A 57,413-nucleotide genomic window follows, 5' to 3' on the forward strand; every position below is an offset into this window, starting at 1 on the left:
CCGATGTAGGCTTGTAAGTTGCATATTCAGATGAAGGTATATCGCGCACTTTGTATTCCTTATCTGTTTTTTGAACAACATTTACTGAAGCAGTATAGGCAACTTCAGTAAAACCGGATGCAAAAGAGATAAGGTCAGAAAAAGTTTCCTGATCTTTTATCTCAAATATGCCAGGACGTTTTACTTCACCTTGTAATGTAACCCTGTTCGTGTAAACCGGTATCCTTATTACGTCATTATCTTTAAGTCCCACATTATCCGATCCGTCTCCGTTTACCAAAAAACGATAAAGGTCAACAGTCCTTATAACTTTATTGCCTCTTATCAGCTGTATGTTCCTGTAAGTTCCGTTATCAGCAGGACCTCCTGCTAAATGCAAAGCGTTATACACGGTTGCAAGCGAAGATATAGAGTAATTGCCCGGAAGCTTACTGCCAATAATTGTAATTTTTATTGTCCTGATACTGCCCAGGCTTACCGAAAGTTTTGACTGCCCTGAGCCCAATGTACTGTATACTTTCGACATGGCATTTTTGATCCTTTGTGTTGCTGCTTCAATGGTTATTCCCGAAACGGCAATCTGTCCCACATAAGGCATGCTTACTTTTCCTTCAACATTAACCGGCAACGTAGCATTATATTCCTGCACACCATAAAGGCTTATCTGCAGTTCGTCGGTCGGGCCCAATACATAGTTTACGGGAGTAGCAAGCTTAAGATTGGGTTCAAAACTTAAGTTTGGATTATTAAATAATTCAGACCCAAAAACAAGCGGGTTCCCTGATAAGGAAGCCATCTGCTCTGTCGTCGATTTTTTAGTAACTTTTGCTACACTTTCCTGTACCGGAGGAGTTGAAATTACGCCCGGCTGAGCAGCAGACAGACGTGACCTGAGTTTGGAAAATTCCGCCACAGACATTCCTTTTTTTACTGCAATAGCTTCTGCCTGATCTACCGAAACATTGTTTGTTTTTAGCTGCGATTGAATCTGAGCTATCTGCTGATCAGACAACTGATCTACATTTACAGACCGTAAATCACCGCTTCCCAATATATCCTGCGCAAATAAAGACCCAGTAAAAAGGATCAAAAGAAAGCACAGAAAGAAAGTAAGTTTATTCATTTTTTTATGTATATCTCTTATAAAACAAGTCACTACGCAACATCATTGCAAGCATACTATCTATTAAACACAACAATCCTACTAGCGTAAAATGGCTATTTTTTTGAAGCCAGCCTTAGTAAATACTGACCGTACTCATTTTTTTTCAAAGGCGTTGCAAGTTCAATTAACTTTTCCTTACTTATGTAGCCCATTTCATAAGCTATTTCTTCAAGACACGCTACTTTTAAGCCCTGTCTTTTTTCTATGGTCTGTATATAGTTAGAAGCTTCAAGGAGCGATTCATGAGTACCCGTATCAAGCCATGCATAACCACGTCCCATTAACTCTACTTTCAGATCTTTTGAGTGAAGATATTCCTGGTTAACAGTTGTAATCTCCAATTCGCCTCTGTCACTTGGCTTTATCTTTTTAGCAACCTCAACTACTGAATTAGGGTAAAAATATAATCCTACAACAGCATAATTACTTTTAGGATCTTCGGGCTTTTCTTCAATTGATATAACATTACCCGCAGCATCAAATTCAGCTACGCCATAACGCTCCGGATCCTGAACATAATAGCCAAAAACAGTTGCTTTTTTCTGTTCAGTTACATTTTTAACTGCAGTTTTTAAAAGGTCAGTGAGTCCGTGGCCATAAAAAATATTATCTCCAAGGATCAGGCAGGCATCATCGCCACCTATAAATTCTTCTCCTATTATAAATGCCTGGGCTAACCCGTCGGGGCTAGGTTGCTCAGCATATTCAAGCTTTATTCCAAAATCTGTTCCATCGCCTAACAGATTCCTGAAATTGGGTAAGTCATGCGGAGTAGATATAATTAGTATTTCATTGATCCCTGCCAGCATTAAAACCGAAAGCGGATAATAAATCATTGGCTTATCATAGATAGCCATCATTTGTTTTGAGATCGATTTCGTTAAAGGATAAAGCCTTGTTCCTGAACCACCTGCCAGTATAATTCCTTTCATACTTATAGTTTTTTGATACAATTTGCAACACTATCAGTCCAATGATTAATAGTAATCCCTAAATTTTGTTTTACTTTATCCTTGCTCATTACCGAATAGTTAGGGCGTTTCGCAGGAGTAGGAAACTGATCGGAGCTGATAGGCTTAAGATTAATCTCAATATTGCTCAACTTAAATATTTCATACGCAAAATCATACCATGATGCAACTCCTTCGTTACTGTAATGATACAATCCGTAAGCAGAAGAATCTGAATTGATGATATGCATTATAAGACCTGCAAGGTCTACCGCATAAGTAGGAGTACCTACCTGATCATAAACAACTGATAGTTCATCCCTTTCATTACCCAAACGAATCATAGTCTTCAGGAAATTATTCTGAAACTCAGAATATAACCAACTGGTACGTATTATAAAATAGTCGCTCATGTTTTCAGCAATAAGCTTTTCACCTGCCAGTTTTGTAGCTCCGTAAACACCAGTAGGGTTAGCCTCCATTGTTTCTGTTAATGGAAGCGGGCTTGCCCCTTCGAAAACAAAATCGGTAGAAATATGTATAAGAATAACACCATGAGCCTTACAGGCTTTAGCCAGGTGTTCTGCCGCAGTTGCATTAATAGCATAAGCCAGGTCATTTTCAGACTCTGCTTTATCAACCGCGGTATAAGCCGCGCAGTTTACAACATATGCAGGCTTATATTTCTCTATAATCGCATTTACCTGGCTTTCGCTGGTAACATCCAAATCCTCAAGCGTAAGATAAACGTATTTATTACTTCCCCCAAACTGAGCCTCTATCGATTCTATCGAACTACCTAACTGCCCATTTCCACCTGTTACTAAAATATGCTTCATATTACTTCGTGTAAACTTCGCTAAATGTTGGTAAAATCAAGTCTTTTTCTGAAAGGCCTGCATCTTTTGCATCTATTAGCCAGTCAATATTTAGTTCGGGAGAGTTGTACATTACTCCTTTTTCTGATGCTGCATTATAATAGTTATCACATTTATATGCAAAAACAGCAGTTTCAGAAAGTACTACAAACCCGTGAAGGAATCCTCTTGGAACAAACAACTGAAAATTATTCTCAGCACTTAGCTTTACTGCTACGTGCTTGCCAAATGTTGGCGAATCCGGACGTGCATCAACAGCAACATCAAGAACTTCTCCCTGCAATACCCTTACAAGCTTAGCCTGTGCATGTTCACCGCTTTGCGCATGAAGCCCTCTAAGCACTCCATAAGATGAATATGACTGGTTATCCTGAACAAATTTGGTTTGTGTACCTGTTAATTCATTAAACTTATCTTCATTAAAGCTTTCAAAGAAGTACCCTCTGGCATCACCAAAAATCCTTGGTTTAAGGATTACACATCCCTCTATTGCTGTTTTTTCAATTTCCATTATTTCGATTCACTGTATTGGTTGTTGTAATATTTTTGGTATTCGCCCGATGTTACATTATCAAGCCATTCCTGATTGCCTAAGAACCAGTCAATAGTTCTCTCCAGGCCTTCTTCAAATGTTACCGAAGGTTTCCAGCCCAGTTCCTTATTGATTTTTGTTGCATCAATAGCATAACGAAGGTCATGCCCCGGACGGTCTTTTACATAAGTAATAAGTCCTTCAGAAGTTCCTTCTGCCCTGCCCAGTTTCGTATCCATAATTTTGCAGAGAAGCTTTACCAAGTCAATATTCTGCCATTCATTAAAACCTCCTATATTATAAGTATCATGATTCTTTCCTTTGTGGAAAACCAGATCTATAGCTACAGCATGATCTTCAACAAAAAGCCAGTCACGCGTATATTTTCCGTCTCCATAGACCGGAAGAGGTTTATTATGGATAATATTATTGATAAATAACGGTATAAGTTTTTCCGGAAAATGGAAAGGACCGTAATTATTTGAGCAATTGGTCAATACATAAGGAAGTCCGTACGTTTCGCCATAAGCCCTTACAAAATGGTCTGAGGCAGCTTTTGAGGCCGAATAGGGTGAATTTGGATCATAAGAAGTTGTTTCTGTAAACAATCCTTCTGCTCCCAGTGAACCATATACCTCATCAGTACTGATATGATAGAATCTTTTGTCTTGATAATTATCTGCCCATATTTTTTTGGCAGCATTCAAAAGATTCATGGTTCCTATTACATTCGTTTTCACAAAAGCAAGAGGATCTTTTATCGATCTGTCTACATGCGATTCTGCAGCAAGGTGAAGAACACCGTCAAACTGATGCTTTTCAAAAATACTGTCTAAAAAATCGGCATCTGTAATATCTCCTTTAATAAAAGTATAATTAGGCTTATTCTCTATATCCCTGATGTTTTCAAGGTTACCGGCATAGGTCAATGCATCCAGATTGAAAATTTGCGTATTCGGATAGTTATTCACAAACCTTCTCACCACATGTGAACCAATGAAGCCGGCGCCGCCGGTAATAAGAATTTTTTTCATACTCAAACTATTATGCTGTATAATCTTTTTAATTAAGTAATTCCGGTATATTTTTTTCTAAATGGCTATATATATTTTTAACCTCTTGCGACTGCTCCTTCTGTAAAATAAGGTTTGCATCATTTGTTTCGATAAATATTGTATTACGAATACCTATAAACGTTGTATACTTCGAGCTTCCAATAACCATATTACCTGATTCATCAACCGGATATCCCTGACTTACCAAGTAATCATATACTGCTTCAAACGAGCCTAAATCGGACCATTCAAAAACAGAAGATATAACTTTTATCTTTTTGCTACGTTCCAAAACAGCATAATCAATACTTATCGAAGGTATCGTAAGCGATAATTCTTCATCAAGCCTGCCTTCTTTATTATTTTGCCATACTTCAAGAGCTGACTTAAATACTTTTGGCTCGAACAATTCCAGCTCACTCAGAAAAACATCTACTTTAAAACAAAACATGCCGCTATTCCATAGAAAGTTACCTCTGTCTAAAAAATCCTGTGCAGTCACGTGATTCGGCTTTTCACGAAATGATATTACTTCATCACCCAAAAACTCAATATAGCCGTAACCTGTTTCAGGCTTTAATGGCTTTACACCGAAGGTAACTATATTATTTTCAGAAGCTTTAACAACAGCTTCTTCTATAGCTTTTTTATAATGATCATCCCCCTGAATAATATGATCAGACGGAGTTACCACTAAAATATCGTCAGGATCAGACGCAAATGCGGCAAAAGCAATAGCGGCGGCAGTATTCCTCGGAACAGCTTCGATTATATCGAGATAAACAATTCCTGAGCGGTCAAGCACTTTTTTGCTTAGATGGCAATTATCCCTGTTGCCAACCACAATAATCTTATCTGCAATATCAAGATTTCTTTCAATTGTCATTTCAAAAAGTGACTTTTCATTGAAAATCTCAAGATATTGCTTGGGCTTGCTTTTTCGAGACAGAGGCCATAATCTACTGCCAACTCCCCCTGTAAGTATTACATTAACAACTTTGCTCATATTTATAATAGCCGTTATTTCCCTATTTCCTGAAATACAAAACCTATTTCCCTCAGTTTTTCACCCTGGAGGATTTTCCTTCCGTCAAAAACAAAAGCCGGCTTTTTCATATTATCATATATGTTTTGCCAGTCATATGTTTTGAACTCATCCCATTCTGTCAGAATCGCAATAGCATGCGCATCTTTGCAGGCCTCATACGGATCTTCGAAAACAGTAACATTTTCTTTATTCTCTTCAGCACTTCTGGCACCTAAATAATCAAGATCCCTATAAATAGTTTCCTGCCTTACCTTAGGATCATATACCGCAATTTCTGCTTGTTCACTCAACAAATCATCCGCTACATAAATCGCTGCCGATTCCCTTGTATCGTTAGTATCTTTTTTAAATGCCCAACCCAGGAAAGCTATCTTTTTTCCCGAAACAGTATTGTAAAGCGTTTTTACAATATTAGATGCAAAACGCTTTTTTTGATGGTCGTTCATTATAATAACCTGTTCCCAATAATCAGCAACCTCATTCAATCCATACGATTTAGCAATATAAACCAGGTTTAAAATATCTTTCTGGAAACATGAGCCGCCAAAGCCTACCGAAGCTTTAAGAAATTTTGACCCAATCCTGCTGTCCATTCCTATTGCACGTGCAACCTCTTCTACATCTGCACCTGTTTTTTCACAAAGTTCAGACATCGCATTTATTGACGATACCCTTTGTGCTAAAAATGCATTTGCAGTAAGTTTAGAAAGTTCAGAAGACCAAACATTGGTCGTAAGTATCCTCTCTTTAGGAATCCAGTTGGCATATACCTCAACAAGAGCATTAATTGCTTCCTGTCCTTCTGCATCAGTGCCTCCCCCAATAAGAACCCTGTCCGGATCCAAAAGGTCAGTCACAGCTGTACCTTCGGCTAAAAACTCAGGATTTGAAAGTATTTGGAATTTCACTCCATTGCCTGTATTGTCAAGTATATTCTTTAGTGCTTCTGCGGTTCTTACCGGCAATGTCGATTTTTCTACGACTATTTTATCATTAGTTGCAACCGATGCAATTTGTCTTGCACATAGCTCTATAAATTTAAGATCGGCTGCCATGCCTTTTCCTACTCCGTAGGTTTTTGTCGGCGTATTTACAGAGATGAATATCATTTCTGCCTCATCAATAGCTTTTTCTATTTCTGTTGAGAAGAAAAGATTTTTCCCTCTTGCTGAAGCTACTATCTCGGCAAGTCCGGGTTCATAAATAGGAATATTTTTTACATCTGCATCATTCCATGCAGCTATTCTTTCAGCATTCAGATCTACTATAGTAACATTTATATCGGGACACTTATGTGCAATGACAGCCATAGTTGGCCCACCTACATACCCGGCTCCGATACAACATATATTCTTAATCTTACCCATTGATTACCAATTTCATACATTTAACCCTACTTAACTTTTACGTTAGCCGGATCTTTATCTTTTAACCTAATTATTACAGTCCCCAAACTTACAATCTTTTTCACAGTGTATGTAAGAGAATGTCTTATTTTATATTAATGTAAAGTTAAAAATTACTTTACAAGCCGCCATCAGCCATATTGCCCAAAACCCCTTTTACATCATACAGAACACTATTTTCTTCGAGAATAGCTGAATAATCAAGATTTTTAAATTCGTTATGCGCAACACCCAATACTACACCATCAAATTTTTGAGAAGGCAGCATATTTATAGTTGTCATATCATATTCATGCAACACCTCATCGGGCGCAGCCCATGGATCAAATGTTGTTACATCAATACCATATTCTCTTAACGCGTGTATAACATCGACAATTTTGGTATTTCGCACATCAGGACAATTTTCCTTAAAGGTAATTCCAAGCATAAGCACTTTTGCACCATTTACCTCTATTCCTTTTTTTATCATAAGCTTCACTACCTGCGATGCCACATACTCACCCATACTATCATTAAGCCTTCTTCCGGCAAGAATAATCTCCGGGTGATACCCCACTTCTTGTGCTTTTTGAGCCAGGTAATAAGGATCTACCCCTATACAGTGCCCTCCCACAAGCCCGGGTTTGAATGGAAGAAAATTCCATTTTGTAGATGCCGCTTCAAGAACAGAATAGGTATCTATATCCAGGCAGTTGAATATCTTAGACAACTCATTTACAAAAGCTATGTTTATATCACGCTGTGCGTTTTCTATGACCTTTGCTGCTTCAGCCACCTTTATAGACGGCGCCAGATGCGTTCCTGCCGTGATTACCGACTTATATAATTCATTTACTTTTTGGGCAGCTTCCGGTGTAGAACCCGAAGTAACTTTAAGTATCTTTTCTACCGTATGCTCTTTATCTCCCGGGTTTATCCTTTCAGGAGAATAGCCTGCAAAGAAATCTTCATTGAATTTAAGTCCACTGAAGCGCTCCAGTACCGGAACACATTCTTCTTCGGTAGCACCCGGATATACCGTAGACTCATAAATTACGATATCGCCCTTCTTTAACACCTTACCTACCGTTTCACTCGCTTTGTAAAGCGCTGTCAAATCGGGCTTATTGTCCTTATCTACCGGAGTAGGAACTGTTACAATATAATATGCCGAATCTTTGATATCTTCAATGTCCGAAGTACAATACAATCCGTTATCCAAAGTGTTTTCTGCCTTAATAACCGCCTCAAGGGCATCATTGCTTATCTCAAGGGTTATATCGGTGTATTCATTAAGAGCGGCTATCCTGCCCAGATTAATATCAAAACCTGTAACAGCATGTTTTTTTGCCATCGCTACTGCTAACGGCAACCCTACATAGCCTAATCCTATAATAGTTATCTTCATTTTAATTATCTGCCGGTTTTAAATTGTCCCAATACCAACTTACAGCCTCTTTCAGTCCCTGTTTTATTGAGAATTTCGGATCATAATTCAAAAGCTTTTTTGCTTTATCTATGCTGGCCAGCGAATGCGGGATATCTCCTGCCCTTTGCGGCCCGTGTATCACCTCAACGCTATTAATCTTATTATCGTACTCTGACAAAAATTCTTTTAGATACCCCACAAGTTCTTTTAGTGTAGTCCTGTCCCCAAAGGCAGTATTGTAAACCGTATTTATTGCATCCTTATTTTGAGACAGCATTGCCAGCTCATTCATTTGGATTACATTATCTATATAAGTAAAATCACGGGAATAGTTACCATCTCCGTTTATTACCGGACTTTCATGGCTCATGAACTGCATTACGAATTTTGGTATTACCGCAGCATAAGCTCCGGCAGGATCCTGTCTCCTTCCAAAAACATTAAAATAGCGGAGGCCAATAGTTTCCATACCATAAGTCCTGCTGAAAACATCAGCATACAATTCGTTTACATATTTGGTAACTGCATAAGGAGATAATGGTTTCCCAATCTTATCTTCCACTTTCGGTAGCGTTTCAGAATCGCCATAAGTAGAAGAGCTTGCTGCATATACAAAGCGCTTAACACCTGCATCGCGGCTTGCAGCAATCATGTTCAGGAAACCGCCTACATTTACATCATTAGATGTAACAGGATCTTTTATGGAGCGTGGCACTGATCCTAAGGCTGCCTGATGCAATACATAAGCAGCCCCTTCAACTGCCTTGCGGCAATCGTCCATATTTCTTATATCACCTTCGATAAGTGTAAAATCGGGATTAGAGAAGTGGTGCTCGATATTTTTCCTGAAGCCGGTAGCAAAATTATCAAGGCACACCACTTTATAGCCTTTAGCCATAAAATGGTCACATAAGTTTGACCCAATAAATCCTGCCCCCCCGGTAATAAGGATTTTTTCCTGTAAGTTGTTCTGCATTAAGTTGGTTGGTGTTTACAGCTTCCTAAGAAGCTGCAAATATAACTACTATATTTGTTTATTGCTATACTTATAAGTGGGTATATTAACAGAATAGGACAACAATACCCTAACTGCTTTTTAAAGAATTTTCAAATGGCACACGATGGAGTATGCTTCGCCCAAGGGTAACCTCATCGGCAAACTCAAGTTCGTCGCCCACAGCAATACCGCGTGCAATAGCCGAAGTCACTATTCCGTATTCTTTTATTTGTTTGTAGATATAAAAATTGGTCGTATCCCCTTCCATGGTAGAACTCAGTGCAAATATCAGCTCCTTTACATTCCCGGCCCTTACTTTTTCAACCAGTGTAACTATATTTAACTGGCTTGGGCCTATGCCGTCCATAGGAGATATTTTTCCTCCCAGTACATGATAAATACCCTTAAACAGATTCGTGTTTTCAATAGCCATAACATCGCGGATATCTTCTACCACACAAATAACCGTTTTGTCACGGGAACCGTTAGCACATATTTCACACACCTCAACATCGCTAACATTGTGGCACTGTCGGCAAAACTGTATCTCATCGCGCATTTTTTGCAGGGCACCTGTAAGCAATTGCGTTTGTTCTGCCGGCTGCTTTAAAAGATGCAGTGCCAGCCTCAAAGCAGTTCTTTTGCCTATACCCGGCAATTGTGCAATTTCAGCAACAGCCCTTTCAAGTAATTTAGAAGACATTTCCATAGTACCGCAAAGGTACTAAACAGGCTCCGATTTGCATTTATACCAACACAAATTTAGTTAGCACTAGTTATTTCAATATTTTTTAGTTGTTTTGTAGTACAAACCATTTACTATGCAGCCGCTAACCATACTCTCTATAATTATAGTTTATTTCGGAATCCTGATCCTTATTTCAAGACTTGTAAGCAAAAAGGACAGTAGTAACGATACTTTCTTTAAAGCTAATAAAAATTCTAAATGGTACCTGGTAGCCTTCGGGATGATAGGCACAGCACTATCGGGCGTAACGTTTATTTCGGTTCCCGGAGAGGTAGGTGCACCAAGTGGAGAGCAATTCAAGTATTTTCAGTTCATACTGGGTAATGCGATCGGATTTCTGATAATCGCCAAAGTTCTTTTGCCTTTATACTACAGGCTAAACCTGACCTCTATTTATGGATATATAGAAGAAAGGCTTGGTTATTACAGTTACAAAACATCGGCAATGATATTTCTTATCAGCCGTACTATTGGTTCTGCCTTCAGGCTATACCTTGTCGTGATTGTATTGCAGCGTTATGTATTCGATGCTTTTGGCATCCCTTTCTGGGTTACGGTACTTATCTCTTTATTACTCATATTTGCTTATACTTATAAAGGCGGACTAAAAACCATTATCATTACCGATACACTACAGACGTTCTTTCTTGTATCATCGGTATTCTTCACGATTTATTTCATTTGTGACAGTCTTAACCTTAGCCTGCCCGAAGCTTTTGAAACCGTAAAACAAAGCAACTATTCTAAAATATTTTTCTTTGAAGATTTCATTACCAGCAAATTTCATTTTGTAAAACAGATACTGGGCGGGATATTTGTAACCATTGCCATGGTAGGTCTTGACCAGGACCTGATGCAGAAAAACCTTAGTTGCAAGAACATTGGCGAAGCACAAAAAAACATGTTTACCTTCACGGGCATATTTGTCATCATCAACTTGTTCTTCCTGGGTGTAGGTGCACTATTGTATATCTATGCCAACAACAATGGTATCAATGTGCCAATTGTAGACGGTAAACCAAGAACCGACCTGCTTTTCCCTGAAGTAGCATTCAATCATTTAGCACTAATACCATCGGTAATATTCCTTTTAGGTTTAACTGCCGCAACATTTGCCACAACAGATTCGGCACTTACAGCACTTACAACTTCTTTTTGTGTAGATTTTCTTGGGATGGACAAGCAGCAGAATGCAGGAAAAACAAACATGGTAAGAACCAGGCACCTGGTTCACATCTCTTTTTCCATGCTGATGTTTTTGGTTATTATCGTTTTCAATACTATAAACGACGCATCGGTCGTAAGCATGATATTCAGGATAGCATCATATACCTATGGCCCATTATTAGGATTATACAGCTTTGGGCTATTCATGAAGAACCGTAATGTTCAGGACAGGATCGTACCGTTTATCTGTGTGGCTTCACCCCTGCTTACACTATTCATAAGCATGAACTCATCGCTGCTGTTTGGCGATTATGTTTTCGACAATGAGCTAATTATAGTAAATGGCCTTATTACCTTTCTGCTACTGCTTTGTATCAGCAGGAAACAGCCCAAAACTAATATTGGTTTATAGAAAGCATAACCAGCGTACAGGCTACTTCGATCTCAATTCCGTTTTCGCGCAGGAGGGCATAAAGTTCAGGATTCTCAGTTCCGGGATTAAATATTACGCGCTCCGGTTTAAGCCCAATAATGTAATCGTAGTATTGTTTCTGGTTCATTGGATTAAGATATAGCGTAACAGTATCAACATCATCAAAAGGCACATGTTCCTTTTCGATTTTAGTACCATCAAGATTATCTTCTTTTTTTCCGATAGCCACAACAGGATGACCATAACGCTGCAGCATCTTTATGGCTTTATACGCATATCTTCCGGGGTCGGTCGACGCTCCCATGACCAGTGTTTTCTTTTGGGGTTCCATAGCTTTTTTTATCAAAATTACCCAAAAACCTTTATTTATTCCTGCTTTTTATCTTTACCCTAACATTTAAGGCGTTGGCCTGTAATCTGCCGGAAGCATATCTCCCGCTTTGATCACCGCCATGTAGCCTCCAAAATATATTTCGTCAATAGGTATAAAAAGTCCGTTCTGATCAATATAAAAAACACCTCTATCAAATGTTATAAACGATTGCAGTTTGCCTTTGTAGAGTACCGTTAACTTTTTATTTCGAAGACTTTTAGATTTTGGCAATGGTTTACCCGATACAAGCATGATATCCGGCTGCTTATGTACCGGAAAAGAAACCTGAACCTTTTTCAGGTTAAGGGTATCGGTCACTTTAAAATAGTCGGCTGAATTAACCGGTATTTTATCATCATAGAGTACAAATCCCTCTTTCTCCCAACTATCTGAGGCGACAGTACGTAAAAAATGTGTTGGCGAACCCAGATAGGCTTTTTTACGTTTCTCGCCTACATTTTCTTTTCCTGATTTATCTATGAATGCCGTAGTCCCCGAAAAAAAGCTGCTGTTTACATCTATATTTTTAACACTACGCATTTTGTAATAGGTCTTAAAATCCACAAGATCAAAAACAACCCTGTATCCCAGTTTTTTATTGGTAATTATTAAGGGCTTTTCTGCCTGGGCTAAAAGTACATTTCCATGAGTATCATAACTCAGCCTGATATCGTCTTCATTCTCTATTTCACAAGAAGAACCATTTGAAGTCTGTCCTAAAAAATTATCTTTAAACGCCTTTAGCATCTGCTTACGGGTAAAAATTGTTTTTTTATTTATAACAACTTCATTTAGGGTTATATGTTTTTCTTTCAGATAAACAGTCAACGGTAATTTCAAATCAAAAGGATTTTCAAGCATATACCTTTCAAAACCCATATAATTAACCACAAGTAATGCATTTATGGGCCTTGGTGCTTTTAGTTCAAAAAAACCTTTAGCATCAGTGCTGGCACTTATAGTTGTACCGTCCAGATAGACAAATGCTCCTTCAAGCGGTTTCTTTTCTGCCTCATCCATCACATAGCCTGTTATGCTTTGGGCATGAATCATTATGGAACTCAATAAAAACAATAAGAGTAAAATATACTTTTTCATGAATGCATGTTTTTTGCTAATGTAAGAAAATCCTCTTTCGCATACCGTTAAATTTGTACTTACCCCAAAAAAAGTAAGGTTTACCTCAAAAAATTGTACTCATAAATAATTACCTATAAATTTGAGTTCATAATTCCCCCCGATTATGATAAAACAAAATCCAGCTCAGATATTCAAGGCCCATACACGAAGCCGATCTGAAAATGAAGCGCACAGAATCCACTCAACTTTAAACTTTAAAGAATACAGTGAAACTTCAGGCTATCCATTCAGTCCGCTTACATTACTGAATGACGAAACCCTGGATGCAAACAACAGCATAGAGAGACAGCTTCACAGCGGTACCGTAGTTATGGTTATTCCCCTTGTTGGAGCAGCCGAATGCCGTTTTTCAGGCGACAAATCTCAAATCGTTGTTCCGGGAGAGGCATTAACTTACTATAAAAGCGAAGCAACTGCTATCAGTATTAAAAACCCATATCAGGACAGCCTCATTAACTTTTTATACATTACCTTTTCCGTAAACATCAAAACAGATATCCTTCTTCCTGATAATTATCTGATAACGCAGGCTGACCTGATGGTAAAGAATAGTTTTCACAAGTTGTTTGAATCATTTGAAGATTGCCTGTCATCCCACTTAGGGGTTTTTGATGCCCGCAACGAGATGACCTATAAGCCTGTAGCTACCACCAACGGCATTTTTGCATTTGTCATAAGCGGAACATTTGAAATTCAGGGACAACTCATAGAGGAGCGTGACGGACTTGCCCTTTGGGACACTCCTGAGATTGACATTGAGGCATTTTCAGGAAATGCCATTCTCCTGCTTATCGAAGCACCTTTTAAAGAATTCCAATAATTTAAAATCATAAAAAGCACCATCAGGTGCTTTTTGAATATTAGAAATTTTTAGCCTGCCATATTCGGCTACAGTACTAATTCATTTAAAATCTTAACACTAATTTCGCCATAAACATTTTTATTATTAACTTATCTCATAATTTAGTACTAATTATCAAGTGGCATATCAAATCAATTCCTGTATTTTTCACTAGAGGAATAGTAAGTTAATGTTATTTTAAAATTAGAGATTTAATGATTTAGAAAAACCGCCAGACTATATAAAACAATACCTTTGCCCTGAAAAACCAAACCGACATATGGAACTATTCATTTACATTTTTGCAGCGCTTTTTTCCGTAATCAACCCACTTGGAGCTATCCCTATTTTTGTAGGGCTAACAATGGACGACAGCATGGCCGAGCGTTCACGAATCTCATTCTGGACTGCGGTAAATGTATTTATCATACTTATCATTTCATTCTTTATAGGACAGTATGTACTAGCTTTCTTTGGCATCAGTATAGACGCACTGAGAATTGCAGGCGGATTCATCATCGTGAATTCGGGATTCTCACTTTTGACAGGTAAATTTAAAAAGACAAGGGGTGTAAATAAAAAAGTAGAGAATGACGCCCATAAACGTAATGACATTGCACTTACACCACTAGCGATACCAATGTTGGCAGGACCGGGCTCAATATCCCTGCTTATAGCAATGTACCAGGATTACACAGCCATAGACCAGCAAATCATTGCGTGTTGTGCCATGGCGGCACTGGCAGCTGTAATCTTCTTAATGCTACGCAGTGCCCACTATCTTTCAAGAATACTTGGAGCATCAGGTATCGTAGCTATCTCGAGGATAATAGGTTTTATAGTTATCGCTATCGGAGTGCAATATATAAGCAGTTCAGTAGTAAACATACTAAAGACTATTCCGTTCAACTAAATCAAAAGCGAATTATCTTTTTACAGCATTGCAAGATCCTGCAACGATTTTTGCTGTAAAATATTTAGTGTACTATCGCGAACATCTGCCATGAATTTATTCAGCGAACACTTTTCTTCATGCGGGCAGTCGTCGCACTTCTCATAGTAGTTAAGGCTTACACATGGCAACATGGCAATAGGCCCGTCGAGCACTCGTATAAGCGTAGCTGCAGATACGGTTGCAGGGTCTTTCATCAGGTAATAACCTCCACCTTTGCCTTTCTTTGAGCCCAATATTCCAAATTTCTTCAGATCAAGTAATATAGCCTCAAGAAATTTTTTAGGTATCTGCTCTTTCTCCGATATGTCAGATATGAGCACAGGCGCTGTTCCACCCTGCTTTGCAATGTAGATAAGCGCCTTTAACCCATATTTTGTTTTCTTTGAAAGCATATTATTGTTTAAGCAAAAATACTTCAGCCATCATGCAGCGTGCACTTCCGCCGCCACAAGCCTCAATTGTATCAAGGTTTGCACTAAGTATTTGTGTATGTTTCCCAATTTTTGTGATCTGATCCTTAGTAAGCACCTGTTTTGCAGAGTCGCTCATTACAAGATAGTTCTTATCATCAGCACCTCGCACCTGAAGCATATTCCCTGCAAAGTTATTAAGCTGCTCTTCTGTAAGCAATATTATCTCTTTACCATCTTGTTTAAGGTTATCAAGCACCATTTTACGCTCTTTTTTGTCATCTATGCAATCAGCACAGATAACTGCAAAGGTTTCACCAATACACATCATTACATTGGTATGGTATATCAGCTTACGCTCGCCATTAACAGTCTGGAAAGCTTCAAAAATAATCGGTGTATACTCAAAGTCCTCACAGTACTCGATAAGAAGTTCCTCATCAGCACGTGGCGACAATGCGCAATATGCTTTATGGTTAGCCCTGTCAAGCACTATGCTTCCTGTACCTTCAAGGAAAATATTATCCTCTTCTGCCGAAGTATAATCTACTATGTTCTCAACAACAAATCCTTCGTCTTCCAGCATATCAAATATGTCTTCGCGACGTTCGCTTCGACGGTTCTCAGCAAACATAGGATAAAGTGCCACATCCCCATTTTCATGGAAAGAAACCCAGTTATTAGGAAAAATTGAATCCGGAGTATCAGTATCAGTAGTATCATCAACCACTACAACATTTACACCTACAGCCTTTAATTTTTCTACAAAAGCATCAAATTCCTGTTGTGCTTTAGCATTTACCGTTTCCGGCAAAAGGCTGTCCATTACTTTTTGGTAATAGTTATTTACGGCAGTTTGCTCATTCATCCTGAAGGCAACCGGGCGTATCATCAATATAGTATCAGTAATCTGTTTCATTGTCAATTTAAAATTAATCCCTTATCAAAGGTAATGTTGAACATCTTAGCAAACCTTCCTGTTTAGCAATCTCAGCATAAGGAACTTCTTCAACGGTAAAGCCTTTTTCCAAAAGCCAGTTTTTCAGTCTTGTAAAGTTTTTTTCTATTACAACGACATTAGTATCTATAGAGAAAAAGTTAGAAGTCATGTTATACATCTCTTCCCTGTCGATATGGAAAAGATTATCCATACCAAATAAGTCTACAAGATACAAATAATCTGCTTCTTCTCTAAACCCGCTCTTATAAATCACCCCTTTATCTTTCCCAACAGGCTGAAAGCAGCAGTCAAGATGCAATGCGTTGTCACGCGCTTCAAGCCTTGATTTTACAAGATCAAACTCTTTAACGATCTTATCAGGAAAAAGTTCTTTAATATAGTTCACGCCCTGCATATTGGTACGTGCAGTAATAAAATCCTTATAATCGCTGCCTTTGTAGGTACCAATGAAAATATGGTCATTCCACGGCATTACATCACCGCCTTCAATATGAACCTCATCCGGCGGACGAACTACCTTTTTGGGGTCAATCTGGTCAATTATATATTGTATTGCTTCGAGTTCGCGCTCGCGGTCAGGAAGAATATTAGCTTTGATAAACACATCTTCGATCACAAAACCAATATCCCTGCTGAATATCTGGTTATAGTTTTCTATGATCTCAGGTCGGTAAACTTTTACATCATATTTATCGAAAATTTTTGCAAGGGCATTCATTTCGTTTACCATATCCGGTTCAACCGGATAAGTGCCCGCTTTAATATGTTCTAATGATTTTGGGTCGTATGCTTCGCTTTCCAGCGGAGTAGGCCCGTTACTTGTGGCTGTACCTAATATGACGGCGCGAAGCCGCGAGGTTTCATTTTTTACGTTGAGTGTCAACATGAGATTGGGTTTTGCGCAAATATAGAAAATGAACTGCTTATTATAAACTTTTATAATGATATTGATAATTATTTCATATCATAATTACAAAATCAACAGCTATAACAAAAAAAAGCCGCTCAGTGAGCGGCTTTTAGTATGATTTAAGATTATTATCTTTTTTCCTGAGGAACAAAAGGCCTTAATGGAGCACCTGTATATACCTGACGCGGACGTCCGATAGGCTCTTTGTTAACGCGCATTTCTTTCCACTGAGCAATCCATCCCGGAAGACGGCCAATTGCAAAAAGGACAGTAAACATTTCAGTAGGAATACCCATCGCCCTGTAAATGATTCCTGAATAGAAATCTACGTTAGGGTAAAGGTTTCTCGATTTGAAGTATTCATCCTGAAGAGCAGCCTCCTCAAGCCTCTTAGCGATCTGAAGTACAGGATCGTCAACACCAAGGCTTGCAAGAACTTCGTCAGCCGCTTTTTTAATGATCTTAGCTCTTGGATCAAAGTTTTTATACACTCTGTGCCCAAAGCCCATTAAACGGAACGGATCGTCTTTATCTTTTGCTTTAGCAAGGTATTTATCAGCATCACCTCCGTTAGCCTGTATTTCTTCAAGCATTTCAAGCACCGCCTGATTAGCACCTCCGTGCAGAGGACCCCAAAGTGCAGAAACACCTGCAGAGATAGAAGCAAACAGGCCTGCATGAGACGAACCTACCATTCTCACCGTAGATGTAGAACAGTTCTGCTCGTGGTCAGCATGAAGGATGAATAATTTATCAAGTGCATTAACAACTGTTGTATCTATCTCATAAGGACCTGTAGGAAGCGAGAACATCAGCTTCATGAAATTTTCTACATACCCTATCGTGTTATCATAATAGTTTAAAGGATATCCCATTGCTTTTCTGTAAGTCCATGTAGCGATTACCAGGAATTTACCTATCGCCTTACAGATAGCCTCATACATTTCCTTTTCATTGTTCACATCAACCGATTTCGGGTTGAATGCAGTAAGCGCACTTGTAAGTGACGCCAGTACACCCATTGGGTGTGCATTTTTTGGAAACCCGTCAATGATGTTTTTCATCTCCTCATTAACAAGGGTATATTTCCTTATGTTAGTTTCAAATTTTGCAAGCTCAGCGGCTGTAGGAAGCTCACCAAAGATAAGAAGGTAAGAAACTTCAAGGAAGTTAGACTTCTCGGCAAGGTCTTCAATAGAATATCCTCTGTAACGAAGAATTCCCTGCTCTCCGTCTAAGAAAGTAATTTCACTTTTGCATGACCCTGAATTCTTATAACCCGGATCTATTGTAATAGCGCCCGTTAAGCCGCGCAGTTTATCGATATCAATAGCAGTTTCGTTTTCAGTTCCTACGATTACAGGAAACTCATACCTCTTGCCATCAATTTCTAATATTGCAGTATTTGACATGATTGTAGTGTGAATTATTGTTTTTAAAAATATATTCCTGCGAATTTAATAAATTACAATTTATTTATAAAGAAAATTACTCATTAAAATCGTTAAATATGCTTGTAAAAAACAAAAGTCAATACTTTGAAGTATTGACTTTTGATAAATATGTAAAATTTAGACTTTTGAAGTTACTCTTTTATAAGCTTCTCTACTTTAATGCCTTTATCGGTCGCTATCTTAAGGAAGTAAATTCCGGGAGCACGACCTGACATGTCAAAGGTTACATTTGTTCCATTTAAATAAGCTGCCTCAAGTTGTCTGCCGTGTATATCAAATAAATACAATGTATTAACTACAGCCATCGCATCAATTCTCAATTTATCTTTTACGGGATTAGGATATACTTTAACCAAAGTATTAATAGTAAATTTATCTGTTCCTAAAGTTGTCTCAAAAGTTGTCTCAGCCACATCGGTAAGCAGTGCATAGTTATAGTCAAACACTATATTTGCCAAATTCATAACCTTATCTCCTTCCTGCAGGCTATTCTTAGTTTTTACCCTAAACATAATATACCCCTGCCCTGATGCTTCCAGGTTAATATTTTCAAATCTGTAAATAATACGGTTACCTATCCTTATAACATCAACCTCATGTGAGCTGTCCATTATCTCAAAAGACCCTATATTAAATTTGGTTATATCTATCTCCTGAGTAACTACAACAAAAGTAGCTGCTGCATTTCCTGTATTTTCAAAGTTAATTACATAGTTTAGGTATTCACCAATTTTTTCAACAGGTTCCTTTTCCCCTTCCATACAAATTATGTTATTGGGATCAAACGAACCAACTACTGTACTTTCTGTTTCAAAAGTGTTGTCATCGGGATTTATATCGCTACCCTGCATAGTAATTTCAGCATTATAAGTCAATATATCATCAATATTAACAGGAGGTGTTTCTATTGGCGAATTTACATTCAGCTTAACAGTATAGCTACGCCTTTCAAAAGGCAACAGGTTGCTATATCCCCATGTAAGAGCACCAGGTAACACTGTAGGCGCTTCAGGTGATGTAGTAACATAATCCAACAGGCTGTCATCATAATTAAAGGTTACTGTTCCGTTAGCTATAGTATTTCCATTATTTCTGATATAAACGTGACAATAAGTATCAAAACCCGGCATTGAAAATCCTGTGCTCAGGATAACCATTACATCATCAACCTCACCAACGGGTGTTACACAAAAATCCTGAATGAAAGCTTCGTTGTTCATTCCTGTAAAAGTTGTAGTCCCAATAGCCGGAAGACTTGTAAATAATGTTCCCGCATATGGTGCTGAAACTGTATAAGTACCGGCACCTACCAATACAAAATATTCACCATCCTGATTAGTAAACTTTATTTTTTCGGTTGTACCATCAAAAATTTTTACCTGATAATAATCCGGTGCACTGTCAGCATCTGTACATCCATTTCCATCCAGATCCAATCTGACTTTACCTGATATACTATTATAAATCTGACCCGGAACATATTCACAGACAGTACTCATGTATGGAGGAATAATTTGATTTCCTTCAAAATACCCAAGCATCAATTCTTCCTCTCCTTCATCCAGGCACAACATCAAAAGGCTTGGATTATTTTCCAGATAGCATTCGAACGGATGTTCAACCAGACCACCATTATGGATATTTATTGATGTCAGCAACGGATTATCTCCTGCTACAAACCACCTCAAATCAGGGGAATGACTCAGGTCCAACTCAGTGATCAACGTGTTACTGCAATATATTTCCCTTAACCCCGTAAGATCGTCAGTATTAAGAACCGGAATCGGATTATCACCACATCTAAGAACACTTAAAGAATTATAACCCGTCAAATTAAGATTGGTGCAGCCGGTATTACTTACCCCAAGATAGGTCAATGCAGTTAATCCGGAAAAATTGAACCCTCCCAAAGGATTATTTGAACAATCTAAACTTGTGAGTGATAACCCTGTAATATCTAACCCTGAAAGTTGGTTATTCTGACAATACAGCTGTTTTAAATTTGGTGCCAGTGACGCGTTTAAAGAAGCCAGGTTATTATCATTAACTTCAAGCGTACTTAATGATGGAAACAATGACAGATCTAATGATGCTAAATCACACATCCTACCGTGTATACTACTCAGTGAAGTTAACCCTGTAGAAGCAAAAGCAGTTAGGGGATTGAATTCAAACCTAATAAAAGTAAGATTATTCAGTCCCGAGACATTGAGTGTCGTCAGATTATTTACCCTACAGTTTAGACTTTCAAGATTAGTCAGCGCAGTCAGATTTAAAGATGTCAGATGGTTAGTCGCGCATCCCAAAGCTTTAAGATTTGTAAAATACTCGATTCCTACAAGTGAACCAATGGATGATTGGCCAACATTCAATTCAAATACCTGTAATGCCTCTGTCTGATTTATCTCACCATCTCCATTAGCATCTACGGCTATATACTGCCCGTTTGCATCTTTAGCATAAGATTCACTGGCCGTAGGGCTGACATCCAGCAAGATAAGTTTAGCTTTAAAATTTACATCAGGAATATTGATTACCTGCGCGCTTACCATTCCGCCGAGAAGCAAAAAGGCAAAGAGTAAAATTTTCTTCATAGGTTAAAATTTAATTAGTTTATAGTTTAGTTTAAGTCTTTTACAGTTACCATTTTACAGCATAGCAACAAAAAAGGCCAACAGTTAACTGTTGACCTTTATATAACAAGTAATTTCTGCTATTCCCTAATTAGTTTTTCAACTTTTATTCCTTTTTCAGTAATAACCCTCATAAAATACACCCCTGAAGCTCTGCCTGATACATCAAACATTACATTTGTTTCATGGCTGTAATTTATCTGTAGCTGCCTGCCCTGGATATCATACAGGGATATCGACTTAATTTCGGTATCAGCATCAATTCTTACCAATCCGTTTGAAGGATTAGGATATACTTTAACTGAATTGTCCTTTTCAAAATTGCCTATACTTAGTATTCCAAATGTTGTATTGGCATCGTTAGTCTGAACAGGCGCATTATAATCCATAAATATTCTTGCAGTACTCGTCACTACATCTCCTGACATAAGATTACCTTTATTTTTAATCTTATACAACAAGTTACCATGCCCGGCTACACTCAAATTTGCATCTTCAAACCTAAAGGTTATCCTGTCGCCAACTACACGTGTAGTCGTAACCTGAGAACTATTAATCAGCCTTAGTGTACTTATATCATAATGATCCGGATTAATATCCATTTCAACAACAACAAAATTGGCAGGTGCCGTTCCCGTATTCTCAAAATTAACAACATAATGCAGATAATCACCTATCACATCCGTTGAAACGAAATCCCCTTCCGCACAAACTATGGTATTAGAAGTCAACGATCCCACTACAGGTTGCCTGAACTCAAAATAATTATCCTCAGGAACATCATCTGTTGCCGGATTTATAGACATCCCGAATTCTAATACATCTCCCACATTTACCGGTGGTGTACCTGTAGCGCTATTAACCGTAAGCTCCATAATTATTTCGTTGCATTTAAAAGGCTCCAGGGTAGTGTAATTCCATGTATAGGTATCCACCCCCATACTGCTGATCGGTGGATATACATCTGAAAAGGTCAGCCTGTCACTGTCCCAATAACAGGTAACACTACCTGTTGCTATGGTTTGATTTCCTTTATTTTTATAAACCATCTTGTATTTAGCATCCATCCCCGGCTGCGCACTGGTAAGCGGAACTATAATAACCTCTACATCAGGATGTGCGACCCCTGTAGGTTTGACACAAATGTTTCTGGTTATTACAACCCCGTTTGGTTCAGGAGAAACCACAGTAGCTGTTTCCGAAGTAAAATAAGCATTCTCAAATACCGGTTCAATTGTATATGTTCCTCCTCCTACATAAAAAACATAAGAACCATCTGTTTTGGTAAACACGTCATCTTCATAGTTCAGGCCATCTACATTGTATATTTTCAACCTTAAAGACGGAATAACATAATCTCCTGCGTCGCCGCAATTATTATTATTGTTCGCATCAAATTTCACAACTCCTGTAATACGGTTATAGATACCTCCGGGTTCATAAGAGCAATATGAATTCACTTGCGTATCTGCAGGCAAATTTTCGTTTTCCTGAATGGAACTAACCTGCAATTCATCGGCACATATATATTCCAGCGTAGGGTTTTCTATCCAGTTTGCCGGGTCAAAAGTTTCATTTTGCCCATTCTTCACAAACAGCGTAACCAGATCATTTGCATAACACGCTAAAAATGTTAAGGCTGTATTGGTAGTAAGATCAAGTGTTGTAAGATTGTTGTCGTTACATTTTAACGATGCAAGATACGTTAGTCCGGTCACATCCAGGGTATCCAGCTGGTTAGTACCACAATCAAGCGTTTCAAGATGATCAAGAGAAGTCAGCGATAGAGAAGTCAACTGGTTGAAGCTGCAATCAGCCCAACGAATATCATTATCCGCCGCAAAAGTTATAGAAACCAACGCGTTATGTGCACAATTAAGCCCCCTAAGGTTCTCTAAACCCGAAAGACCCAGATTTCCTTCAATCAGGTTATTGGCACAGTTTAGCACCCTAAGATCTATAAAATATTCGATTCCAGCCAAAGAAACAATACCTGCACCCGACACGTTAAGCTCCCTAACCTCTTCTGCCTCTGCTTCGGTAATTACGCCATTTCCGTTAGCATCTATTGCAATCGGGGTACCGCTACTATCCTTAGCCACATCATTCGATGCGCTCGAAGAAAGCAGCTTTGCCATAAAGTTAGCATCAGGCACAACAATGGCCTGGGCACTTAAGGCACCGGAATAAAGAAGCAATAAATAGAGAACTATTTTTTTCATAACATCGTGTTTAGCTTTTGTTTTAACCCCCAAATATAATTTTTTCAACAAATCTCAGTCATGCCATTTAGAATTCGCCACAACTGACTTAGAATTCGCATTAAAGCGATTTCAGCAATTCCTGTAAACGTTCTTTCTTACGCTGCGATATGGGCAGATGACTATTATCGGCCATGACAGCATAGCCACCATCTTTTTTAATATAAGATTTCAAATATGCCAGATTGATAAGATGTGACTGATGAATACGCTCAAATCCCTGTTCAGAGAGCATATCCTCATATTCCTTGAGAGTCTTGGCTATCAGCACAGGCTTATTGTCTTTGATGTAAAACTTGGTATAATTATCCTGTGATTCAAGCCGGATGATATCACTAACCTCAAACAGATGAATTCCATCTGATGTTGAAAGCGCTATCCTTTTAAATTTATCAACCTTCTTCCTGATGTTTTCCAGCAAAAGGTCAATATGTGCATAGCTATCATTCGTTGTAAGCACCTTTTTTATTTTTTCGATAACCTTATTAAGTTCTTCGGGATCTACGGGCTTAAGCAGGTAATCAAGTGCACTAAAGCGAAATGCTTTAAGCGCATATTCTTCATGGGCCGTAATAAATACAACATGCGAGCTCAGCCTGCCTTTTTTTTGCTGTATCTGCTCCAGTATATCAAACCCGGTACCATCTCCAAGCTGTATGTCAAGAAACACAACATCAGGCTGATAATTCTCAATTGCAGCAATGCCTGACTTCACGCTTTCAGCCTCACCAAGTATTTTTATATCAGGCGCATACATAGAAAGCAGTCCTTTCATGCCATTCCTCAAATTGCCGTCATCATCTATTAGTAGTGCTGTAATCATAATGTGTCAGATGAATATTGTATAGGTAAATGTAAGATAATTTTAGTTCCGTTTGGCACTCCGTCAGCACCGGTAAGCTCCTTTATTTCAACATTAGAATTTTTCGAAGTTACCGCCTGGATCACCTCAAGTCGTTTACGTGTTATTTCAAGCGCCATAGATTTATGAACTGTAACTGAATTTTCCTTCAGTTTTTTCGACTTGTTTATACCGATACCATTATCGGTAACAGTACAAATCAACTTGTCACCACTAAGACGAAAATCAACCTTAATCGTTCCTCCTTTTTTTGGTACAAGTCCATGTATTATGGCATTTTCAACAAAAGGCTGTAACAATAATGGCGGCAAGGCCATATCATCTTCGATAGCCGGATCTTTAGTAATGGTAAAATCAAATATCTGGTTAAACCTTAACTGCTCCAGTTCCAGATAATTTTGCAACCCTTCAATCTCCTTATCAATAGGTATAAGCGATTCTTTAGAATATTCAAGTGTCAGACGCATCAGCTTCGAAAATTTCGACAGATACTTTATAGCCGATTCTTTACCATTCTGAACTATAAAGCTTGAGATAGACCCAAGACAATTAAACACAAAATGAGGATTCATCTGCAGATGGAGTGCCTTTTGCTCATATTCGGCAAGATCACGCTGCAGTGTAAGGGTCTTTTTTAGCTGCGTGCGGTTATATATCAAAAAAGCAATACCAAACAAAAGCAATATAAACAGTGCACTGAACAACAATTGAAGCCTGTGCCTTTTTGCCTGTTCCTCAAACATCAGCTGACGCTTTTCATTTTCCAGCTTTTGCAGAGCCTCTTTACGTTCAAACTCATAGTTCATTTCTTCGCGAACCATGCTTTTGATATTCTCTGCATCATTTATTTTTTCTTTTGCCTCACTGTATTTCTTATAATGCCTTAAAGCTTCGGTAGCATTGCCCTTTTTTTCATAGAGGATACTTAACGCTTTTTCTGATTGCTCGACCTGCTCAAAAACTCCAATTTCTTCAGCCATTGCAGCAGATTTCGTCTGGGCAGCAATAGCTTCATCATATTGGTGCTCCAGTGCATATACATCTCCAAGATAACCAAGAGATGCCGAAGCAATGTATTTCTCATCTATTCCCTTATAAACAGCCAAAGCATTAAGATAACTTTCAATAGCTTTTTTATTATCTCCTATCTTTACATAATAATTCCCAAAATTATTGAAAAGCTCGGCCTTAGCCCTTTTGTTATCAGAACCCAAAAGCATTTTATTTGCCTCTTTAAACGACTCATTAGCCTTATCCGGCTCATTTCTCAGTAAATAAATCGACCCAATATTGGTGATGATAGTTACAGCAGAATCGTCATCTCCAAGTTTCTTTTGAATCCATAGAGCTTTTGTATAATATTCGAGGGCTTTTGTATATTCTTTTTGCTCTTTGTACACTATCCCTAAATTATTATAGGTATAGGCCATATATTCCTCTTGTTTGGTCTCCTCATGAAGCTTTAGTGCCTTAAAACAATATTCTAGTGCCTTACCATAATTATTCTGTTCAGAACAAACAACCCCAATACTGCCGTAAGTAATAGCCAGTTTATCTTTAATCCTGTTCCTGTCAGAAGGAGAAACAATCTTTACCTCCTGCTCAAATATACTTTGTGCATTGGTATAACACTTAAGTGCATCGGCATACCTGTTAAGCATGACGTTAGCATTACCCATATTAAACCACGACGTACCCTCTGCCTCATTCAGTTTCTTTTGTTGCGCCATTGCCAGGGCTTTCTTCGCATACTCAAGCATTTTCACAGGATCACTGTCAGCATAAGTACTACTAATCTCGTTTAGCAGGTATACTTTATCCTTCCCTTCCGGTTCATTTTTGAGAACAGTAAACAGACTGTCCAGTACCTTCGATTGGGAAAGTGCCTGAAAGCCGAATAAAAATGTAAAACAGGTCAGCAGTAAAATTTTAAAAATTTTCATATACTACATATATACAACAAATTTATGATTTCGTCCTGATTAAAAATCGCCCGTTTAGAATTTGAAGCCTGTCATTTAGAATTTGAAACTGTAAATAATGATAATTTAATATCATTTGAGCAAAAAAAAGAGGCTATCCGTTAAGGACAGCCTCTGAATTTATTATATCAGTAACTTATTGTTTTACTTTGAATGCTTTTTCACCAGGGAAATAAGCTACATCAGCAAGCTCTTCCTCGATTCTTAGCAATTGGTTGTATTTAGACATACGGTCACTTCTTGAAGCAGATCCTGTTTTGATCTGACCACAGTTAAGGGCAACAGCAAGGTCAGCAATCGTGTTATCTTCAGTTTCACCTGAACGGTGAGACATTACCGAAGTATAACCTGCATTGTGAGCCATGTTTACAGCCGAAATCGTTTCAGTTAGCGTACCGATCTGGTTTACCTTCACAAGGATTGAATTAGCAGTTGATGTTTCGATACCTTTAGCCAGGCGCTCTACATTCGTAACAAATAGATCATCACCAACAAGCTGAACTTTATCACCGATTTTTTCAGTAAGGTATTTCCATCCTTCCCAGTCATCCTCCTGCATACCGTCTTCGATAGAGATAATCGGGTAGTTAGCAGCAAGCTCAGCAAGGTAATCAGCCTGTTCCTGAGAAGTTCTTACTTTACCGGTTTCACCTTCAAATTTAGTATAGTCATACTTCCCATTAACATAGAATTCAGAAGCAGCACAGTCTAACGCAAGCTTAATATCTACACCAAAAGTGTAACCGGCATTCTCAACTGCTTTTTTGATTGTATCAAGAGCATCTTCAGTACCACCGGCAAGGTTAGGGGCAAAACCACCCTCATCACCTACAGCTGTACTAAGGCCTCTGTCATGAAGCACTTTTTTAAGGTTATGGAAAACCTCAGTACCAATTTGCATAGCATGTGTAAAGTTTTTTGCTTTTACCGGCATGATCATAAACTCCTGGAATGCGATAGGCGCATCAGAGTGAGAACCACCATTGATGATATTCATCATTGGGACAGGAAGTGTATTTGCAGAAACACCACCTATATAACGGTATAGTGGCAGGCCAAGCTCATTAGCAGCAGCTTTGGCTACAGCCAAAGAAACACCCAAAATTGCATTAGCACCAAGATTAGATTTATTATCAGTCCCGTCAAGGGCAATCATCGCTTTATCAACAGCATTCTGTTCAAAAACCGACATCCCAACGATTTCCCCTGCGATAGTCGTATTTACGTTTTCAACAGCTTTCAACACACCTTTACCCATGTAGGCTTTACCACCGTCACGCAGCTCAACAGCTTCGTGCTCTCCTGTAGATGCTCCTGATGGCACTGCTGCCCTTCCAAGGATTCCGTTTTCTGTAATTACATCAACTTCTACTGTAGGATTTCCGCGCGAATCAAGGATCTGTCTAGCGTGTACTTTAATAATAATGCTCATTATATAGTTTTTTGTTTGTTATATACTTATTTATGAAACCTAACAAATTTAAACATTTTGAAAAACGAAATACCTCTATTTTTAAAAACTTATAAACGCAATCGTTTTAGCTTCATCACTTTATAATAAATGATATTCCGGCATTTCCAAAAAACAAATTTGGGCTAATTATGCATTAGCCCAAATCGTATATATTAGTTTTTACTTTTCTCGATATTCGTAATGAACTGATCAAAAAGGTAGCTTGCATCATGCGGCCCCGGGCTTGCCTCCGGGTGGTATTGTACAGAGAAACAGTTTTTGTTTTTCATACGCATACCCGCTACAGTACCATCATTGATGTGTTCGTGCGTAATCTCAAAATCAGGGTGTTTTTCAAGCTCTTCCCTTACTACCGCAAAACCGTGGTTTTGTGAAGTGATCTCACCTTCACCCGTTATAAGATTTTTAACCGGGTGGTTAATACCTCTGTGTCCGTTAAACATTTTATAAGTAGAGATACCATTAGCCAGAGCCAGTACCTGATGTCCAAGACAAATACCAAATACAGGTTCGTCATTCGCCAGTATGTTCCTAGCCGTTTCCTGAGCAGAGAAAAGCGGATCCGGATCACCGGGACCGTTAGACAGGAAGTAACCGTCAGGGCTAAAAGTTTTCATATCCTCGTATGTTGCATTATAAGGGAATACTTTTATATAACAGTCTCTCTTAGCAAGGTTTCTCAGGATGTTCTTTTTGATACCAAGGTCAAGTGCCGATATCTTATATTTAGCATCAGGATTACCAACAAAGTAAGGTTCTTTAGTCGAAACTTTAGAAGAAAGCTCAAGTCCTTTCATGTCAGGAACATCAGCCAGTTGTCTTTTCAGGTCTTCAACAGAAGTACCATCGGTAGATATAACCGCATTCATAGCGCCATTATCACGAATGTAGCTTACAAGAGCTCTTGTATCAACATCAGATATAGCCACAAGGTTTTGTTCAGTAAAATAATCCAAAAGGCTCTTATCAGAGTTTACTCTTGAAGGACTAAAACTGAAATTTTTACATACAAGGCCTGAAATCATGATTTTTTCAGCCTCAATTTCCTCAGCATTTGTACCATAATTACCAATATGCGCATTAGATGCAACCATTATCTGCCCAAAATAAGAAGGGTCAGTAAAAATTTCCTGGTAACCGGTCATTCCGGTATTAAAGCATACTTCTCCAAAAGTTTTACCTTCGATACCAATGGATTTACCATAAAATATAGTACCGTCAGCTAAAAGGAGAATTGCCTGATTTCGATTTGAATATTTCATTTACTCTTTTGTTGTTTTCTTCTCGGGTGCAAATTTACTTCAAAAAATTGGCTTACTAAAACGTTCAGTATATTTGGTTTACATAAAATCGTTAAAGTAGGCCAAAAAAAAAGGACAAACTCGAAAGTTTATCCTTTTTATAATTATTGAAAAATCAATCTCATGATTATTCAGTAGCTTCTTTGTTCTCATCTGTTTCAACAGCTGGTGCAGCAGGAGCCTCAGCAACCGGAGCAGCAACATCTGCTTTTTTAGCAGTACGGCTTCTACGAGTTGTTTTCTTAGCTTCTTTCTTAGTAGCGTTGTACAGTTCATTGAAGTCAACAAGCTCGATCATCGCCATATCAGCGTTGTCACCAAGACGGTTACCAAGCTTAATGATACGAGTGTATCCACCCGGACGATCTCCAACTTTAGCAGCTACTTCCCTGAAAAGTTCAGTAACAGCGTATTTGTTACGTAGGTAAGCAAATACGATACGTCTGTTGTGAGTTGTATCTTCTTTTGATTTAGTTACTAGAGGCTCAATATATTGTTTAAGCGCTTTAGCTTTGGCAACAGTCGTATTAATACGCTTGTGCTCTATTAGCGAGCAGGCCATGTTAGATAGCATAGCCCTTCTGTGACCTTGCTGCCTGCTTAAATGATTAAATTTCTTTCCGTGTCTCATTGCTGTTGTAATTTAAACCCAGTGGGTTCAGATTATTCTTTATCTAATTTATATTTCGTTAAGTCCATTCCGAAGTGTAAATTTTTAGAAGCAACAAGTTCGTCAAGCTCAGTTAACGATTTCTTACCAAAATTACGGAATTTCATTAAGTCATTTTTGTTGAACGATACCAAGTCGCCTAATGTATCAACTTCAGCCGCTTTTAAACAATTTAATGCTCTTACAGAAAGATCCATATCAACAAGCTTAGTTTTAAGCAATTGTCTCATATGTAATGACTCTTCGTCATATGATTCTGTTTGTGCAATTTCATCGGCCTCAAGTGTTATTCTTTCATCAGAGAACAGCATAAAGTGGTGAATCAGTGTTTTTGCTGCCTCAGTAAGTGCTTCTTTAGGATGAATAGAACCATCAGTGATGATTTCAAAAACCAGCTTTTCGTAGTCAGTTTTCTGCTCAACACGGAAGTTCTCTATTGCATACTTAACATTCTTTACCGGAGTAAAGATTGAGTCAGTAAAAATAGTTCCTATAGCTGCGTTTTGCTTCTTGTTCTCTTCTGCAGGCACATAACCTCTACCTTTCTCGATAGTAAGTTCAAGGTTTATGTTAATTTTGCTATCCATATTAAAGATAACAAAATCAGGGTTCAATACCTGGAATCCTGAAATGTACTTTTGGAAATCGCCTGCTGTAAGCTGGTCTTTTCCTGTAAAAGATACAGAAACCGATTCGTTGTCAATGTCTTCAATCTGACGTTTGAAACGAACTTGTTTTAAGTTCAGGATTATTTCAGTTACATCTTCAACTACCCCTGCGATTGTAGAGAACTCATGGTCAACTCCTTCAATTCGAACTGAAGTAATTGCATAACCTTCTAGTGAAGAAAGTAAAACTCTTCTAAGTGCGTTACCAACTGTCAGTCCATATCCCGGTTCCAAAGGTCTAAATTCAAATTTACCTTGGAAATCGGTAGAATCGATCATGATAACTTTATCGGGCTTTTGAAAATTAAATATTGCCATATTTTCGACTAATGTCAATTATTATTTGTTATACAACTCTACGATTAGTTGTTCTTTGATGTTTTCCGGGATTTGTAGCCTGGCAGGTACTGAAACAAAAGTACCTTCTTTTGTATCGTTGTTCCAAGTAATCCACTCATAAACGTGAGCAGAATTAGATAAAGAGCGCTCGATTGCATCAAGAGATTTTGATTTCTCGCGCACAGCAACTTTATCTCCCGGTTTCAGGTGGTAAGATGGAATGTTTACCACTTCACCGTTTACTGTAATATGTCTGTGAGAAACGATTTGTCTTGCAGCCCTTCTTGAAGGAGCAATACCCATCCTGAATACTACGTTGTCAAGTCTAGCTTCACAAAGTTGTAGAAGAATCTCACCAGTTACACCTTTAGATGCAGCAGCTTTTTCATATAGGTTCCTGAATTGTTTTTCAAGGATACCATAAGAATATTTAGCTTTCTGCTTTTCCATTAGCTGAACTGCATATTCAGATTTTTTACCTCTCTTTTTAGCCAAACCATGTTGCCCTGGAGGGTAATTTCTTTTTTCGAAGGCTTTGTCATCTCCGAAGATCGCTTCACCGAATTTACGGGCGATTTTTGTTTTTGGACCAGTATATCTTGCCATTTCTAAAAATTAATAAACAGGGGATTATGAATTCAGGTCGTATCCTTCGATAATCCGTAGCCCTGTTTGTGATTATACTATAAAATTAAACTCTTCTTCTCTTTGGAGGGCGGCAACCGTTGTGCGGTAGTGGAGTAACGTCGATGATCTCAGTAACTTCAATTCCTCCATTATGAAGAGACCTGATAGCAGATTCTCTACCATTTCCAGGACCCTTAACGTAAACTTTAACTTTCTTAAGACCAGCTTCAATAGCTACTTTACTGCAATCTTCTGCTGCCATCTGAGCTGCATACGGAGTGTTCTTTTTAGAACCTCTGAAGCCCATCTTACCTGCAGATGACCAAGAAATAACTTCACCTTTTTTGTTAGTCAAAGAAATGATGATGTTATTGAAAGTAGCACTGATATGAGCTTCACCTGTAGATTCTACAATAACTTTACGTTTTTTTGTATTCGCTTTAGCCATACTACTTATTATTTAGTTGCTTTTTTCTTGTTAGCAACAGTTTTTCTCTTACCTTTTCTAGTTCTTGAGTTGTTCTTAGTGCGTTGTCCACGTAGTGGAAGACCAGCTCTGTGACGGATTCCTCTGTAGCATCCAATATCCATTAAACGTTTGATGTTTAATGAAATCTCAGAACGTAGCTCACCTTCGATTTTGAAATAAGATACAGCCTCACGGATAGCACTGATTTCATCATCATTCCAATCCTGAACTTTTTTATCTTCGCTAACGTTAGCTTTTGCTAGTATCTCTTCAGCCCTGCTTCTACCAATTCCGAAGATATAAGTTAAAGCAATAACTCCTCTTTTGTTTTTAGGTATGTCTACCCCTGCAATTCTTGCCATAATTATCCTTGTCTTTGTTTAAATCTAGGATTCTTTTTGTTAATAACATATAATCTGCCTTTTCTTCGTACAATGATGCACTCGGCACTTCTTTTCTTAACTGACGCTCTTACTTTCATTTTAATAGCTTTAGTATCTATAAGTAATTCTTGCTTTGGACAAATCGTAAGGGCTCATTTCCAGTTTCACTTTGTCACCAGGTAACAATTTGATATAATGCATACGCATCTTTCCTGAAATGTGAGCAATTACTATATGCCCGTTTTCTAATTCAACACGGAACATGGCATTTGATAATGCTTCTATTATAGATCCGTCTTGTTCTATTGCTGATTGTTTTGCCATAAAAATTTTTAAGCTACTGCTTTTCTATTCTTACCACTTTTCATCAAACCATCATAATGCTTATTCAATAGATAAGAATTTATCTGCTGAATAGTATCGATCGCAACCCCGACCATAATTAACAGTGATGTACCACCATAGAATAATGCCCACTGCTGCTGAACTCCAAAGTTAAACACTACCGCCGGGAACACAGCTAGTAACGCTAGGAACAATGAACCAGGGAAAGTGATCAACGACATGATCTTATCAAGGTAGTCTCCGGTTTCAACACCCGGCCTAACACCCGGTATAAAACCACCACTTCTTTTAAGGTCGTCAGCCATCTTATTAGTAGGCACCGTAATCGCGGTGTAAAAGTACGTAAAAATTATAATTAATAAAGCAAAAACTACATTGTACGCTAAACCGAACACATTCTGGAATTGAGAAGTGATCGTTTGAGCTGCATCTGACTTCGAAAGCCCTGCTAATGCAGCAGGTATAAACATGATAGCCTGAGCAAAGATTATAGGCATAACTCCCGAAGCGTTTAGCTTTAGTGGTATCCATTGCCTGTTTCCGCCTAACATATCCTGTTCAAAATCGCCAGATGCTGTACGTCTTGCATATTGTACCGGTATTTTTCTCACCGCCATAACCATAAGGATACAAGCAATAATGATTGATAACCATACAACGATTTCAAGAAGTAATTTCAAAGGGCCACCATTATTTTCAGTAACTACCGAAGTAAATTCCTGAATGAAAGCCTGTGGCATCCTTGCGATGATACCTACTAATATCAGTAGCGATATACCATTACCAATTCCTTTATCTGTAATCTTCTCACCAAGCCACATCGCGAAGATGGTACCTGTAGCAAGAATAACAACAGAAGAGAAAATAAATGCAGCAGATGTAGAAGGAAGCATGAAAGCTTCTGCAGGAAGCGTCCTGTAAAGGTTATAAATATAACCAGGACCCTGAACAAGAGTGATAAGGATAGTTAACCAACGAGTGATCTGGTTGATCTTTTTCCTTCCGCTCTCTCCCTCTTTTTGCAATTTTTGAAGGTAAGGTATAGCAATACCCATTAGCTGTACAACAATCGAAGCAGAAATGTAAGGCATGATACCCAATGCAAATACAGATGCCTGCGAAAACGCACCACCTGTAAATACATCGATAAGCCAGCCAATACCTCCCTGGGTTTGATCTGTTAATTTGTTTAATTGTGTAGCATCAATACCGGGTAGCGTTACATGTGCACCAAAACGGTACACTAGTAACAATCCCAAAGTAACTAAAATTCTATTTTTTAGTTCTTCTATTTTCCAGACATTGGCAAACGCTTCGAAAAATTTCTTCATTTGAATTATAAAGATTATAAAGTTACAGCTTCTCCACCAGCAGCTTCGATAGCAGCCTTAGCAGTCGCAGTAAATTTGTGAGCAGTTACTTTTAGTTTTGCTTTAAGCTCTCCTCTTCCTAATATCTTTACCATTTCATTTTTAGTAGCTAAGCGGTTTTCTACAAATACTGTAAAATCTACAGTATCAGTAACAATTCCGTTATCTACCAGAGCCTGAAGCGTGTCAAGGTTAACACCTTCGTATTCTTTACGGTTAATGTTCTTGAAACCAAACTTAGGAACACGCCTTTGTAATGGCATCTGACCACCTTCAAAACCAATTTTCTTAGAATAACCAGAACGAGATTTAGCTCCTTTGTGTCCACGTGCAGCGGTACCACCTTTACCAGAACCTTCTCCTCTACCTAACCTTTTGTTTTTATTGTGAACCGAACCTTCTGCAGGTTGTAAGTTACTTAAATCCATGAGTGTATTTTGTTAGTTAGTTTCTTCAACAGAAACTAAGTGTTTAACTTTATTTACCATTCCAAGGATAGCAGGAGTTGCATCGTGCTCAACAACCTGGCCCATTTTGCGAAGGCCTAGCGACTCAAGAGTCCTTTTTTGTGTTTCAGGACAGTTGATTTTGCTTCTTACTTGTTTTACTTTTATTTTTCCCATGATTTCCTTGTGAATTATCCTTTGAATACTTTTTCTAATGATACACCTCTCTGTTTTGCAACAGTAACAGCACTTCTCATTTGAAGTAAAGCATCAAAAGTGGCTTTAACAACATTGTGAGGGTTAGATGATCCCTGAGATTTTGATAATACATCGTGAATACCAACTGACTCAAGTACTGAACGAACAGCACCACCGGCAATAACTCCGGTACCGTGAGAAGCAGGCATTAAAAGTACACGTGCACCACCAAATTTACCTTTTTGCTCGTGAGGAACAGACTGACCTGAAAGAGGAATCTTTACAAGGTTTTTCTTTGCATCTTCAACAGCTTTAGCAATAGCCTCAGAAACGTCTTTAGATTTACCAAGACCGTGACCTACTACTCCGTTCTCGTCACCTACAACTACAATAGCAGAAAAACCGAAAGCTCTACCACCTTTTGTAACTTTAGTAACACGATTTACAGCAACCAGACGATCTTTAAGTTCAAGACCGCTTGGTTTTACAAGTTCTACGTTTTTATAATTATGATACATAATTTCTTAGAATTTTAGTCCGGCTTCTCTTGCGCCTTCAGCTAATGATTTAACACGTCCGTGGTAAAGGTAACCACCTCTGTCAAAAGAGATAGTATCTACACCAGCTTTTAAAGCTTTCTCTGCAATTGCTTTTCCAACAGCTGCAGCAGTTTCAATGTTAGTACCTTTAGTGATACCTGCATCTCTTGAAGATGCAGCCGCAAGGGTTACTCCGTTAACATCATCTATGATTTGAGCATAGATCTCTTTATTGCTCCTGAATACAGAAAGTCTTGGTTGAGCAGCAGTTCCGCTTACAATCTTTCTGATCCTGAACTTAATTCTTTGTCTTCTTTCAGATTTGTTTAATGACATAGTCTTAGATTTTAAGATTTATTAAGCTGACTTACCTGCTTTTCTTCTTAGTACTTCACCTACAAATTTAACACCTTTTCCTTTGTATGGTTCAGGCTTACGGAAAGAACGAATCTTTGCAGCAACCTGCCCTAAAAGTTGTTTATCGTGAGATGCTAATTTGATGATAGGGTTTTTACCCTTTTCTGATACAGTTTCAACAGTAACTTCAGACACAACTTCAAGAACGATGTTGTGAGAGAAACCTAGAGCGATATCTAATTTCTGTCCTTGGTTAGAAGCTCTGTAACCTACTCCTACCAATTCTAATTCTTTAGTAAAGCCTTCAGCCACACCAATAATCATGTTATTGATAAGTGACCTGTATAAACCGTGCTTAGATCTGTCATCTTTATGATCTGAAGATCTTTCAACTAAAACCTGACCCTCTTCAATTTTCACAGTAACATCTGTGAAATCTTGTGTAAGCTGGCCTTTTTTACCTTTAACTGATACAACGTTGCCGTTTACTTCTACAGTAACACCGGCTGGTATTGTAATTGGATTTTTACCTATTCTTGACATCGTATAAGTCTTTTAAATTAGTATACGTAACAAATTACCTCACCACCTACATTTTGCTGTTTCGCCTGTTTTCCGGTCATAAGACCTTTAGAAGTAGAAACGATAGCAATACCAAGACCGTTAAGGATCCTAGGAAGGTTATCAGCACCTGCGTATTTACGTAAACCTGGTTTACTAATTCTTTGGATATCTTTAATTACAGACTCTTTAGTGTCTTTGTCGTACTTAAGAGCGATTTTGATGGTGCCTTGTACAGCATTGTCATCAAATTTGTAGCTAAGGATATAACCCTGATCAAATAAAATCTTTGTGATTTCTTTTTTAAGGTTAGAAGCAGGGATTTCAACCACTTTGTGGTTAGCTCTAACTGCATTCCTGATTCTTGTTAAGAAATCAGCGATTGGATCTGTATACATATTTAGTAATTTGTGGTAACGGTTTTCGGCCTGTTAAGGCCGAACCTGAAACCCATTTATAATTCTGTTTTTTTACCAGCTTGCTTTTCTAACACCTGGTATCAATCCGTTATTAGCCATTTCACGGAAAGTTACACGTGAAATTCCGAACTGACGCATATACCCTCTTGGTCTTCCTGTAAGTTTACAACGATTGTGTAAACGTACCGGAGAAGCATTTTTAGGTAGTTTTTGAAGGCCTTCATAATCTCCAGCTTCTAATAAAGCTTTCCTTTTATCAGCATACTTAGCTACTAAATTTTGTCTTTTAACCTCGCGGGCTTTCATTGATTCTTTAGCCATAACTTAATTCTTTTTAAAAGGTAAACCTAATTCTGCTAATAATGACTTCGCTTCTTTATCGGTTTGTGCAGAAGTTACAAATGTAATATCTAAACCTGATATTTTGTTAACTTTATCAATATCAATTTCAGGGAAAATGATTTGCTCAGTTACACCCAGGTTATAGTTACCTCTACCGTCAAAACCTGTAGCTTTGATTCCGCTAAAATCTCTTACACGTGGAAGTGAAGATGTGATAAGCCTGTCTAGGAACTCATACATTCTTTCACCACGTAAAGTTACTTTAGCACCAATCGGCATACCTTTTCTAAGTTTGAAAGACGCAACGTCTTTCTTAGAAATTGTAGATACAGCTTTCTGGCCAGTAATCTTTGTTAACTCGTCAACTGCATAATCGATAAGTTTCTTATCAGATACAGCTGCACCAACTCCACGGCTCAAAACGATTTTTTCAAGTTTAGGAACCTGCATTACGTTTTTGTAACCGAACTCTTCTTTAAGAGCAGCGACAACGCGACTCTTATATTCTTCTTTTAATCTTGGTATGTAAGCCATCACTATAATACTTGATTAGATTTTTTTGAAAATCTCACGTTCTTATCTCCTTCTTTTCTCACACCTGTTTTTGTAGTTTCCTTAGTTTTAAGGTCTACAAGAGCGATGTTAGAGATGTGGATAGGAGCTTCTTTCTTCACGATACCACCCTGAGGGTTTTTAGCGCTTGGTTTAGTGTGTTTAGACACCATGTTAACGCCTTCTACGATCGCTTTGTTTTTCTCACGAAGAACACGTAGTACTTTACCTTCAGAACCTTTATGGTCTCCGGCAATTACTCTTACAGTGTCTCCAGATTTTATCTTTAGCTTTATCATCTTAAGAATAATTAAAGCACTTCAGGTGCTAATGATACAATTTTCATGAATTGTTTTTCACGAAGTTCTCTTGCAACCGGACCAAAAACACGAGTTCCCCTCATCTCACCAGCAGCGTTTAACAATACGCAAGCGTTATCGTCAAATCTGATGTATGAACCATCGGCTCTTCTCACTTCTTTTTTGGTACGTACAACAACTGCAGTTGAAACAGCACCTTTCTTAACGTTACCGTTAGGTGTTGCATCTTTAATAGAAACTACAATTTTATCTCCAACAGAGGCATAACGTCTTTTCGTTCCTCCAAGAACACGGATAGTTAAAACTTCCTTAGCTCCTGTGTTGTCTGCTACTTTAAGTCTTGATTCCTGTTGTACCATAATTACTTAGCTCTTTCAATGATTTCAACTAACCTCCAACATTTAGATTTACTTAAAGGACGTGTTTCCATGATCCTTACTGTATCACCAATGTTACAGTCGTTTGTTTCGTCGTGTGCAACAAATTTCTTTGTTTTCAACACGAACTTACCGTATAATGGGTGTTTTACTCTTGTAGTTTGGGAAACCACGATTGATTTCTCCATTTTATTACTGGTAACAACACCAATTCTCTCTTTTCTTAAATTTCTTTTTTCTTCCATCTTTCAGCAGACTACAATTATTGTAATTCTCTTTTACTTAGCTCAGTGGCTACTCTTGCGATAGACCTTCTTACAGATCTGATCTGTAATGGGTTTTCGATCGGAGAAATTGCGTGAGCAGTTCTTAGGTCGGCATATGTTTTTCTCAATTCACCAAGTTTACCTTGTAACTCAGCTGCAGATAGATCTTTTATTTCAGATTGTTTCATAATAAAATTTTGATTATGCTTCGAAATCTCTGGCAACAATAAACTTAGTTTTTACAGGAAGCTTTTGAGCAGCAAGGCGAAGTGCCTCTTTAGCTACTGACAAAGGAACTCCTCCTACTTCAAACATGATTCTTCCCGGTTTAACAACAGCAGCCCAGTATTCAACTGCACCTTTACCTTTACCCATCCTTACCTCTAGAGGTTTTTTAGTGATAGGCTTGTCCGGGAAAATTTTTATCCATAGTTGACCTTCCCTCTTCATGAAACGTGTTGCCGCGATACGGGCCGCTTCAATCTGGCGAGAAGTAATAAAAGTCGAATCTAAAGATTTGATACCAAACATTCCATTAGAAAGTTCGTGACCTCTTTGAGACACGCCCTTCATCTTACCTTTCTGTACCTTACGGTATTTTGTTCTTTTAGGCTGTAACATTTTACTTCTTTAGTTTAAATTACTTTCTTTTGCGTTGGTTAGATTTATCCCCACCCGGACGACCGTTTGGTCTTCCTTGTGGTCTGTCTTGAGATCCTGCAGATTTAGACTGTTTTTTGTCCATACCTGCTAACGGAGAAAGATCTCTTTTACCGTAAACCTCACCTTTCATTATCCATACTTTGATACCCATTCTACCATAAGTAGTGTGAGCTTCAGCTAGTGAATAATCAATGTCAGCTCTGAAAGTTGATAGAGGAATTCTTCCTTCTTTGAACATTTCTGAACGTGCCATCTCAGCACCGTTAAGACGGCCAGAGATCATCACTTTAATACCTTCTGCGTTCATACGCATAGCAGCAGCGATAGCCATTTTGATAGCCCTTCTGTAAGAGATACGGCTTTCAATCTGACGGGCAATACTTGTACCTACTAAGTAAGCATCAAGCTCAGGCCTTTTGATTTCAAAGATGTTGATTTGAACCTCTTTGTCTGTAATTTTCTTAAGCTCTTCTTTCAACTTGTCTACTTCCTGACCACCTTTTCCGATAATGATACCAGGACGGGCAGTAGTAATAGTAACGGTTACAAGTTTAAGTGTTCTCTCGATGATTACCTTAGACACACTAGCTTTAGATAAACGGGCATGGATATATTTCCTGATTTTGTGATCTTCAGCAAGTTTATCGCCGTAGTCATTTCCACCATACCAGTTAGAATCCCAACCCCTGATGATACCAAGGCGATTTCCTATTGGATTTGTTTTTTGTCCCATTTCTCTTAGTTGCTTTGTGTGTTATTATTAGTAGCTCCAAGCACGATAGTAACGTGGTTAGAACGTTTTCTTATCCTGTGTGCACGACCTTGTGGAGCCGGTCTTAGCCTTTTAAGCATCATACCACCGTCTACACGGATCTCTTTTACAAATAAGCCTGCATTCTCTAAACTCTCTTCAGCGTTCTTTTGCTGCCAGTTGTTAATGGCAGAAAGTAACAATTTTTCAAGTTTGCGAGAAGCTTCTTTTGAACTGAACTTTAATATATTAAGAGCTAATTCTACTTTCTGACCTCTTACCAAATCCGCAACAAGGCGCATTTTTCTAGGTGAAGTAGGGCAGTTATTCAGCTTAGCAAATGCAATTTGCTTATTAGCTTCTTTAGTCTGCTCTGCTCTTTCTCTTTTACGAACTCCCATAGCTTCTTATTATTTTTTACCTTTATTTTTTGCACCAGCGTGGCCTCTGAAAGAGCGCGTTGGCGAAAATTCTCCTAATTTATGACCTACCATATTCTCTGTAACGTAAACCGGTACGAATTGACGACCGTTGTGTACTGCGATAGTTTGTCCAACAAAATCCGGGGTAATCATAGAAGCTCTAGACCAAGTCTTAACAACCGCTTTGTTCCCTTTTTCGATATTTTCCTGAACTTTCTTATCCAACTTATAGTGAACGAAAGGTCCTTTCTTTAATGAACGTGCCATATCTTACTTATTATTTCTTTCTACGTTCTACGATATACTTATTACTCGGGTTAACTTTAGAACGAGTCCTGTAACCTTTAGCCGGAAGACCTTTTCTAGAACGTGGGTGACCACCAGAAGAACGTCCTTCACCACCACCCATCGGGTGATCGACAGGGTTCATCGCTACCGGTCTTGTTCTTGGTCTTCTACCTAACCATCTTGATCTACCTGCTTTACCAGACACGATCAACTGGTGGTCAGAGTTAGAAACAGCTCCAATCGTTGCAGAACATGTAAGAAGGATTAACCTTGTCTCACCTGAAGGCATTTTGATTGTAGCATATTTTCCATCTCTTGCCATTAACTGTGCAAAAGTACCAGCACTACGAGCAATAACTGCTCCCTGGCCTGGACGTAGCTCGATGCAAGATATAACAGTTCCCAGAGGAATTTTACTTAAAGGCATTGAGTTACCGATTTCCGGAGCTGCATTCTCTCCTGAAGTTACGGTTTGACCCACCTGAAGTCCGTTTTGTGCAATGATATACGTTTTCTCTCCATCAGCATAATACAATAGGGAAATAAATGCTGAACGGTTTGGATCGTACTCGATAGTTTTAACCACAGCAGGAACTCCAGCTTTAGTTCTTTTAAAATCGATTATACGATACCTTTGTTTGTGACCACCGCCTGTATAACGCATGGTCATCTTTCCTTGACTATTTCTACCTCCAGAGTTTTTTTTCGGTGCGATCAATGAACGCTCCGGCTTATCAGTTGTAATAGTGTCAAAGCTATTTACAACTCTAAAACGCTGACCTGGGGTAATAGGTTTTAATTTTCTAACTGACATTTTCTATTAGATATTATTATAAAAATCTATTGTTTCACCTTCTTGTACTTGTACAATTGCCTTTTTGTAAGCATTTGTCTTTCCTGAGATTAAACCACTCTTAGTGTATTTAACCGATCTATCAGCCCTGTAATTCATTGTGTTAACTTCAACAACTTTAATTCCATAAGCAGCCTCTACAGCATTCTTAATCTGAATTTTGTTTGCTTTTTTATTCACAACGAAACCAAAACGGTTGAAAATCTCACCGTCTTTAGTTATTTTTTCAGTAATGATAGGTTTAATAATGATACTCATAGCCCTATTATTTGCTTAAATTTTCTTCAATTCCTTCTAATGCACCCTCTAAAAGAACTAAACTATTTGAATGTAAAACATTATAAGTGCTTAATTCTGAAGTAGTTACAACATTAGAAGCTTTTAAATTGCGTGACGACAAATATACATTTTTATTTGTATCACCCAACACAAACAGCGATTTTTTATTCTCTAACCCTAAAGCTTTCAAAACGTTAATGAAATTTTTAGTGTTTGGAGTTTCAAATTCGAAGTTCTCAACAACTATTAAATTTGACTCTTTTGCTTTCATTGCAAGAGCCGATTTTCTTGCTAAACGCTTAAGACCTTTGTTAAGTTTGAAAGAATAGCTTCTTGGTCTTGGACCGAAGATTGTACCTCCACCCTTAAACAATGGGTTCTTAATACTACCCGCACGAGCAGTACCTGTTCCTTTTTGCTTCTTAATTTTGCGTGTACTACCGGTAACCTCAGCTCTTTCTTTAGCTTTGTGAGTTCCCTGCCTTTGGTTAGCAAGATATTGCTTAACGTCCAGGTATACAGCATGCTTATTAGGCTCAATTGCGAATACTGCATCAGAAAGGGTTACCGTTCTGCCAGTTTCTTTTCCGTTGATATCTAATACTTTTACTTCCATTACTTCTGAATGATTACATAAGAGTTTTTGTGTCCAGGAATCGCTCCTTTAACCACAAGTAGATTCTTTTCAGCAACTACTTTTAAAACTCTAAGGTTTTGAATTGTTACATTATCTCCGCCCATTCTTCCTGCCATACGCATTCCTTTGAATACACGTGAAGGATATGATGATGCTCCTACAGAACCCGGCGCTCTAAGACGGTTGTGCTGACCGTGAGTAGCTTGTCCAACACCACCAAAACCGTGACGCTTAACAACACCCTGGAAACCTTTACCTTTAGATACACCCTGTACATCAACAAATTCGCCTTCAGCGAAAAGATCAACAGTGATAACATCACCTAATTTGTGCTCGTTTACAAAATCCTGGAATTCAACGACTTTTTTCTTAGCAACTGTACCTGCTTTCTTAAAGTGGCCTGCAGCCGCTTTAGTAGCATGTCTCTCTGCTTTGTCATCGAAACCAAGCTGCAACGCTTCATACCCGTCAACCGCATTGGTTCTGACTTGGGTAACAACGCATGGTCCAGCTTCGATTACTGTACACGGAATGTTTTTTCCGTTTTCATCGAAAATACTGGTCATGCCGATTTTTTTACCAATTAACCCAGACATAAATTTTTGTTATTAATTATTAATTTCCCTTCAATTTGAAATAACAGAATACTCCAAACAGGGGTGCAAAAGTAATTATTAAATTTAGATTATCAAACAGTTACAATAAAATAATTGTAAGAAATGGAAAATATTTAATTCTAAATCAAAAAATTACGCTTTTTTACCCGCTAATACCCTACTGCCGCAAAAGCAGAAAAAAAAATCTCCGGAGCAAAAACTCCGGAGATCTTTATATAGTTATTTAAAATAACTCAGACTTTGATTTCAACTTCAACACCACTAGGAAGCTCTAATTTCATTAGCGCATCGATAGTTTTAGAAGAAGAACTGTAAATATCAAGTAGCCTTTTGTATGAGCTAACCTCAAACTGCTCTCTTGATTTTTTATTTACGTGTGGAGACCTTAGTACAGTAAAGATTTTTTTGTGAGTTGGTAACGGAATAGGACCTGTTACAACTGCACCAGTACTTTTTACAGTCTTAACGATCTTCTCTGCAGACTTGTCTACAAGGCTATGATCGTATGATTTTAATTTTATTCTGATTTTTTGACTCATTTTCTTTTAAATTAAGCGTTACCTTTTGCTTTTTTAATTACATCGTCAGCAATGTTAGATGGCGTCTCTGCATAGTGAGAGAATTCCATTGTAGAAGTTGCCCTACCTGAAGACAAAGTTCTAAGTGTAGTAACATAACCAAACATCTCAGAAAGAGGAACGCTGGCTTTAACAACTTTAGATCCTGCTCTGTCATCCATGTTATTGATCTGACCACGACGACGGTTAAGGTCACCTACGATATCACCCATGTTTTCTTCAGGTGTAAGAACCTCAAGTTTCATGATTGGCTCAAGGATAACTGCACCGGCAGCCTTAGCAGACTCTTTGTAACCCATTTTAGCAGCAAGTTCGAAAGAAAGTGCATCCGAATCCACAGGGTGGAATGAACCGTCTAAAAGAGTAACTTTCATACTATCCATTTCGTAACCTGCAAGAGGTCCCGCTTTCATAGCTTCTCTGAAACCTTTCTCAATAGCAGGAACAAATTCCCTAGGAATGTTACCACCTTTCACCTCGTTAACAAACTGAAGTCCCATTGGTGCTTTACCATCAACTTCGTCAGCCGGCTCAAGACGGAATACGATATCACCGAATTTACCACGACCACCAGACTGTTTCTTATATGTTTCTCTGTGGTTAGCTTTACGTGTAATAGCTTCTTTGTACTCTACCTGAGGCTCACCCTGGTTAACTTCCACCTTAAACTCACGCTTAAGACGGTCAACAAGGATATCAAGGTGAAGCTCACCCATACCAGAGATAATAGTTTGTCCTGAAGCCTGGTCAGTTCTTACAGTAAATGTAGGATCTTCCTCAGCAAGCTTAGCAAGAGCCATACCCATTTTATCAACGTCAGCCTTAGTTTTAGGCTCAACAGCGATACCGATTACCGGATCAGGGAAGTTCATTGACTCAAGAACGATTGGGTTTTTCTCATCAGAAAGTGTATCACCAGTCTTAATGTCTTTAAAACCTACAGCAGCCCCAATATCACCTGCCTCGATATAGTCGATTGGGTTTTGCTTGTTAGCGTGCATCTGGTAGATACGAGAGATACGCTCTTTGTTACCTGAACGGTTGTTAAGAACATAAGATCCAGCATCAAGACGACCTGAATAAGCCCTGAAGAATGCAAGACGACCTACATAAGGGTCAGTTGCAATCTTGAACGCAAGAGCAGCAAACGGCTCAGTTGCAGATGGCTTACGTGAAATTGGCTCATCAGTATCAGGGTTTGTACCTTCAATAGCCTCTTTATCAAGTGGAGATGGAAGGAATTTACAAACCGCATCAAGCATGAACTGAACACCTTTGTTTTTGAATGAAGACCCACAAAGCATTGGAATGATAGCCATATCGATGGTAGCTTTCCTAAGCGCTTCGTTGATTTCATCTTCAGTAAGAGAATCTTCATCCTCCATATATTTTTCAAGAAGGTTTTCATCATAAGCAGCAACCTCTTCAATAAGTTGAGATCTGAACTTATGAGTTTCTTCTTTCATATCTTCAGGAATAGGCACAATATCAAATGTAGCACCCTGAGTCTCATCATGCCAAACGATAGCCTGGTTTTTAATAAGATCCACAACACCTCTAAAGTCTGCCTCATCACCGATAGGAAGTACGATCGGCACTGCGTTAGACTTAAGCATGTCTTTTACCTGCTGACAAACTGCAAGGAAGTTAGATCCCTGACGGTCCATTTTGTTAACGAAGCCCATACGAGGCACTCGGTAGTTATCAGCAAGTCTCCAGTTAGTTTCTGACTGTGGCTCAACACCATCAACAGCACTAAAAAGGAAAACAAGACCATCAAGAACCCTAAGAGAACGGTTTACCTCTACGGTAAAGTCAACGTGTCCCGGAGTATCAATGATATTGAAGTGGTAATCCTTAGAATCAGATATCGCTTTACCCTGATCAGTAGGGAAGCTCCATGTACATGTTGTCGCTGCAGAAGTAATGGTAATACCCCTTTCCTGCTCTTGCGCCATCCAGTCCATAGTTGCTGCACCATCGTGTACCTCACCAATTTTGTGTGATTTACCCGTATAGAACAATATACGCTCAGTAGTTGTTGTTTTACCAGCATCAATGTGAGCAGCAATTCCTATATTTCTTGTATAATTTAAGTCTCTAGCCATTTCTAAATTTTCTTTACGAATTAAAATCTAAAGTGAGAGAACGCTTTGTTAGCTTCTGCCATTTTGTGAGTATCCATTCTCTTTTTAACAGCAGCACCTTCTTCCTTAGCAGCAGCTAAGATCTCAGAAGCAAGTCTTTGAGCCATAGATTTCTCGTTTCTTCTTCTTGCATAAAGAATCATCCATTTCATCGCCATAGATATCTTTCTGTCCGGACGAATCTGCATTGGGATCTGGAATGTAGCACCACCTACCCTACGGCTACGTACTTCTACGTGAGGCATAACGTTAGTTAGAGCATCTTTCCAAGTTTCTAGAGCCGATTTCTCAGCATCTTGCTTTTTAGTTTCAACGATATCAATAGCATCGTAGAATACTTTAAAAGCAGTTGATTTTTTACCGTCCCACATTAAGTTATTCACGAAACGTGTTACTAATTGGTCATTAAACCTTGGATCTGGTAAAAGAGGTCTTTTTTTGGCCTGTCTTTTTCTCATGTCTTTACTTTAAAAGTTTTTTAAAATTACTTTTTGTCTTTAGGGCGTTTAGCACCGTACTTAGATCTCCTTTGTGTTCTTCCGCTAACACCTGCAGTGTCAAGCGCTCCGCGCACAATGTGATACCTAACTCCTGGTAAATCTTTTACCCTTCCGCCTCTAACTAATACTATCGAGTGCTCTTGTAGATTGTGTCCCTCTCCAGGAATGTAAGCATTCACCTCATTACCGTTAGTTAAACGAACCCTTGCAACTTTACGCATTGCAGAATTCGGTTTCTTAGGTGTTGTAGTGTAAACACGTGTACAAACCCCTCTTCTTTGAGGGCAAGAATCTAAAGCAGCCGATTTACTCTTCTTAGTTATCTGGGCTCTCCCTGTTCTTACTAATTGCTGAATTGTTGGCATAATTAATTATAAAAATTCTAATTATTAAAAAACCCGCTTTTTACGGGGTTGCAAATGTATAAATAAATATGAACAAAACAAATCATAAAACATTAATTTTCAAACTCCTTATCTCCTAAAAACATCCAGCAATATTTTTTTTCCGTTTTTTGCGTTATTTTTACAGCTAACATTTTTCCGTTGAAAAGACTTTTCCTCATATTTATTTTATCGCTTGCAGGCTTACTCGCAAAAGCACAAACCCTTAACTTAAAAATCGAAGGGAGTCTCGACGCAGAAACCAAAGTCATCGACTCATTATCCTATAAAAAGACACATGAAAATGTAAAATCAATAAATGATGAAACAGCTTTATTGTCAGAACGCCTGTTCAGAATAGGCTATCTTGGAAACAACCTGACCGAAACCACAAAAGCAAACGACACAACATTTGCTTACAAACTATCCCTTGGCTACAGAACCAAAGACATACATATATATACAGGCAAAATTTCTCCTGATGTAAAAATTCATTTAGGCATCAGCAAAGACACCCTCACCCTACCCATGAGCGAAGTCGAGAATTTCATGACATCGAATGTAGCATTACTGGAAAAAAAGGGATATTCCCTGAGTAGCATGCAGCTCACTGAGTATTCATCGCACTACAGATCACTCTTTGCCACACTGACAGCTAAAATCGAAAAAAAACGTGTTCTTAACGACATTGTTATTGAAGGGTATAAAAAATTCCCTGAAGGCATACGTAAGAACATCATTAAACAATATAAAGGAAAAACCTTTAACCAGGATAAACTACAGCGCATTTACAATGATTTTAGCGCCCTGCGTTTTGTAAGCCAGTTACGATACCCTGAAATACTATTTAAGCAGGACACGACTAAAGTTTATGCATACCTTGAAAAAGCCAAACCTAACAGCTTTGACGGATTCATAGGTTTTTCAAACGACGATCAAAATAAAGTCATCTTTAACGGTTACCTGGACCTGATGCTCAACAACGTTCTAAACACGGGAGAGAAATTTAACCTGTTTTGGAAAAGTGACGGTAACAAACAAACCACTTTTAATGCAGCACTGGAATTACCTTACATCTTCAGAAGCCCGATAGGCCTTAAAGGAAGTCTCAAAATATTCAAACAGGACAGTACTTTCCAAAATACGGTGACCGACATCAACATTGGCTATTACTTCAGTTACAACTCAAAGCTTTTTGCAGGACATCAGCAGACACAGTCTGTTGATATTCAAAACGCAAACAGCAGCACATTGAGCGACTACTCCAATTCCTTTTTCACAGCTACCTATGAATTTACCAACTATAATCTTGATGACTTTATTTTTCCCGAAAAGACAACGCTTTTCGCAAAAAGCGGAGCAGGCTCAAGGGAATCAAAAACAGGCAATTCGGATCAATATTTTCTTCAGATAAATTTCTCACATAACTTTTATCTTAACAAACGAAACATCATTAACCTGAAAAGCCAGGGCTATTACCTCAAAAGCGACACCTATATAATAAACGAACTATTCAGGTTTGGCGGCATAAATTCAATCAGAGGATTTAATGAAAATAGCCTTCAGGCAAACCTTTTACTGTCCCTCATGGCAGAGTACAGATATACGCTTTCTCAAAATATGTACGTACATTCCATAACCGATTATGGCTACTTTCAGGACGAAACATCTAAAACACGTAATAATTTACTGGGATTGGGATTTGGATTTGGGCTTTTTACTAAAACAGGGCTTTTTAACATTATATATGCAAACGGAAGCACCAAAGACCAGCAAATCAAGCTATCTAACTCCATCATACACCTTAGCTTTAAGACAAGGTTTTAACACTTAGACCTACATTAAATCATAAAATATTACAAAAATTCTAAATTTTTTCATAAAAAACTTGTTTATCACAATACTTCATCAGAAATTTGGGAGACTAACTCAAATCTATTTCAATGAAAACAAGGCTACGTGTTTTGTTAACGCTCGTCATGGCGTTAATGATGCAAATCTCGTTTGCACAGCAAAGAGCTGTATCTGGTACAGTTAAAGACGAAGGTGGTTTCCCAATCCCGGGAGTTAACGTTGTTGTCAAAGGCACGACCACAGGAACCCAAACCGACATCGACGGTAAATTCACAATTCAGGCAGCTCCTACAGACATGCTTGTATTTACCTATGTGGGTATGGAATCGAAACAACTTGCCGCAACCTCGGCTAACATCGATGTTACAATGGCCGACAGCGCAACAGAGCTGGAAGGTGTTGTTGTAACTGCCGTTGGTATGAAAAGGGAAAAAGCCTCAATTGGCGCTGCTTCGACCACAGTTAGGTCAGAACAGCTGAATCAGGGCTCCCAGACGAATCTTTCTGACGCTTTAAAAGGTAAAGTAGCGGGTGTTGTTATCTCAAGTGCTTCTACTGACCCGGGAGCATCATCAGGGGTAATCATCAGGGGATTCAGCAGCTTACAGGGAAACAACCAGCCTTTGTACATCGTTGACGGTATACCGATCAACAACCAGACAAACAGCTCAAGCGACCTTAACGGAGGTTATGACTTTGGACGTGCAACGGGTGACATTAACCCTAACGACATCGAAAGCCTTACCGTATTAAAAGGAGCATCGGCTACTGCACTTTATGGATCAAGAGCTGCTGCAGGTGTAATCATCATCACTACTAAAAAAGGAAAAGCAGGAAAACTTGCTGTTGATTTTGACACAACGACCTTCTTTACAAGTGTATTGAGAACTCCTAAATACCAAGACAAATTTGGTCAGGGATGGGATGGAGTACACTATCTTATTGAAAATGGTTCATGGGGTCCCAGACTTGATGGTGTTACAAGGCCATGGGGACACGTTGTTGATAATTCACAAAAAATTAAACCTTACAGCTTTCAAAAAGATCAGCTTGAAAACTTCTTTGATGTAGGTTCGTCAACTCAGACAAACCTGGCCATATCAGGTGGTAGTGGAGATTCTACTGTAAGGCTATCTTACTCTAACACGAGCCAGGATGGTATTTATCCAACGGATGCCGATGCTTATGAGCGAAACACAATAAGCCTGACAGCTACGACTAAAATAAAAGGATGGACATTGAGCGGTAACATGAATTATGTAAATACTCAGGGAAGCTCTGTTGCTACCGGGCAAGGGCTTACAGCATACAATAACCTGATGCAAATTCCTGTTGATATTCCTATTACCGAATTCCAGGACTACAACAATAAATTCAACAATGTTGACAACTACTATACTCCTTATGGCGTAACAAACCCGTACTATACGTTAAATGAAGACGGAAGTGATTACAACAAGGAACGTTTTTACGGATCTCTTGAGGTTTCAAAAGAACTTACCAAATGGGCAACATTTACCTATAGGTTTGGTCTTGATGAATTTACAGATCTGACAAAAATATGGCAATCTGAAGTAGACGCATCACCGGGAAGCCCTAACGATCAATCGTCAACAGAAAGACCTGGTACTTATGCCGAAGCATCAAATACCATAAAACAGATCAACCACGATCTACTATTAAACCTTGACTTTGATCTTACAGAGAAACTGAACCTGGTTTCAACGTTTGGTTTTAACTCTAACTTCAGGTCGGGTTATGGCTTTACTGCAAGTGTACCTACACAGGATATACCGGGTTTTTACTCTTTTTCGAATAGTGCAGATATACCAACTGTAGCTTCAACAAAGAATTCAAGAAGACTATATGGTTTATATAATTCAACAACATTAGGCTATAATGATGAACTATATTTAACTCTTAACACACGTAATGACTGGTACTCTACGCTTCCTGAAGCAAACAGGTCGGTTTTCTATGGTGGTGTTAATGCCAGCTGGATCTTCACTAATACTTTCCCTGAAATTAAAAGCGTAGTTAACTACGGTAAACTAAGGGCTGGTTACGGACAAACGGGGGTTGACACCGATCCATATCAGGTGAATTCAGTTTACACATTAACTTCTACGGACAACCAGGGTTTTGGAAACATTAATTACCCAATAAACGGTATTACAGGATACCAGGTAGGCAATAGATTAGCTAATCCGGACCTGAAACCTGAGAGAAGAAGCGAATTTGAGATTGGTATGGAAGCATCTTTCTTTAATAACTTCGTTACAATTGATGCTACCTATTACAGTGCAAAAATTGACGATCAGATTCTGGCACTTCCATTAGCACCGAGTAGCGGTTACACCAGCCAGACAGCTAACATTGGTACAGTAACCAACAAAGGTTTTGAAGGACTTGTAACATTTAACTGGGTGAGAAGCACCAGTGGAGGCTTTAGCTGGAGTACATCTGTAAACTATGCAAAAAACAATTCAGAGCTAAAAGAACTTGATCCAAGGCTACAACAAGTTGACCTGGGCGGATTAAACAGTATTTCACTAATAGCCAAACCAGGACAACCTGTAGCATTGCTTCAGGGGCCGGTAGCAGAAAGAGATCCTAACGGTAACATTGTGGTAGATGCTAATGGTGTACCGGTAGCTGACCCTATCAAAGAGGTGTATGGTGATACCCAATATGATTACACTATGGGTGTAGGAAATACATTAAGCTATAAAGGCATTACCCTTGATTTTACTTTTGATATTCGTCAGGGAGGGTTAATGTTCTCCCGTACTGCAGACATTACCAGGTTTACTGGTAACTCTGTTACTACTACTTATAATGACAGACAGCCATTTATTGTTCCGGGTTCAGTTGTTAAAAACACTGCCCCTGACGGTACAGTGACCTACACCCCAAACACTACACCAGTAGATGTTGAACACCAAGATGATTACTATCGTGCCGATGCATTAGCGAGATCAACAGTGATAGATAAATCTTTCATAAAACTACGCGAGATCATTATTAGTTATTCACTGCCTTCTAAGTTCCTTGACAAATCTATGATACAAGGACTTACATTCTCGGTAATAGGACGTAACATGTTTATATGGACTCCTAAAGACAACCAATATATAGATCCTGAAACATCTACATTTGGTACAGACCTTGCCGGCCAGTTTGGTGAATTTAGTGCTAACCCATCCACAAGGAGCTTGGGCTTCAGTATTAAGGCTAACTTTTAAAAAAAAACATCATGAAAAAAATATTTAGATCGGTCTTGTTCTTAAGCGTTTTGGCATTTGTTTCCTGCGCTGACGAATTAGATATAAACGACAACCCAAATACACCGGGGGAGATTACCCCAGCCCTTGCTCTCTCTTCCGCTGAAGCATCACTTGCTACAGTAATCGGTGGTGAGCTAACTAATCTTGGAGGTATGTATTCACAATACCAGACACAATCTCCAAGTGCGAGTCAGTTTGAACTTATGGATTCCAATAATCTTAACGCCGCATATTCTGACAGGTTCTGGCAGGAACTTTATGCCGGATGTCTTAGTGACCTGGAATTTGTATTGAAAAATTCAGACAACACTGCTGACCAGCTTATAGCTACTTCTTTGAAAGCATATACTTTCCAGGTATTGGTAGACCTTTTTGGAGATGTTCCTTATTCCGAAGCACTTCAGGGCGCAGCTAACATCACACCTGCTTTAACGCCGGGCGGAGAAGTCTACACTGATCTTATTGCAAAACTTGATGCTGCAATTGATGCTTATAGCGTTAATCCTGTATCTAGTACTGTAGGATCACAAGACAACGTTTATAATGGTAATGGTGATAAATGGGTACAATTTGCCAATACGCTGAAACTAAGAATATACATGAGAATGTCATATACTTCTTTGGCTGACCCTGCTGCTGTTAATGCCCTTATGGCAGAAAACAATTTCCTGACAGAAGATGCAGATTTTTCAAACTTCAATGAAACACTGAATAAGACTAATCCATTCTATGGAGTACAGCTGTCAAATCAAGGAAACGGATTTGGCGATGTAAATAACATTGCGAGTAATTCACTTCTTGAGTTTTACGTTGAAAATGGAGATAACAGAAAAGAATTAGTCTATAGACCTGACGCAAGACCTGTCGTTGGAGGCGTTCCTGCAGATGGGCCACTTGAATATACTTCAATTGTACAGGGATCAGGAAATGATTTCAATGATACAGCTAAAGATTATGCAAGACCAAATGTTAACCCAAGACTGCCTGTATTCTTCATAACTGTAGCTGAAAGCAATTTCCTTCAGGCTGAAGCCCTTATTCGCTATGCGGGTGGCGCTGGAGCTAAAGAAAAATATGATGCGGGTGTTATTGCTTCTTTCTTAACAGATGCAGCTAATTTCGTTTCAGACGACAACCTGGATGACATTTATGACACTACAGATGCTGATAAAACGTATGCTGTTGTTTACAGCCCAACTGAGGCAACTGCCTTTGCTGAGGCTCTGATTGCTCCTGGTGGAAACTATGAATATGTAGATGCAGGAAGCGTTGAAGGAAATGTAAGACAGGTAATAATCCAGAAATGGGCAGCTTTGGCATTTGTAAACAACATAGAGGCTTATATCGAAACAACACGTACTAAATATCCTGAAGTAGTGCCGGTAGGTACAGTAGATTATGCTATAGGAAACCGTGTTCCATCAAAAATTACAGTTTTAAGCGGCACGCAAATGCCTACAATATTGTTCTATCCACAAAATGAAGTAAACAGAAACCCTAATGTGCCCCAAAGAAATTCAGTTATTGAAAAAGTTTGGTGGGATCAAAAATAACAGCTAGATATGAAAAATATATATAAAATAGGCTTAGGAATAGGGATAATGTTATTTACCCTCATTTCCTGTACTGAAGACCCGGTTTCTTCAAAAGTAACATTTTACCCGGAATTAACAATTAATGGGGAATCTACTGTTGTACTCACTGAAGGAGATACGTATACAGAAGAAGGTGCTATCGCTTTAGAAAACGGTGAGGAAATAGAAGTTACAACAACAGGCACTGTAGACCCAAGCACACCGGGTGTTTATTTCGTTTCTTATGCTGCCAGTAATGTTGACGGCTTTGCCACATCAAAGAAAAGAACTGTTATAGTACTTAGTGCTGAACCAAGCGCTATTAACCTTGAAGGCACATTCTTTAGAAACGGCAACCCGAATAACATTATACGACTTGACGACAGGGTTTACCAATGTGACAATGCAGGAGGTACTGTGCTTGATGATCCTAAAATACTTCTTAAAGCAACCTTCTACAACGTCGATGATCAAATAGTGTATATTCCTTTTCAGGAAAACGCTTCACCTTCAGGCTTAAGTATAGAAAGCAACATTGGAAATATTGTAAATGAAAATTCATTCACCTGGACAATTTACGCTCTGCCTACCTATGGTACTGGTCCGCGTATTTTCACCCGATAAAAGATAATAACATGAAAAACAAATTCAACATACTGAAAATGCTTACCCTGGTTTTTGTAACAGTGAATCTGGTGGCATGTAACGACAGAGGCTATGAAGATTACGACGCCGGAGGCACACCAAGTCAGGTGATGAACGGCGAATGGTATATTGACATCAGCGATGTAGATGGTAATGTATATGCACAACATACTTTGCACAGAACCTTTGATGACAATAATGGAAAAATGTTCATCAGTGACAGAATAGGCCCTGAAGATGATGATTACTCAGGCTGGTATCTTGTAAGCAGGGTTAATTATGATCTAAGTAACCTAACTTTTAGCGCTGCAGGCACTGACAATGATGCCGATGGTTCTATCGTAAATATCACAGAAGGTAAAATACTGAAAAATGCTGCACATTCACAATCAGGGAATGTTGTAGACAGCATTTACTTTAAAGGTGAATTTGACTATGACCCGGGAACAATCATTATTTTCTCAGGCCATAAAAGAACCGGATTCGAGGAAGACGAATATTAGTAATCAATCACCCAATTATAAAGACCATCAGCTTCGGCTGGTGGTTTTTTTATTCGCTAACATTTTTTTTAGTTCTTTTAATCTAAGTAGTATCTTTGTCCCATGGAAAAAGAACATCAGATTTTCGGTATAAGAGCTATTATAGAAGCTATACGCGCAGGAAAAGAGATTGACAAGGTATTTATTCAGAAGGATGCAGAGAGCGACCTGATGAAAGACCTGATGAAGGCGATGAAGGCCAATAGTGTAAACTTCAGTTATGTTCCTGTGGAAAAACTAAACAGGCTAACACATAACAACCATCAGGGAGCAGTAGCTACCATTGCCCCTATTTCTTTCCATGACCTTGAATCGCTGATCGAAAAAGTAATGGAAACCGGTAAAACACCACTATTCCTTATTCTTGACCAATTATCTGATGCCCGTAATTTTGGGGCGATCATCCGTACGGCAGAATGTACCGGAGTAGATGGAATCATAGTTCAAAAGCAGGGATCGGCTCCTGTAAACGGAGATACGGTAAAAACATCCGCAGGTGCTGTTTTTAATGTCCCTATCTGTAAGGTAGAACATATTAAGGATGCTATTTTCCACCTTCAGGGATCGGGTATTAAAACAGTTGCTGCCACTGAGAAAACGGACAACAACATCTATGATATCGCATTAAACGAACCAGTTGCAATCATTATGGGTTCTGAAGACAGAGGAATCAACCCTTCAGTCCTAAAGATTGTTGATGAAAAAGCAAAACTACCAATGTTTGGGTCTATAGGATCCTTAAACGTATCTGTAGCATGTGGTGCTTTTCTTTATGAAGCTGTAAGGCAGAGACAATAAGAAACAATAAGTTTACTATAGTCAGAGAGTCGGGTCACCCAGCTCTCTTTTTTTGTTTATATCTTGTTCAGGAATATAGGAATATATAATTCTTATCCCCGGACTAGCTACAGGCGATAAAATTTCTGCATCAACAACTTCAATATCTTCCGGTTTTGGTGGGTTCACAAAGTTACCGTTCTCATCAAAGCGTTTCATGAAAGCATCCTGCTTAGGATCAAAATCTGGTTTTTGCCAGTCATAAACAATCTGCTTTCTATACTCAGGTGTTTTGTATATCCTTGAAAAAAGTAATCCGCTTACCAATCCACCCAAATGCCCTTCCCACGAAATTGTATGATCGGCATCAGGAAAAACATACCATATCATTCCCCCGTATAGCATAATGATCGTCAACGACAACGCCACCAATCGATAATAACCTGTCTGTATTCCTTTGAAGAACATAAAGCTTACCAGTACATAAATGAGCCCGCTTGCTCCAATATGATAAGAATCCCTTCCTATAAGCCAGGTTATCAATCCGGAGAGCAATATTCCATAAACAATAACCTGTAAAGCATGTTGCCTGTAAAAATATCGCAACGCAGCGACAAGCACCAATAACGGAATAGAATTATTATAAAGGTGCTCAAGGCTTCCATGCAGAAAAGGGCTAAAAACAATACCCCGCAGCCCTGTCAAAGTCCTGGGCAATATTCCGTAGTCGTTAAGATATATATGGTATTTCACCTCGAACCAGTACACCAGCCATAAAAGAAGCACAAAGTACAATGGCCAGGTGAAAACGGAAGGTGAAAATTTGAATTCGTTTGTATCAGTCATGGTATTGCAGACTCAAAAATATATCCAAAATAAAATTCCTGCTATTTTGTCAGAGCTACTCCCTATATCTTGTAATCTGATACGGATATAATTCATAGACCGCATTATCTTCATTGATGGTATAACCCAGCTTAAAATCGGCACGTGCCTCATCATATACCTTTAGCGCCTCTTCCTTTTTATCCAGTCTTGCAAGACATCTCGATTTATAGAACTTAACATCCGAAAATTGGGGATACAGCTTTAGTGCCCTGTCAAAAATGGTTATAGCTTCACTCCATTTTTTCTGCTCAAATTTAGCTATCCCATAATAAAAAAGGTCGAGGTGGTGGGCATTATCGACACCATTAGCATTGATGGTATTTTTAAGCTCCCGTTCAAATATATGCTCTGCCATTTCAAATTCATTAAGCTGCAAATATGACACGGCTATGTAAAAATTGTAGGTATGATCCATTTCATAGCTATTACCATAGAGTTTGAGGGACTTTTCAAAATCGGCTATCGCATCACCATAGGTTTTGGCAAAGATACATTTGATAAATGCCCTATACGGCAACTGGTTTATATCATAAGCCACCGCCTTATCCTGAAATACCATACCGGCCTCATATTTTCTGGCTTTAAAATAAGGCATAGCTTTTTGCTGCCAAAAATAGGCTACTGTACTATCCTTTTCTAGCATTGCATCCAGGCACTCCTGCCACTCAGGAGCATGATAGTATAGCTTGTTACCACAATTTTCAAGATATTCGTCAATCAATATCTTCTGCTTCTCTGATTGCGCAGAAGCAATGACCGGCACGATAAAAAGCAGAACTATATAGATAAACTGGCGCATGTTTTTTTGTTTTAAAATTAAGAAAAAACTTATTATGAAATCGTTCAGGCATTGTATTGATAACCTCATTAATATCTAAATACAAACTTGTATTAATGTACTTTGCCCCATTCCGATAAATGATTAATTTTACCTCATGGAAGCACCTTTGGCAGAACGCATACGACCGCAGCATTTATCAGAATACATAAGCCAGCAACATCTTGTAGGGCCTAACGGTTCACTTACGCATCAGATTGCAAGGGGCATAATTCCATCATTAATATTATGGGGGCCTCCGGGCACAGGAAAAACAACCCTTGCCCAAATCATGGCGCAGGAAAGCAACCGCCCT

General features: G+C 38.6%; 66 protein-coding genes (2 of these 66 cut by a window edge). 10 read left to right on the top strand and 56 right to left on the bottom strand.

Annotated elements, in window-relative coordinates:
- The 10 genes from ACX0HA_RS03510 to recR form a co-directional block, all read right to left on the bottom strand.
- Nucleotides 1–1,123, bottom strand: the beginning of a protein-coding gene (locus ACX0HA_RS03510) for an SLBB domain-containing protein (RefSeq protein ID WP_458843892.1). The gene continues 1,286 nt to the left of window position 1, outside the view; 1,123 of the gene's 2,409 nt are visible here — the first part of the coding sequence; its start codon is at nt 1,121–1,123; the stop codon falls past the left edge of the window.
- Between the two features lie 95 nt (nt 1,124–1,218).
- A complete protein-coding gene (gene rfbA, locus ACX0HA_RS03515; protein WP_458843893.1) occupies nt 1,219–2,097 on the bottom strand; it encodes a glucose-1-phosphate thymidylyltransferase RfbA in 879 nt (292 codons plus the stop codon).
- 2 nt (nt 2,098–2,099) lie between these two features.
- Nucleotides 2,100–2,954, bottom strand: coding sequence for a dTDP-4-dehydrorhamnose reductase (rfbD, locus tag ACX0HA_RS03520; protein WP_458843894.1), 855 nt, complete (start codon nt 2,952–2,954; stop codon nt 2,100–2,102).
- A gap of 1 nt (nt 2,955) precedes the next feature.
- Complete coding sequence (rfbC, locus tag ACX0HA_RS03525) at nt 2,956–3,504, bottom strand: dTDP-4-dehydrorhamnose 3,5-epimerase (protein ID WP_458843895.1); 549 nt, start codon at nt 3,502–3,504, stop codon at nt 2,956–2,958.
- Nucleotides 3,504–4,559, bottom strand: coding sequence for a dTDP-glucose 4,6-dehydratase (gene rfbB / locus ACX0HA_RS03530; protein WP_458843896.1), 1,056 nt, complete (start codon nt 4,557–4,559; stop codon nt 3,504–3,506). The genes rfbC and rfbB overlap by 1 nt, the downstream gene beginning before the upstream one ends.
- A 28-nt stretch (nt 4,560–4,587) precedes the next feature.
- Nucleotides 4,588–5,586, bottom strand: a complete 999-nt coding sequence (locus ACX0HA_RS03535; protein ID WP_458843897.1) for a mannose-1-phosphate guanylyltransferase — start codon at nt 5,584–5,586, stop codon at nt 4,588–4,590.
- Nucleotides 5,587–5,600: 14 nt separating this feature from the next.
- Nucleotides 5,601–6,995, bottom strand: a complete 1,395-nt coding sequence (locus ACX0HA_RS03540; RefSeq protein ID WP_458843898.1) for a UDP-glucose 6-dehydrogenase — start codon at nt 6,993–6,995, stop codon at nt 5,601–5,603.
- Between the two features lie 157 nt (nt 6,996–7,152).
- On the bottom strand, nt 7,153–8,424 hold the full coding sequence (locus ACX0HA_RS03545; protein ID WP_458843899.1) for a nucleotide sugar dehydrogenase: 1,272 nt from the start codon (nt 8,422–8,424) through the stop codon (nt 7,153–7,155).
- 1 nt (nt 8,425) lies between these two features.
- Nucleotides 8,426–9,421: an SDR family oxidoreductase gene (locus ACX0HA_RS03550; protein WP_458843900.1), complete on the bottom strand. Its 996-nt coding sequence runs from the start codon at nt 9,419–9,421 to the stop codon at nt 8,426–8,428.
- 109 nt (nt 9,422–9,530) lie between these two features.
- A complete protein-coding gene (recR, locus tag ACX0HA_RS03555; protein ID WP_458843901.1) occupies nt 9,531–10,151 on the bottom strand; it encodes a recombination mediator RecR in 621 nt (206 codons plus the stop codon).
- 112 nt (nt 10,152–10,263) lie between these two features.
- Here recR and ACX0HA_RS03560 point away from each other — a divergent pair, with 112 nt between their 5' ends.
- Nucleotides 10,264–11,769 (top strand): sodium:solute symporter, encoded by a 1,506-nt coding sequence (locus ACX0HA_RS03560; protein WP_458843902.1) that lies wholly within the window; start codon nt 10,264–10,266, stop codon nt 11,767–11,769.
- On the opposite strand, the gene ACX0HA_RS03565 is transcribed toward ACX0HA_RS03560, so the two are convergent.
- Complete coding sequence (locus tag ACX0HA_RS03565) at nt 11,753–12,121, bottom strand: CoA-binding protein (RefSeq protein WP_458843903.1); 369 nt, start codon at nt 12,119–12,121, stop codon at nt 11,753–11,755. The two genes, ACX0HA_RS03560 and ACX0HA_RS03565, sit on opposite strands and share 17 nt — an antisense overlap.
- Nucleotides 12,122–12,187: 66 nt before the next feature.
- Nucleotides 12,188–13,261, bottom strand: a complete 1,074-nt coding sequence (locus ACX0HA_RS03570) for a carboxypeptidase-like regulatory domain-containing protein (protein ID WP_458843904.1) — start codon at nt 13,259–13,261, stop codon at nt 12,188–12,190.
- A 145-nt stretch (nt 13,262–13,406) separates the two neighbouring features.
- Between ACX0HA_RS03570 and ACX0HA_RS03575 the strand changes: the two genes are divergently transcribed.
- Both ACX0HA_RS03575 and ACX0HA_RS03580 read left to right on the top strand, forming a co-directional pair.
- Nucleotides 13,407–14,123 (top strand): pirin family protein, encoded by a 717-nt coding sequence (locus ACX0HA_RS03575; RefSeq protein ID WP_458843905.1) that lies wholly within the window; start codon nt 13,407–13,409, stop codon nt 14,121–14,123.
- A 301-nt stretch (nt 14,124–14,424) separates the two neighbouring features.
- Nucleotides 14,425–15,057 carry a MarC family NAAT transporter gene (locus ACX0HA_RS03580; protein ID WP_458843906.1) on the top strand — a complete coding sequence of 211 codons (633 nt, stop codon included), beginning with the start codon at nt 14,425–14,427 and terminating at the stop codon, nt 15,055–15,057.
- 20 nt (nt 15,058–15,077) lie between these two features.
- Here the strand turns inward: ACX0HA_RS03580 and ACX0HA_RS03585 are convergent, their stop codons facing one another.
- The 42 genes from ACX0HA_RS03585 to rpsL form a co-directional block, all read right to left on the bottom strand.
- The gene (locus tag ACX0HA_RS03585; protein WP_458843907.1) at nt 15,078–15,491 is read right to left on the bottom strand and encodes an RrF2 family transcriptional regulator; all 414 of its coding nucleotides are present in this window, start codon (nt 15,489–15,491) and stop codon (nt 15,078–15,080) included.
- Between the two features lies 1 nt (nt 15,492).
- Nucleotides 15,493–16,428: a citrulline utilization hydrolase CtlX gene (gene ctlX / locus ACX0HA_RS03590; RefSeq protein WP_458843908.1), complete on the bottom strand. Its 936-nt coding sequence runs from the start codon at nt 16,426–16,428 to the stop codon at nt 15,493–15,495.
- A gap of 13 nt (nt 16,429–16,441) precedes the next feature.
- On the bottom strand, nt 16,442–17,356 hold the full coding sequence (locus tag ACX0HA_RS03595) for a dimethylarginine dimethylaminohydrolase family protein (RefSeq protein ID WP_458843909.1): 915 nt from the start codon (nt 17,354–17,356) through the stop codon (nt 16,442–16,444).
- 152 nt (nt 17,357–17,508) lie between these two features.
- Nucleotides 17,509–18,792, bottom strand: a complete 1,284-nt coding sequence (locus tag ACX0HA_RS03600; RefSeq protein ID WP_458843910.1) for a citrate synthase — start codon at nt 18,790–18,792, stop codon at nt 17,509–17,511.
- Nucleotides 18,793–18,965: 173 nt separating this feature from the next.
- Nucleotides 18,966–21,428 (bottom strand): DUF7619 domain-containing protein, encoded by a 2,463-nt coding sequence (locus ACX0HA_RS03605; RefSeq protein WP_458843911.1) that lies wholly within the window; start codon nt 21,426–21,428, stop codon nt 18,966–18,968.
- A gap of 119 nt (nt 21,429–21,547) precedes the next feature.
- Nucleotides 21,548–23,689 carry a DUF7619 domain-containing protein gene (locus tag ACX0HA_RS03610; protein WP_458843912.1) on the bottom strand — a complete coding sequence of 714 codons (2,142 nt, stop codon included), beginning with the start codon at nt 23,687–23,689 and terminating at the stop codon, nt 21,548–21,550.
- Between the two features lie 100 nt (nt 23,690–23,789).
- Nucleotides 23,790–24,551 (bottom strand): LytR/AlgR family response regulator transcription factor, encoded by a 762-nt coding sequence (locus ACX0HA_RS03615; RefSeq protein ID WP_458843913.1) that lies wholly within the window; start codon nt 24,549–24,551, stop codon nt 23,790–23,792.
- Nucleotides 24,548–26,533 (bottom strand): tetratricopeptide repeat-containing sensor histidine kinase, encoded by a 1,986-nt coding sequence (locus ACX0HA_RS03620; RefSeq protein ID WP_458843914.1) that lies wholly within the window; start codon nt 26,531–26,533, stop codon nt 24,548–24,550. Before ACX0HA_RS03620 ends, ACX0HA_RS03615 begins: the two co-directional genes overlap by 4 nt.
- A 175-nt stretch (nt 26,534–26,708) precedes the next feature.
- Nucleotides 26,709–28,004, bottom strand: coding sequence for a phosphopyruvate hydratase (eno, locus tag ACX0HA_RS03625; protein WP_458843915.1), 1,296 nt, complete (start codon nt 28,002–28,004; stop codon nt 26,709–26,711).
- 194 nt (nt 28,005–28,198) lie between these two features.
- Nucleotides 28,199–29,308: a glutamine-hydrolyzing carbamoyl-phosphate synthase small subunit gene (gene carA, locus ACX0HA_RS03630; RefSeq protein ID WP_458843916.1), complete on the bottom strand. Its 1,110-nt coding sequence runs from the start codon at nt 29,306–29,308 to the stop codon at nt 28,199–28,201.
- 166 nt (nt 29,309–29,474) lie between these two features.
- The gene (gene rplQ, locus ACX0HA_RS03635) at nt 29,475–29,978 is read right to left on the bottom strand and encodes a 50S ribosomal protein L17 (RefSeq protein WP_458843917.1); all 504 of its coding nucleotides are present in this window, start codon (nt 29,976–29,978) and stop codon (nt 29,475–29,477) included.
- 32 nt (nt 29,979–30,010) lie between these two features.
- Nucleotides 30,011–31,003 (bottom strand): DNA-directed RNA polymerase subunit alpha, encoded by a 993-nt coding sequence (locus ACX0HA_RS03640; RefSeq protein WP_317500549.1) that lies wholly within the window; start codon nt 31,001–31,003, stop codon nt 30,011–30,013.
- A 21-nt stretch (nt 31,004–31,024) separates the two neighbouring features.
- Nucleotides 31,025–31,630: a 30S ribosomal protein S4 gene (gene rpsD / locus ACX0HA_RS03645; protein WP_458843918.1), complete on the bottom strand. Its 606-nt coding sequence runs from the start codon at nt 31,628–31,630 to the stop codon at nt 31,025–31,027.
- Between the two features lie 85 nt (nt 31,631–31,715).
- Entirely contained in the window at nt 31,716–32,099 is a 384-nt protein-coding gene (gene rpsK / locus ACX0HA_RS03650; protein ID WP_057671687.1) for a 30S ribosomal protein S11, read from the bottom strand.
- An 8-nt stretch (nt 32,100–32,107) separates the two neighbouring features.
- A complete protein-coding gene (gene rpsM / locus ACX0HA_RS03655; protein ID WP_169520212.1) occupies nt 32,108–32,482 on the bottom strand; it encodes a 30S ribosomal protein S13 in 375 nt (124 codons plus the stop codon).
- A gap of 2 nt (nt 32,483–32,484) precedes the next feature.
- Nucleotides 32,485–32,601: a type B 50S ribosomal protein L36 gene (gene ykgO / locus ACX0HA_RS03660; RefSeq protein ID WP_002987490.1), complete on the bottom strand. Its 117-nt coding sequence runs from the start codon at nt 32,599–32,601 to the stop codon at nt 32,485–32,487.
- A 10-nt stretch (nt 32,602–32,611) separates the two neighbouring features.
- On the bottom strand, nt 32,612–32,827 hold the full coding sequence (gene infA, locus ACX0HA_RS03665; protein ID WP_007136545.1) for a translation initiation factor IF-1: 216 nt from the start codon (nt 32,825–32,827) through the stop codon (nt 32,612–32,614).
- Nucleotides 32,828–32,835: 8 nt separating this feature from the next.
- Nucleotides 32,836–34,179 (bottom strand): preprotein translocase subunit SecY, encoded by a 1,344-nt coding sequence (secY, locus tag ACX0HA_RS03670; protein WP_458843919.1) that lies wholly within the window; start codon nt 34,177–34,179, stop codon nt 32,836–32,838.
- A gap of 14 nt (nt 34,180–34,193) precedes the next feature.
- Nucleotides 34,194–34,646, bottom strand: coding sequence for a 50S ribosomal protein L15 (gene rplO, locus ACX0HA_RS03675; protein WP_128388609.1), 453 nt, complete (start codon nt 34,644–34,646; stop codon nt 34,194–34,196).
- Between the two features lie 12 nt (nt 34,647–34,658).
- Complete coding sequence (gene rpmD / locus ACX0HA_RS03680; RefSeq protein WP_458843920.1) at nt 34,659–34,841, bottom strand: 50S ribosomal protein L30; 183 nt, start codon at nt 34,839–34,841, stop codon at nt 34,659–34,661.
- A gap of 14 nt (nt 34,842–34,855) precedes the next feature.
- A complete protein-coding gene (gene rpsE, locus ACX0HA_RS03685) occupies nt 34,856–35,380 on the bottom strand; it encodes a 30S ribosomal protein S5 (RefSeq protein ID WP_458843921.1) in 525 nt (174 codons plus the stop codon).
- Between the two features lie 6 nt (nt 35,381–35,386).
- Complete coding sequence (rplR, locus tag ACX0HA_RS03690; protein ID WP_458843922.1) at nt 35,387–35,737, bottom strand: 50S ribosomal protein L18; 351 nt, start codon at nt 35,735–35,737, stop codon at nt 35,387–35,389.
- Nucleotides 35,738–35,758: 21 nt separating this feature from the next.
- Nucleotides 35,759–36,301 (bottom strand): 50S ribosomal protein L6, encoded by a 543-nt coding sequence (gene rplF / locus ACX0HA_RS03695; RefSeq protein WP_458843923.1) that lies wholly within the window; start codon nt 36,299–36,301, stop codon nt 35,759–35,761.
- Between the two features lie 17 nt (nt 36,302–36,318).
- Entirely contained in the window at nt 36,319–36,717 is a 399-nt protein-coding gene (gene rpsH / locus ACX0HA_RS03700; protein WP_458843924.1) for a 30S ribosomal protein S8, read from the bottom strand.
- A 72-nt stretch (nt 36,718–36,789) separates the two neighbouring features.
- Nucleotides 36,790–37,059 (bottom strand): 30S ribosomal protein S14, encoded by a 270-nt coding sequence (rpsN, locus tag ACX0HA_RS03705; protein ID WP_458843925.1) that lies wholly within the window; start codon nt 37,057–37,059, stop codon nt 36,790–36,792.
- Between the two features lie 3 nt (nt 37,060–37,062).
- Nucleotides 37,063–37,614, bottom strand: a complete 552-nt coding sequence (rplE, locus tag ACX0HA_RS03710) for a 50S ribosomal protein L5 (protein ID WP_458843926.1) — start codon at nt 37,612–37,614, stop codon at nt 37,063–37,065.
- Between the two features lie 2 nt (nt 37,615–37,616).
- Nucleotides 37,617–37,931, bottom strand: coding sequence for a 50S ribosomal protein L24 (rplX, locus tag ACX0HA_RS03715; protein WP_458843927.1), 315 nt, complete (start codon nt 37,929–37,931; stop codon nt 37,617–37,619).
- Nucleotides 37,932–37,942: 11 nt separating this feature from the next.
- Complete coding sequence (rplN, locus tag ACX0HA_RS03720) at nt 37,943–38,311, bottom strand: 50S ribosomal protein L14 (RefSeq protein WP_007803649.1); 369 nt, start codon at nt 38,309–38,311, stop codon at nt 37,943–37,945.
- 2 nt (nt 38,312–38,313) lie between these two features.
- Nucleotides 38,314–38,574, bottom strand: a complete 261-nt coding sequence (rpsQ, locus tag ACX0HA_RS03725; protein ID WP_341697762.1) for a 30S ribosomal protein S17 — start codon at nt 38,572–38,574, stop codon at nt 38,314–38,316.
- 17 nt (nt 38,575–38,591) lie between these two features.
- Complete coding sequence (rpmC, locus tag ACX0HA_RS03730; protein WP_169520218.1) at nt 38,592–38,783, bottom strand: 50S ribosomal protein L29; 192 nt, start codon at nt 38,781–38,783, stop codon at nt 38,592–38,594.
- A 13-nt stretch (nt 38,784–38,796) separates the two neighbouring features.
- Nucleotides 38,797–39,216 carry a 50S ribosomal protein L16 gene (rplP, locus tag ACX0HA_RS03735; RefSeq protein WP_114757461.1) on the bottom strand — a complete coding sequence of 140 codons (420 nt, stop codon included), beginning with the start codon at nt 39,214–39,216 and terminating at the stop codon, nt 38,797–38,799.
- A 19-nt stretch (nt 39,217–39,235) separates the two neighbouring features.
- Nucleotides 39,236–39,991 carry a 30S ribosomal protein S3 gene (gene rpsC / locus ACX0HA_RS03740; RefSeq protein ID WP_458843928.1) on the bottom strand — a complete coding sequence of 252 codons (756 nt, stop codon included), beginning with the start codon at nt 39,989–39,991 and terminating at the stop codon, nt 39,236–39,238.
- A gap of 5 nt (nt 39,992–39,996) precedes the next feature.
- On the bottom strand, nt 39,997–40,410 hold the full coding sequence (rplV, locus tag ACX0HA_RS03745) for a 50S ribosomal protein L22 (RefSeq protein ID WP_114757463.1): 414 nt from the start codon (nt 40,408–40,410) through the stop codon (nt 39,997–39,999).
- 9 nt (nt 40,411–40,419) lie between these two features.
- Nucleotides 40,420–40,698, bottom strand: a complete 279-nt coding sequence (rpsS, locus tag ACX0HA_RS03750; RefSeq protein ID WP_317500534.1) for a 30S ribosomal protein S19 — start codon at nt 40,696–40,698, stop codon at nt 40,420–40,422.
- Nucleotides 40,699–40,708: 10 nt separating this feature from the next.
- The gene (gene rplB, locus ACX0HA_RS03755; RefSeq protein ID WP_458843929.1) at nt 40,709–41,533 is read right to left on the bottom strand and encodes a 50S ribosomal protein L2; all 825 of its coding nucleotides are present in this window, start codon (nt 41,531–41,533) and stop codon (nt 40,709–40,711) included.
- Nucleotides 41,534–41,539: 6 nt separating this feature from the next.
- Nucleotides 41,540–41,830, bottom strand: coding sequence for a 50S ribosomal protein L23 (rplW, locus tag ACX0HA_RS03760; protein WP_458843930.1), 291 nt, complete (start codon nt 41,828–41,830; stop codon nt 41,540–41,542).
- A 7-nt stretch (nt 41,831–41,837) separates the two neighbouring features.
- Nucleotides 41,838–42,467 (bottom strand): 50S ribosomal protein L4, encoded by a 630-nt coding sequence (gene rplD / locus ACX0HA_RS03765; protein ID WP_458843931.1) that lies wholly within the window; start codon nt 42,465–42,467, stop codon nt 41,838–41,840.
- A complete protein-coding gene (gene rplC, locus ACX0HA_RS03770; protein ID WP_458843932.1) occupies nt 42,467–43,084 on the bottom strand; it encodes a 50S ribosomal protein L3 in 618 nt (205 codons plus the stop codon). Before rplC ends, rplD begins: the two co-directional genes overlap by 1 nt.
- Nucleotides 43,085–43,338: 254 nt before the next feature.
- The gene (gene rpsJ, locus ACX0HA_RS03775; protein ID WP_020213633.1) at nt 43,339–43,644 is read right to left on the bottom strand and encodes a 30S ribosomal protein S10; all 306 of its coding nucleotides are present in this window, start codon (nt 43,642–43,644) and stop codon (nt 43,339–43,341) included.
- A gap of 11 nt (nt 43,645–43,655) precedes the next feature.
- A complete protein-coding gene (gene fusA / locus ACX0HA_RS03780) occupies nt 43,656–45,791 on the bottom strand; it encodes an elongation factor G (protein WP_458843933.1) in 2,136 nt (711 codons plus the stop codon).
- Nucleotides 45,792–45,811: 20 nt separating this feature from the next.
- Nucleotides 45,812–46,288: a 30S ribosomal protein S7 gene (gene rpsG, locus ACX0HA_RS03785; protein WP_114757470.1), complete on the bottom strand. Its 477-nt coding sequence runs from the start codon at nt 46,286–46,288 to the stop codon at nt 45,812–45,814.
- A gap of 26 nt (nt 46,289–46,314) precedes the next feature.
- Nucleotides 46,315–46,695 carry a 30S ribosomal protein S12 gene (rpsL, locus tag ACX0HA_RS03790; protein ID WP_057671645.1) on the bottom strand — a complete coding sequence of 127 codons (381 nt, stop codon included), beginning with the start codon at nt 46,693–46,695 and terminating at the stop codon, nt 46,315–46,317.
- 180 nt (nt 46,696–46,875) lie between these two features.
- On the opposite strand from rpsL, the gene ACX0HA_RS03795 reads away from it, so the two are divergent.
- The 6 genes from ACX0HA_RS03795 to rlmB all read left to right on the top strand — a co-directional run bounded on the left by ACX0HA_RS03795 (nt 46,876) and on the right by rlmB (nt 55,413).
- The gene (locus tag ACX0HA_RS03795) at nt 46,876–48,540 is read left to right on the top strand and encodes a BamA/TamA family outer membrane protein (protein ID WP_458843934.1); all 1,665 of its coding nucleotides are present in this window, start codon (nt 46,876–46,878) and stop codon (nt 48,538–48,540) included.
- 116 nt (nt 48,541–48,656) lie between these two features.
- Nucleotides 48,657–51,812 (top strand): SusC/RagA family TonB-linked outer membrane protein, encoded by a 3,156-nt coding sequence (locus tag ACX0HA_RS03800; protein ID WP_458843935.1) that lies wholly within the window; start codon nt 48,657–48,659, stop codon nt 51,810–51,812.
- An 11-nt stretch (nt 51,813–51,823) separates the two neighbouring features.
- The gene (locus ACX0HA_RS03805; RefSeq protein WP_458843936.1) at nt 51,824–53,407 is read left to right on the top strand and encodes a SusD/RagB family nutrient-binding outer membrane lipoprotein; all 1,584 of its coding nucleotides are present in this window, start codon (nt 51,824–51,826) and stop codon (nt 53,405–53,407) included.
- Nucleotides 53,408–53,416: 9 nt separating this feature from the next.
- Entirely contained in the window at nt 53,417–54,052 is a 636-nt protein-coding gene (locus tag ACX0HA_RS03810; protein ID WP_458843937.1) for a DUF5011 domain-containing protein, read from the top strand.
- A gap of 11 nt (nt 54,053–54,063) precedes the next feature.
- Complete coding sequence (locus ACX0HA_RS03815; protein ID WP_458843938.1) at nt 54,064–54,576, top strand: lipid-binding protein; 513 nt, start codon at nt 54,064–54,066, stop codon at nt 54,574–54,576.
- Nucleotides 54,577–54,678: 102 nt separating this feature from the next.
- Complete coding sequence (gene rlmB / locus ACX0HA_RS03820) at nt 54,679–55,413, top strand: 23S rRNA (guanosine(2251)-2'-O)-methyltransferase RlmB (RefSeq protein ID WP_458843939.1); 735 nt, start codon at nt 54,679–54,681, stop codon at nt 55,411–55,413.
- Between the two features lie 21 nt (nt 55,414–55,434).
- Here rlmB and ACX0HA_RS03825 read toward each other — a convergent pair whose 3' ends face one another.
- Nucleotides 55,435–56,238, bottom strand: a complete 804-nt coding sequence (locus tag ACX0HA_RS03825) for a rhomboid family intramembrane serine protease (RefSeq protein ID WP_458843940.1) — start codon at nt 56,236–56,238, stop codon at nt 55,435–55,437.
- A 55-nt stretch (nt 56,239–56,293) separates the two neighbouring features.
- Complete coding sequence (locus tag ACX0HA_RS03830) at nt 56,294–57,079, bottom strand: tetratricopeptide repeat protein (RefSeq protein ID WP_458843941.1); 786 nt, start codon at nt 57,077–57,079, stop codon at nt 56,294–56,296.
- Between the two features lie 136 nt (nt 57,080–57,215).
- Here ACX0HA_RS03830 and ACX0HA_RS03835 point away from each other — a divergent pair, with 136 nt between their 5' ends.
- Nucleotides 57,216–57,413: the beginning of a replication-associated recombination protein A gene (locus ACX0HA_RS03835; protein ID WP_458843942.1), read on the top strand. Its footprint extends 1,077 nt past the window's final position; the window shows 198 of its 1,275 coding nt (coding positions 1–198); the start codon lies at nt 57,216–57,218; the stop codon falls past the right edge of the window.

The sequence above is a fragment of the Flavobacterium hauense genome, from assembly GCF_054457175.1.

Coding starts and splice junctions, on each gene's coding strand:
- ACX0HA_RS03615 (WP_458843913.1), bottom strand. CDS start 24,551: ATGATTACAGCACTACTAATAGATGATGACGGCAATTTGAGGAATGGC.
- rplF (WP_458843923.1), bottom strand. CDS start 36,301: ATGTCAAGAATAGGTAAAAATCCAATTACAATACCAGCCGGTGTTACT.
- ACX0HA_RS03540 (WP_458843898.1), bottom strand. CDS start 6,995: ATGGGTAAGATTAAGAATATATGTTGTATCGGAGCCGGGTATGTAGGT.
- ACX0HA_RS03810 (WP_458843937.1), top strand. CDS start 53,417: ATGAAAAATATATATAAAATAGGCTTAGGAATAGGGATAATGTTATTT.
- rpmC (WP_169520218.1), bottom strand. CDS start 38,783: ATGAAACAATCTGAAATAAAAGATCTATCTGCAGCTGAGTTACAAGGT.
- ACX0HA_RS03535 (WP_458843897.1), bottom strand. CDS start 5,586: ATGAGCAAAGTTGTTAATGTAATACTTACAGGGGGAGTTGGCAGTAGA.
- rplB (WP_458843929.1), bottom strand. CDS start 41,533: ATGTCAGTTAGAAAATTAAAACCTATTACCCCAGGTCAGCGTTTTAGA.
- ACX0HA_RS03600 (WP_458843910.1), bottom strand. CDS start 18,792: ATGTCAAATACTGCAATATTAGAAATTGATGGCAAGAGGTATGAGTTT.
- secY (WP_458843919.1), bottom strand. CDS start 34,179: ATGAAGAAATTTTTCGAAGCGTTTGCCAATGTCTGGAAAATAGAAGAA.
- rplX (WP_458843927.1), bottom strand. CDS start 37,931: ATGATAAAGCTAAAGATAAAATCTGGAGACACTGTAAGAGTAATTGCC.
- ACX0HA_RS03585 (WP_458843907.1), bottom strand. CDS start 15,491: ATGCTTTCAAAGAAAACAAAATATGGGTTAAAGGCGCTTATCTACATT.
- ctlX (WP_458843908.1), bottom strand. CDS start 16,428: ATGAAACAGATTACTGATACTATATTGATGATACGCCCGGTTGCCTTC.
- ACX0HA_RS03565 (WP_458843903.1), bottom strand. CDS start 12,121: ATGGAACCCCAAAAGAAAACACTGGTCATGGGAGCGTCGACCGACCCC.
- ACX0HA_RS03550 (WP_458843900.1), bottom strand. CDS start 9,421: ATGCAGAACAACTTACAGGAAAAAATCCTTATTACCGGGGGGGCAGGA.
- rfbA (WP_458843893.1), bottom strand. CDS start 2,097: ATGAAAGGAATTATACTGGCAGGTGGTTCAGGAACAAGGCTTTATCCT.
- ACX0HA_RS03815 (WP_458843938.1), top strand. CDS start 54,064: ATGAAAAACAAATTCAACATACTGAAAATGCTTACCCTGGTTTTTGTA.
- ACX0HA_RS03610 (WP_458843912.1), bottom strand. CDS start 23,689: ATGAAAAAAATAGTTCTCTATTTATTGCTTCTTTATTCCGGTGCCTTA.
- carA (WP_458843916.1), bottom strand. CDS start 29,308: ATGAAATATTCAAATCGAAATCAGGCAATTCTCCTTTTAGCTGACGGT.
- rpsQ (WP_341697762.1), bottom strand. CDS start 38,574: ATGGAAGAAAAAAGAAATTTAAGAAAAGAGAGAATTGGTGTTGTTACC.
- ACX0HA_RS03595 (WP_458843909.1), bottom strand. CDS start 17,356: ATGTTGACACTCAACGTAAAAAATGAAACCTCGCGGCTTCGCGCCGTC.
- rpsG (WP_114757470.1), bottom strand. CDS start 46,288: ATGAGAAAAAGACAGGCCAAAAAAAGACCTCTTTTACCAGATCCAAGG.
- ykgO (WP_002987490.1), bottom strand. CDS start 32,601: ATGAAAGTAAGAGCGTCAGTTAAGAAAAGAAGTGCCGAGTGCATCATT.
- ACX0HA_RS03830 (WP_458843941.1), bottom strand. CDS start 57,079: ATGCGCCAGTTTATCTATATAGTTCTGCTTTTTATCGTGCCGGTCATT.
- rpsE (WP_458843921.1), bottom strand. CDS start 35,380: ATGTATCATAATTATAAAAACGTAGAACTTGTAAAACCAAGCGGTCTT.
- rpsK (WP_057671687.1), bottom strand. CDS start 32,099: ATGGCTAAAGCGAATACAAAAAAACGTAAAGTTATTGTAGAATCTACA.
- infA (WP_007136545.1), bottom strand. CDS start 32,827: ATGGCAAAACAATCAGCAATAGAACAAGACGGATCTATAATAGAAGCA.
- ACX0HA_RS03640 (WP_317500549.1), bottom strand. CDS start 31,003: ATGGCAATATTTAATTTTCAAAAGCCCGATAAAGTTATCATGATCGAT.
- rplC (WP_458843932.1), bottom strand. CDS start 43,084: ATGTCTGGGTTAATTGGTAAAAAAATCGGCATGACCAGTATTTTCGAT.
- rfbD (WP_458843894.1), bottom strand. CDS start 2,954: ATGAAGCATATTTTAGTAACAGGTGGAAATGGGCAGTTAGGTAGTTCG.
- ACX0HA_RS03575 (WP_458843905.1), top strand. CDS start 13,407: ATGATAAAACAAAATCCAGCTCAGATATTCAAGGCCCATACACGAAGC.
- rpsC (WP_458843928.1), bottom strand. CDS start 39,991: ATGGGACAAAAAACAAATCCAATAGGAAATCGCCTTGGTATCATCAGG.
- rfbB (WP_458843896.1), bottom strand. CDS start 4,559: ATGAAAAAAATTCTTATTACCGGCGGCGCCGGCTTCATTGGTTCACAT.
- ACX0HA_RS03800 (WP_458843935.1), top strand. CDS start 48,657: ATGAAAACAAGGCTACGTGTTTTGTTAACGCTCGTCATGGCGTTAATG.
- rpsS (WP_317500534.1), bottom strand. CDS start 40,698: ATGGCACGTTCATTAAAGAAAGGACCTTTCGTTCACTATAAGTTGGAT.
- rpsM (WP_169520212.1), bottom strand. CDS start 32,482: ATGGCAAGAATTGCAGGGGTAGACATACCTAAAAACAAAAGAGGAGTT.
- rplW (WP_458843930.1), bottom strand. CDS start 41,830: ATGAGTATCATTATTAAACCTATCATTACTGAAAAAATAACTAAAGAC.
- rfbC (WP_458843895.1), bottom strand. CDS start 3,504: ATGGAAATTGAAAAAACAGCAATAGAGGGATGTGTAATCCTTAAACCA.
- rplR (WP_458843922.1), bottom strand. CDS start 35,737: ATGTCATTAAACAAATCTGAAAGAAGACAAAGAATTAAGTTCAGGATC.
- rplV (WP_114757463.1), bottom strand. CDS start 40,410: ATGGGAGTTCGTAAAAGAGAAAGAGCAGAGCAGACTAAAGAAGCTAAT.
- recR (WP_458843901.1), bottom strand. CDS start 10,151: ATGGAAATGTCTTCTAAATTACTTGAAAGGGCTGTTGCTGAAATTGCA.
- ACX0HA_RS03825 (WP_458843940.1), bottom strand. CDS start 56,238: ATGACTGATACAAACGAATTCAAATTTTCACCTTCCGTTTTCACCTGG.
- ACX0HA_RS03805 (WP_458843936.1), top strand. CDS start 51,824: ATGAAAAAAATATTTAGATCGGTCTTGTTCTTAAGCGTTTTGGCATTT.
- rpsJ (WP_020213633.1), bottom strand. CDS start 43,644: ATGAGTCAAAAAATCAGAATAAAATTAAAATCATACGATCATAGCCTT.
- rplP (WP_114757461.1), bottom strand. CDS start 39,216: ATGTTACAGCCTAAAAGAACAAAATACCGTAAGGTACAGAAAGGTAAG.
- rplD (WP_458843931.1), bottom strand. CDS start 42,467: ATGGAAGTAAAAGTATTAGATATCAACGGAAAAGAAACTGGCAGAACG.
- ACX0HA_RS03545 (WP_458843899.1), bottom strand. CDS start 8,424: ATGAAGATAACTATTATAGGATTAGGCTATGTAGGGTTGCCGTTAGCA.
- ACX0HA_RS03605 (WP_458843911.1), bottom strand. CDS start 21,428: ATGAAGAAAATTTTACTCTTTGCCTTTTTGCTTCTCGGCGGAATGGTA.
- eno (WP_458843915.1), bottom strand. CDS start 28,004: ATGAGCATTATTATTAAAGTACACGCTAGACAGATCCTTGATTCGCGC.
- rplO (WP_128388609.1), bottom strand. CDS start 34,646: ATGGATTTAAGTAACTTACAACCTGCAGAAGGTTCGGTTCACAATAAA.
- ACX0HA_RS03560 (WP_458843902.1), top strand. CDS start 10,264: ATGCAGCCGCTAACCATACTCTCTATAATTATAGTTTATTTCGGAATC.
- rpsH (WP_458843924.1), bottom strand. CDS start 36,717: ATGTATACAGATCCAATCGCTGATTTCTTAACAAGAATCAGGAATGCA.
- rplN (WP_007803649.1), bottom strand. CDS start 38,311: ATGGTACAACAGGAATCAAGACTTAAAGTAGCAGACAACACAGGAGCT.
- ACX0HA_RS03570 (WP_458843904.1), bottom strand. CDS start 13,261: ATGAAAAAGTATATTTTACTCTTATTGTTTTTATTGAGTTCCATAATG.
- rpsL (WP_057671645.1), bottom strand. CDS start 46,695: ATGCCAACAATTCAGCAATTAGTAAGAACAGGGAGAGCCCAGATAACT.
- ACX0HA_RS03620 (WP_458843914.1), bottom strand. CDS start 26,533: ATGAAAATTTTTAAAATTTTACTGCTGACCTGTTTTACATTTTTATTC.
- rpsD (WP_458843918.1), bottom strand. CDS start 31,630: ATGGCAAGATATACTGGTCCAAAAACAAAAATCGCCCGTAAATTCGGT.
- rplE (WP_458843926.1), bottom strand. CDS start 37,614: ATGGCTTACATACCAAGATTAAAAGAAGAATATAAGAGTCGCGTTGTC.
- rplQ (WP_458843917.1), bottom strand. CDS start 29,978: ATGAGACACGGAAAGAAATTTAATCATTTAAGCAGGCAGCAAGGTCAC.
- ACX0HA_RS03580 (WP_458843906.1), top strand. CDS start 14,425: ATGGAACTATTCATTTACATTTTTGCAGCGCTTTTTTCCGTAATCAAC.
- rpsN (WP_458843925.1), bottom strand. CDS start 37,059: ATGGCTAAAGAATCAATGAAAGCCCGCGAGGTTAAAAGACAAAATTTA.
- fusA (WP_458843933.1), bottom strand. CDS start 45,791: ATGGCTAGAGACTTAAATTATACAAGAAATATAGGAATTGCTGCTCAC.
- rpmD (WP_458843920.1), bottom strand. CDS start 34,841: ATGGGAAAAATAAAAGTAAAACAAGTAAGAAGCAAAATCAACTGTCCT.
- rlmB (WP_458843939.1), top strand. CDS start 54,679: ATGGAAAAAGAACATCAGATTTTCGGTATAAGAGCTATTATAGAAGCT.